Here is a 57342-nt window from a genome sequence, read left to right on the forward strand (position 1 = left end):
GCGCAGTTGGGCCGCGTCCGCCCGCCGGTCAGCGCGAACGGCCGTACGAGCCGGCCCGCCGTATCGCCTCCGCCCACCTCACGCGCCGGGGTCGACGACGGGTCCGGCCACGCCCCGCGGTGCCGCGCTGAGGTGCTCGCCGATCTTCTTGACCAGCATGTTCATCTGGTACGCGACCACCCCGACGTCCGCGCCCGGCCCGGTCAGCACCACCAGGTGCGCGCCGGGGCCGGCGGAGGTCAGGATCAGATAGCTGTTGGCCATCTCGATGAGCGCCTGGCGCACCGGGCCGCCGCGGAAGTCCATGCTGACGCCCTTGCTGAGGCTCATCAGCCCGGACGCGGTCGCCGCGAGCCGCTCGGCGTCGTCGCGCAGGAACCCGGTGGACTTGCTGACCACCAGGCCGTCCTCGGAGAGCACCACGGCCTGGTTCACGTCGGCGACCCGCTCCACGAGTCCGGTCAGCAGCTGGTCGAGCTGGGTGTGCGTGGCGGGGATGGGGCGTGTCATTGCGGTGTCCTTCGTCAGCGGTCGGCGGGCGGAGTCGAGGGGACGGGATCGGCGGCGGCCTGCCGGGGTGGTGCGGCCGCCTCCTCGCGGTGCGGCGGCTCGGCGTCGCCGTCACGGGCCCGGAGCGTGCCGCGCTGGAAGCCGGCCAGGGAGGAGGCGGCGGCCTCCGCGGTGAACTCGTCGAGGGAGGTGTCCTCGGCGGCGGGCGGTGCCTCCTCACGCAGCTCCTCCACGAGGCTGGTCTGCGGCACCCGGCGCGGGAGCGGGGCGAGACCGTCCCGGCGGGGGATCACCTCGCGGGCGGCGCTGCGGGACCCGGGGGCGGAGACGGCGGTGCGGGCGGCCACCAGCGGGCGGGGCTCCCGCGGGGAGGTCCCCCCGCTCCGGGCTCCGGTGCCCGGGGACGACCCGGTGCCCTCGGGTGTCCCTCCGTCCTGCGCGGTCCCGTCGGCCCCGGCGCGCGCCGGAGCGTGGCCGTTCGCCGCCGTGCCTCCGTCAGCCGGCATCCGCCCGTCCTCCGGGGTGTGGACGGCGCCGTCCACGCGGCCCTTCGTGCCGGCGCCGTCCACGCGGCCCTTCGTGCCGGCTCCGTCCTCGGCGCCCGGCAGCCCGGGTGCCCCGTCGCCCGGGGCCTCGCGCACCACGATCTCGTGCGGGACCAGCACGATCGCCGTGGTCCCGCCGTACGGCGAGGCCCGCAGGGTGACCGCGATCCCGTGCCGGTGGGCCAGCTGGGCGACCACGAACATGCCGAGCCGCAGGTCGTCGGCGAGCGCCACCACGTCGAACTGCGGGGGGACCGCCAGCTGTTCGTTGAAGGACGCGTAGTCCTCCTCCGACATGCCGAGGCCGCGGTCCTCCACCTCGACGGCCAGCCCCTTGGCCACCATCGCGGCCCGTACGGTGACGGGGCTCGGCGCGGGCGAGTAGGCGGTCGCGTTGTCGATGAGCTCGGCCAGCAGGTGGATGACGTCGGCCACCGCGGGCGGGGCGACGTACACCTCCTCCTCGGTGTGCACCTCCACCCGCTGGTACTCGGCGACCTCCCCGATCGCGCTGCGCAGGATGTCGATCAGCGCCACCGGCTCGCTCCAGCTGCGGCCCGGCCGTTCCCCGCTGACGATGACCAGGTTCTCCTCGTAGCGGCGCAACTGGCTCGCCGTGGAGTCCAGTTCGTACAGGCCCTTGAGGATGTCCGGGTCGGTGTGCTCGCGTTCCAGCGTGTCGAGCTTGGCCAGCTGGAGGTTGACCAGGTTCTGGCTCTGCCGGGCGATGCCGAGGATGACCTTCTGGAAGCCGCGCCGGGTGTCGGCGAGTTCGACCGCCGTGTGCACGGCCGTGCGCTGGGCGGTGTTGAACGCCTGTGCCACCTGGCCGAGTTCGTCGTGCCCGTAGTCCAGCTCGGGCGTCGCCGACTCCGGGTCGACCGTCTCGCCCCGGTCCAGCCGCGCCACCACGTCCGGCAGCCGCTCCTGCGCGAGGCTCACGGCGGCCCGGCGCAGCCCGCGCAGCCGCCGGGACAGCGAGCGCGTGATCCGCCAGGACATGCCGACGCAGACGAGCAGCGCGAGCAGCCCGGCGGCGCTCAGCAGGGCCGCCTTGAGCAGCAGGGCGTCCGCCTTGTCGGCGCTGCGCTGGAGCAGTCCCGTCGTCTGCTGCTGGATGAGGCCCGCGTACTGCTCGGACAGCTTGTCCATGGCGGCGTTCCACCGCTTCTGGGAGTCCGGCAGGGCGATCCGGTCGGGCGCGGCACCGGAGTTGCGCGAGGCCAGCACCCGGTCCTCGACGGACTGCAGCGTCTGCCACTCGGAGCCCGCCAGGATCCGCTCGGTCTGTGCCTTGGCCTCGCCGGTCAGCTGCGGCACGACCTGGTCCTGCACCAGCCAGCGCCGGGTGTTGACCAGCTCGGCGAACTGCGTCCAGGCCGCGTCCTGCAGATGCCCCGACGGCCACGCCAGGGTCAGCTGCGCGTCCTCCCGGGAGACCAGCTCCGCCGTGTGTTCCAGCGCCACGAGCGGACCGGCCTGCGAGGTGAGGTCGCCGTCGTCGACCTGGGACAGCTCCTGGAAGGCGTGGATCTGGTCGTCGATGATCGAGGAGTACTGGTCGAGCGCCTGCTGGGGTGTGATGTCGGTGGGGTTGTCGACCTGGTCCCGGTAGTACTCCAGGCTGCCCACCGAGCCGAGCACCGAGTAGAGACGGTCGGAGATGCGGGAGGGCGCCTTCTCGATCGCGTCCGCCTGCCCGACCAGCTTCGCGACGGCCTTGTCGGTCTCCTCGCGCTGCGCGTCCAGGGCGGCGCGGGAGCCGCGCGGCGAGGCCAGCCAGGCGGCGGACAGACTGCGCTCGCGCTGCAGGGCGAGTGTCGCGTCGGTGCCCATGGCACCGGTCGACCGGCTCAGCTCGGTCTGGTCGCGCAGCCGCAGCCCTTCCGAGAACATCTGGATCGTCGTCACGCCCCACATGGCGGCGAGGGTGACGCCCGGCACCAGGGCCAGCAGCACCAGGGAGAGGCGTATGGAACCGAGGCGGCGCCGGGCACCTGTCCGTCGAGACATCGTCGTCCTAGGGCGATCAGCGGGGGGCGAGGAACGGGGAGGCGGAGCGGTCGGGGAGGGCGGGGGAGGGGCGCGGGGGTGTGCCGGGTGCGGCACATGGGATGCGCAGGATGTTATCCGCACAAGTGGACGTACGGGCCGGGCCCGGCCGAATTGTTGGCGACACCGTCACGGGAGGGTCCGGTCACCGGGTCCCGGCGGCGGCGAACCGCGCGACGGAGGAGACGTTCGACCTGGTCACGAAGGCGGGCCCGGTGAGCACCGGAGCCGCCCCGCCGCCGCTGACGTTGCCGTTGGTCCGGTACAGCCACAGGGCGTCCACCGCGAGGTAGCCCTGCAGATACGGCTGCTGGTCCACGGCGAACTGCACGGAGCCGTCCCGCACCGCCCGCACCAGGTTCCTGTTGAGGTCGAAGGTGGCCACCTCGGCCCTGCTCCCGGCCCGGCGCACGGCCTCGACCGCGGTGAGCGCGTACTGCGCGCCGTTGGTGACGACCTCGTCGATGCTTCGGTCCTGCCGCAGCCGCGCGGCGATCGTGGCGGTCACCGCGTTCATGTCGGTGCCGTCCACGTACAGGTTCTCGGTGTCGCCGCCGAAGGTCTTCTTCACGCCGGCGCAGCGGGCCTCCAGCGCGACGTTGCCCCGCTCGTGCACCACGCACAGGGCGTGCTTGGCCTTGAGGTCGTCCAGCTTGTCGCCGACGGCCCGGCCCGCGACGGACTCGTCCTGGCCGAAGTACTCCAGCAGCCCCGTCGGCCGCCAGGCGTCGATGCCGGAGTTCAGTCCGACGACGGGGATGCCGGCCGCCCGGGCCTGCGCGACCGGGCCCCGCATCGCCGCCGGCTTGGCCAGCGTCACCGCGATGCCGTCGACCTTGTCGCGGACCGCGTCGCGCACCAGGCCGGCCTGCGCGGCCGGGTCGGCGTCGCTGGTGTACGTCAGGTCGATCCCGTCCTTGGCCGCCGCGGCCTCGGCGCCCCGGCGCACCAGGTCCCAGAAGGCGTCGCCCTCGCCGCCGTGCGTGACCAGGGCGACCCTCATCCCCGAGCCGGACCCCGCCGCCGCGTCCCCGCCCGGCGCGTCGTCGGCCGCGCCCAGGACGGAGCAGCCGGACACCAGCAGGCACAGGGCGGATGCCAGGACCGCGGCACGGGTGCGTCTGACGGGGGTGTGCGGCGGGGGTGGAGTGTTCATGGGGGCGGAACCTCGCTGTGCGGCCGAGCTGGAGCAGGGTGAGAGCGCAGGCGGGCCGCGGGGTGTGCACCGACCGGATGACTCTCGCTGGCCCGGAGCCAACCGTGTGTGACCACACCCCGTCAAGTGAGCAGCCACATGCCGTGAGTTGATGCTGCCGCATCGTGATGATCTGTCCGACCCGTCGAACAGCCCTGTTCCCGCTTCCGGTGGGCGGGACGCCGCCCCACGGCGCGAGGCCCTCGTCGCGGCTGCCCTCGCCTGCGCTTTCCGTACCGTCCGCGCGGTTCCGGCCCGGGGTCAGCCCGGGGCCTGTGCGGCCCGTGCCGCCCGGGCCTCCTTCCGGCGCCTGCGGCGGCTGACGCGCGGTTCCTGGTCCGGCAGCCAGCCGAAGGCGAGGCAGCTGCCGGCCACGCCCAGGAGCAGACCGACGAAGAAGCCGCCCAGGTTGGAGGTCAGCCAGGAGCCCAGCGAGACCAGGACCCCGATGACCGAGTAGAACAGGTGCTGGGCGGGGTTGAAGAGGATCAGCACCCCGCACAGCAGCATTACGGCGGGCAGCAGATAGCCGGCCAGGCCCTGCATGCCGACGTGCAGGACGACGTCCAGCGACGCCCTGAGGGTGAGCAGGATCTCCGCCCCGCCCAGGGCGAGCAGCAGCCCGCCCCAGAACGGCCGGCCGGCCCGCCACCGCCGGAAGGCGGGCCGGAGCTTTCCGCGCGGGCCGCCGGACATCAGCAACCCGACTCGCTGAAGCCCAGCTTCAGCCCGGGGAGCTTGAACACGCCGGCGGTCGTGGCGTAGTTGGTCTGCCGCAGGCTGGCGATGTGCACGGTGTCGGACTGCTGGCTGAACACGCCCTTCGGCCCGCGGCCCTTCGGCCCGGCCTTGTCGAGGGTGCTCGCGTCGTTGCCGATCTCGATGTTGTTGAACGCCGCGTCGCCGGAGAGCTGGGTCGAGTCGGTCGTCAGATCGCTGGCGGTGACCTTCTGCGCGCCCTCTCCCGCCCGGATGACCAGGTTGGTGCCGCCCAGGTCCACGCTCTGGCACAGCTTGGTGAGGGTCGCGTTCTTGATCACGGACGTGACGACCAGCACCTGGCCACCGGTGTCGCCGGCGTTCGGGCTGCCCTCGGCCATCTCGTCCAGGGCGCCGAACTGCGCGAAGCCGGTGCCGTTCAGCTCGGTCGCCGTGACGGTGAACGGCATGCCCGAGATGGCGAACTGCACGCCCAGCGCCCCTTCGGCGGTGAGGATCGCGAGACCCGCGGCGACCGCGGCGGCCGGCACCGCCATCACCGCGGCCCGGCGCGCCCGGACCCGCCCGCGACGCGCGGGGGCGTCGCCGGCCTCCGGGGTGCCGCCGGGTCTGTCGGAGGTGTGCTCGCCGTGCTCGGCGGAGGAGGTCATGTCTGCTCCCGGTGCTGTCGGTGCGGATCGGACATCGGTGGCACGTTGCCCTGGCGCGGACACCGGCCCGCGTGCGCACGGCTCCTCGCAACTCCCGGCGGTTGCAAGGGCTTTCTCGTGACGCCGCGGTAGCCGAGCAGGAAGTTACCGCCGGTTACATGAAGGGTCAAGGGAAGTGTGAACAAGAAGTGTCGACGGTGTGCCGCGGGTGAGTCGCCGCGCCCCGAAAACGCTCACCCCGCGCACAACTCGCTTACGGTGCCTTGACGTTGACGGAGCGCCAGGTCTACAACTCTGCTCGTCCCACCGGATCCGTGGCGCCGGATCCGGCTGCTCGGCACCGTCCGCGCGACCCGGACCGCCCGTCCCGGACGGGCGTCCCGCCGCCCGGTGACGCAGTACGGGCTTTCTTCCGCCCGAGTCCCGTTCCTCCGGCACGGCCGCTACCTCCGACGCCGTGTCCGCAGCCACCCCCCGCCCGGCCCGGCCGGAGCCCTGCCCCCGCGGCATGCCCCGGCCGGTCACCGGCCTGCCGTCGCCGGCCCGTCATGTACGGAGAAGGCGTGCCGGGCAGGCGACGGCGGGCACCGCGCGGCCTTTCACCCCCCCCCCACCGACGAAAGAGGTACACCCGCATGCGTACCCGTACCCTCCTCGGCCTCACCGCCGCCGTGGCCGCCCTGGGCCTCGCCGCCCCCGCCTCGGCGGCCGACACCCCGGTCCTGACCATCGCCGACGGCGCCGCCGTCGCGGTCGGCGACGTGCTCGACGCGTCCCTCGCGAGCGGCACGGCCGCCACCTTCTACTCCAGCGCGACCGGCACCAGCGGCATCTCGTGCACCAAGTCCGCGTTCGCCGCCACCGTCACCGACAACCCGGCCGCTCCCGGCGTCGCCACCGAATCCCTGACCTCGCACAGCTTCGACGCCGGCGGCTGCACCACCAACGTCGTCGGTGTGCTCGGCGTCAGCGGCATCACCGTCGACAACCTGCCCTACACCACCAGCGTGTCCTCCGGCGGCACCGTCTCCGTGACCCCGGCCGCCGGCACCACCGTCCAGTCCACCGTCAAGCTGCGCACCCTGCTCGGCACGATCACCTGCGTCTACCAGGCCCCCGGCCTGACCGGCACGGCGAGCAACGCCGACAACAGCATCTCCTTCACCAACCAGCAGTTCACCAAGGTGTCCGGCTCGTCGCTGTGCTTCGCCAACGCCTTCTTCACCGCCAAGTACGCCCCGGTGACGAAGGGCGGAGTCGCGGTCACCGTCAACTGACCTGATCCGTCAGGCGGTTCAGCGCCGCCGTAGCCGTACGACCAGGGCGGCGCCGCCGGTGAGCACCAGCACCGCCGCGGCGCCGCCCGCCAGCACGGGCGTGCCCGGCCCGGCGCCGTCCTCCGCGCGCCGCGGCTCCGCGGCCTGCCGCGCCTCCGGCACGACCTTGTCCTCGACCGGCTTCTCCGGCTTCTCCGGGTTCTCCACGGGCGGCTGCTCAGGCGTTTCCCCGGGCTTCTTCTCGCCGGGCGTCTTCTCCTCCGGTTCCTCCTCCGGTTTCTCCTTCTCCGGGAACGCCACGTCCGAGCACGAGTAATAGGTGTCCGGCGTACTGCTGTTCTGCCAGACCGTGTACAGCACGTGCCGGCCGGTGCGGTCGGAGGGCAGCGTCACCTTCATGCGGTACGCGCCGTCCGTCAGCTCCGGGTCCGTCACCCGTGCGAACGGCTCGCCCGGCAGGTCCGACCAGGACAGCGGCCCGGCGGGGTCGTAGCCGGGCTTCGTCAGGTACATCCGGAACGTGCCCGTGTGCGGGATCGTCGACGCGTACCGCATCGTCAGCGTGGCGCCGGGCGTCACCCGCGTCGACGGCCAGTCCGCGCGGGCCAGGTCGAGACCCCGGTAGCCGGGCAGGTTCCCGCTGCACAGCCGGCCGTCCGGCACGACCTGCCGGTCGCGGCCGTTCACGCCCGCCAGCCGCAGGTTGTCCCACGCCGCCAGGGGCCCGCCGTTCGCGGCCACCGCGGCCCGGCACGCCGCCGAGCCCGCCGCGGCGCCGCCCTCCGGCGAACAGGCCACGGCCCGGCTCACCGGATCCGTCGGTGCCCCGTGCGCCCACGCCGGGACGGCCGCCCACCACGGCAGCAGCGGGGTCACGAGGACGGCCGCGAGCGCGGCGCGGCGGGTGGTCGTACGGGGCATGCGGCTGCGTCTCCTCGTGCCGGGGGCGGCGACGTTCGGTAGTGCAGTACGGGAAACCGGCCCGACGCGTTCAGCTCGCCACCAGCCGTTCGAAAAGGGGCACATGGGCGGGCGCCGGTCAGCCATAGAGGGTGGGTTTCCGGCCGGATCGAGGGTTTCCCCCGTATCCCGACGACCTGCCGTTTGCCTATCGTTCCTGCACAGCTGACCCACAGGTAACCCCGAACGGGTCCGCGTACGTCTCGCGCCTGGCCGGCCACCGTGTAGCTCTTCGCTTTTCGAACACCCCCCCTCCGCTTCGACGACGAAGCGACCCCACCGCCGCTCCGCCCAGCCCGGAGTCCGGCCACGAAAGGCAGACTGTGCGTACCTCCCCAACGCTCAGACGGAAGCTGATATCCGTCGCCGCCGTCTCCGCCGCCCTGCTGACCGCAGCCCCCGTCTCGGTCGCCGTCGCCCAGGAGGCCGCCCCCACCCCGGCGGCCGTCCCGGCCGCCCGGACCGAGGCCGCCCCCGGCACCCCGGCCGAGCGCCTCATCGTCGGCTACAAGTCCGGCGCCACCGAGGCGAAGTCCGACAAGGCGGCCGCCGCCGACGCCGCGGCCAAGGCCGAGAAGACCGGCGAGGACGTCGGCTTCCAGCGCCGCCTCGGCACCGGTGCCGCCCTGGTCGAGCTGGGCACCGACCCCACCCGGGCGTCCGTCGCCGACGTCGTCGCCGCCTACGAGGCCGACCCGCAGGTCGCCTACGTCGTCCCGGACCGTCTGAACAAGCCGACGGCCGTCACCCCGAACGACACCGAGTACACCAAGCAGTGGGACCTGTTCGAGTCCACCGCGGGCATGAACGTCCCGGCCGCCTGGGACACCACCACCGGCTCCGGCGTCACCGTCGCCGTCATCGACACCGGCTACGTCGCCCACTCCGACCTGGCCGCGAACATCGTCGGCGGCTACGACTTCATCTCCGACACCGCCGTCTCCGTCGACGGCAACGGCCGTGACAGCAACCCGGCCGACCCGGGCGACTGGTACAACGCGGGCGAGTGCGGCGCGGGCGTCCCGGCCTCCACCTCCTCCTGGCACGGCACGCACGTGGCCGGCACCATCGCCGCCGCCACCCACAACGGCAAGGGCATCGCCGGCATCGCCTACGGCGCGAAGATCTCCCCGGTCCGCGTCCTCGGCAAGTGCGGCGGCTACGACTCGGACATCATCGACGCCATCACCTGGGCGTCCGGCGGCACCGTCTCGGGCGTGCCCGCCAACGCCAACGTCGCCAAGGTCATCAACATGAGCCTCGGCGGGGGCGGCGCCTGCTCCACCGCCACCCAGAGCGCCATCAACGGCGCCGTGAACCGCGGCACCTCGGTCGTCGTCGCGGCCGGCAACGAGAACACCAACGCCTCCGGCTCGTCCCCGGCGAACTGCGCCAACGTCATCACCGTCGCCGCCACCAACCGCGCCGGCAGCCGGGCCTCGTACTCCAACTACGGCACGGTCGTCGACATCGCGGCCCCCGGCGGCGAGACCCGCACCACCACCGCCAACGGCATCCTCTCCACGCTGAACTCCGGCACGAAGACGCCGTCGAGCGAGAACTACGCCTACTACCAGGGCACCAGCATGGCCACCCCGCACGTCGCGGGCCTCGCCGCCCTGATGAAGTCGGCCGTCCCGGCCCTCACCCCGGCGCAGATCGAGTCGGCCATCAAGGCCAACGCCCGCCCGCTGCCCGGCACCTGCTCCGGCGGTTGCGGCGCCGGCCTCGCGGACGCCGCCAAGACGGTCCAGGCGGTCAAGGGCGGTACGTCCACCGGCACGACGTTCTCCAGCACCACGGCCGTCGCCATCCCGGACAACGCCGCGGCGATCGAGTCCCCGATCACCGTCAGCGGCCGCAGCGGCAACGCCCCCTCGGCCCTCCAGGTCGGCGTGGACATCACCCACACCTACCGCGGCGACCTCGTCATCGACCTGGTCGCGCCGGACGGTTCGACGTACCGTCTGAAGTCGGCCGCGTCGGACTCCGCCGACAACGTGAACACCACCTACACCGTGAACGCCTCCAGCGAGACCGCCAACGGCACCTGGAAGCTGCGCGTCCAGGACACCGCGGCGCAGGACACGGGCACCCTGAACAGCTGGAAGCTGACCTTCTGAACCTTCCTCGGGAACGCTGAACGGGGCAGGCCGTCGAACGGGCGGGCCGGCCGGTGCGGATGGGGCACCGGCCGGCCCGCCTTCACGTTCGGACCCCGTATCCTCCACGGTTAGATACCGAACCCGCTGTTTTCTTTGACCAGTTGCGCTGGTTTTGCCGGAAGTGCGCCCGCACTCCGGCACACTGGTGTGAGGAGCGCCGTCTCAGGGTGAGTTATCGTGTACGGGGGGTAAAAACAAACGGCATGACCCGTTCATTTCCGTCCCGGGAGAGTTCAGTCGATGGCGAGGCAGTTGCGAGCCGAGCAGACCCGCTCGACGATCATCACGGCCGCCGCTGACCTGTTCGACCGTCGCGGCTACGAATCGACCAGTCTCAGCGACATCGTGGAGCACGCCCAGGTCACCAAGGGCGCCCTGTACTTCCACTTCGCCGCCAAGGAGGATCTCGCCCACGCGATCCTCGAACTCCAGTCGCACACCGCCCGGCGGCTGGCGAGGGAGACCGACCAGCGCGGCCACACGTCACTGGAGGCGCTGATGCGCCTCACGTTCGGCATCACCCGCATGTCCGTCGAGGACCCGGTCCTGCGCGCCGGCCTGCGGCTCGCGACCGGCGGGATCCGGCCCCGGCCGCCGCTGAGCCACCCCTTCACGGAGTGGCTGGACATCGTCACCGCCCGGCTGGTCGGCGCCGTCAAGGAGTCCGACGTCCACCCCGACATCGACATCGACGTCGTGGCCCACTCCCTGGTCTGCTTCTTCGTCGGCACCCGGGTCGTGGGCCGCTCCCGCGAGCCGGTCGCCCGCCAGCCCCGCCGGACCGCGGAGATGTGGAACATACTCATCCGTGGCCTGGTCCCGGTGACCCGCCGCGCCCGCTACCTGAGCCTGGCGGCCCGCCTGGAACGGGAGATCGTGCCGGTCTGACGGCCGCTTCCGCAGGACGAGGTGGGGGTCGTCAAGCGACTGCGGTACGAGGCCCGCCCGTTACGGTGGCCCCATGCCCGACACCCCCACCGCACCCGTGCTCCTCGGCAACGAGCCGGGCTCCTTCCCGCACAGCGTGCTCGCCGAGCGGCACCCCGCCATCATCAAGCAGGTCCGCGAGGCCTTCCCGTACGCGCCGGAACAGCACCGCGCACTCGACGAGCTGCTGGCGAACTGCACCGAGGGCACCATCGAACCCCTCCCCGCCGACGCGCACGACCGGGCGAACTGGGACGACTGGGGGCTGCCCGCCCACACCGGCCGGTCCTGGTTCGACGTGCCGTGGCTGTGGTCCGAGAGCTGGTTCTACCGCCGGCTGCTCGACGCCGTCGGCTACTTCGGCCCCGGGCCCTGGCAGGGCATCGACCCCTTCCGCCCCTTCAAGCTGGCCGAACTCGACGCCCCCGAGACCGACGAGGAGCTGGCCGCCCTCGACGACCTCGCCGGCCGGCCCGCCGGTGAACAGGCACACGCCCTGCTGCACGGCTCCCTCTGGGGCAACCGCGCCGACCTCGGCTTCCGCCTCTCCGCCGAAGGCGCCCGGGACACCGCGGCGGTACCCGGACTCGTGGCCGACGACAGCGACCGGCTGTGGTCCCTGCTCGGCCCCACGGACCGGGGCACCGGCACACTGTGCCTGGTCGCCGACAACGCCGGGCGCGAACTCGTCCCCGACCTGCTGCTGATCGCCCACCTGCTGGCCGACGGGCGCATCGGACGGGCCGTCCTGCACGTCAAGCCCCACCCCTACTACGTCTCCGACGCCACCACCGCCGACGTCGTCGACGCCCTGCGCCGGCTGACCGGAGCCGGGGGAGCGGCCGCCGCGTACGGACGGCGGCTGTGGTCCGCCCTGTCCGACGGCCGCCTCACCCTGCGCGCCCACCCCTTCTCCGCCGCCCCGCTGCCCTACGCGGAGATGCCCGCCGACCTGCGCGCCGAGTTCGCCGCGGCCACGCTCACGATCCTCAAGGGCGACCTCAACTACCGTCGCCTGGTCGGCGACCGGCTGTGGGCCCCGACCACGCCGTTCGCGGACGTCACCGCGTACTTCCCCGGCCCGGTCGCGGCCCTGCGCACCCTGAAGTCCGACGTGATCACCGGGCTGGACGCGCGCACCGAGGCCGCCCTGAACGCGGCGGAGGGCCGGCGCTGGCGCACCGGCGGCACCCACGCGCTGATCCAGGTCGCGTAGGCGAGGCCCAACTCCGCGCCCTCCCGGTCCGATTCACGCGATGGTGTGATCATGTCCGGGCTCCCGGATGCCGCCGCGCGGTGCCGGGTAGGGCCCGGCCATGACGCAGCCGTTCGAACTCCCGCACTTCTACCTGCCGCACCCCGCGCGGCTGAACCCCCACGTCGACGAGGCCCGGGCGCACTCGACCGCGTGGGCGCGCGAGATGGGCATGCTGGAGGGATCCGGCGTCTGGGACCGGGCCGACCTCGACGCGCACGACTACGGCCTGCTCTGCGCCTACACCCACCCCGACTGCGACGGCCCCGCCCTCTCCCTCATCACCGACTGGTACGTGTGGGTCTTCTTCTTCGACGACCACTTCCTGGAGCGGTACAAGCGCAGCCAGGACCGCGCCGCCGGCAAGGCCCACCTGGACCGGCTGCCCCTGTTCATGCCGACGGACCTCGCCACCCCCGTGCCGGAACCGCGGAACCCGGTCGAGGCGGGCCTCGCCGATCTGTGGGCGCGTACGGTGCCCGCGATGTCCGAGGACTGGCGCCGCCGCTTCGCCGTGGCCACCGAGCACCTGCTGAACGAGTCGATGTGGGAGCTGTCCAACATCAACGAGGGGCGGATCGCCAACCCCGTCGAGTACATCGAGATGCGCCGCAAGGTCGGCGGCGCCCCCTGGTCCGCGGGGCTCGTGGAGTACGCGACCGCCGAAGTCCCCGCCCGCATCGCCGGGTCGAGGCCGCTCAGGGTGCTGATGGAGACGTTCTCCGACGCCGTGCACCTGCGCAACGACCTGTTCTCGTACCAGCGCGAGGTCGAGGAGGAGGGCGAGAACAGCAACGGCGTGCTCGTGCTGGAGACCTTCTTCGGCTGCAGCACCCAGGAGGCCGCCGACACCGTCAACGACGTCCTCACCTCCCGCCTCCACCAGTTCGAGCACACGGCGTTCACCGAAGTGCCCGCGCTGGCCCTGGAGAAGGGCCTGCGGCCGGACGAGGTCGCGGCCGTGGCGGCGTACACCAAGGGTCTGCAGGACTGGCAGTCCGGCGGCCACGAGTGGCATCTGCGCTCCAGCCGCTACATGAACGAGAACGCCGTACGCGGGGGCGCCCCCTGGCCGGGGTGCGCCGGCCTGGGCACCTCCGCGGCCGACGTGCGCGCCCTGCTCGCCACGGCCGGCGCCGAGCGCATGCGCTCCTACACGCACGTGCCGTACCAGAAGGTCGGACCGGCGCGGATCCCCGACATCCGGATGCCGTTCCCGCTGCAGCTCAGCCCGCATCTCGACCACTCCCGCCGGACCTTGACCGACTGGGTGGCCCGCATGGGCATCCTCGCCGAGGGCGTCTGGGACGCGGACAAGCTCAGGGCCTACGACCTGCCCCTGTGCGCGGCGGGCCTCGACCCGGACGCCACTCCCGAGGCCCTCGACCTCAGCTCGCAGTGGCTGGCCTGGGGCACCTACGGCGACGACTACTACCCGCTGGTGTACGGCCACCGCCGTGACCTGGCCGCCGCCCGGCTGACCACGGCCCGCCTGTCCGACTGCATGCCGGTCGACGCCACCGAGCCGCCGGTCCCGCTCAACGCCATGGAACGCGGCCTGACCGACCTGTGGGCGCGCACCACCGCGGACATGACCCCCGAGGCGCGGCGCTCGCTCAAGGCCGCGGTCGACGCCATGACCGAGAGCTGGCTGTGGGAGCTGTCCAACCAGCTCCAGAACCGCGTCCCCGACCCGGTCGACTACCTGGAGATGCGCCGGGCCACCTTCGGCTCCGACCTCACCCTGAGCCTGTGCCGGCTGGGACACGGCCCGGGCATCCCGCCGGAGGTGTACGCGAGCGGCCCGGTCCGGTCGCTGGAGAACGCCGCTATGGACTTCGCGTGCCTGCTCAACGACGTGTTCTCGTACCAGAAGGAGATCGAGTTCGAGGGCGAGATCCACAACGCGATCCTCGTCGTGCAGAACTTCTTCGGCTGCGACTACCCGACCGGCCTCGGCATCGTGCACGACCTGATGAGCCGGCGCATGCGCCAGTTCGAGCACGTCGTCGCCCACGAACTGCCCCTCCTGTGCGACGACTTCCAGCTCTCGAAGGAGGCGCGGGCCGCGATGGGCACCTATGTGGCGGACCTGCGCAACTGGATGTCCGGCATCCTCAACTGGCACCGGCAGGTGGACCGTTACAAGGAGGCGTGGCTGTCCCGGCGGGCCCACGGCTTCCTCCCGGACCGGCCGCCGGCCGTACCCGTGCCCGCCCTCGGCTGAGGCGGCGCTTTCCAGCCAGATCATCCCGGAACGGGACATGACGGAACCCCCGGCGGCGCGTCGGGGGTCTTTCCGTGTGCAAGGAAACAGCCGAGCACCACACGGGGGATTCACCTTGACCGACATCATCGAACGGCCCGACGCCCGCACGGAGCCCGGGGAACGGGCCCCGGCACCCGCGCCGGCCGAACTGACGCCGTACGTCGCGCCGCTGCCCGTCCCGCCCGTCCTGCGCCCGGCGGGCGGCGACGTGCTGCGCGAGACCGAGATCGCCCTGCGCCCGGCCTGGGTGCGCCTGCACCCACAGCTCCCGCCGACCCTGATGTGGGGCTACGACGGACAGGTGCCGGGCCCCACCATCGAGGTCCGGCGCGGGCAGCGCGTGCGCATCGCCTGGACCAACCGCATCCCGGAGGACAGCGAGTACCCGGTGACCTCCGTGGAGGTGAAGCTGCGCCGGGACGGCCGCCCCCAGCCGAGCACCGAGCCGGGCCGCGACGGGGCCGCCCCCAACAAGGACGTCGCCGCCCTGCCCGCCTGGTCCGTCACCCATCTGCACGGCGCGCAGACGGGCGGCGGCAACGACGGCTGGGCCGACAACGCGGTCGCCTTCGGCGACGCCCAGCTCTCCGAGTACCCGAACGACCACCCGGCGGTGCAGTGGTGGTACCACGACCACGCCATGAACATCACCCGGTGGAACGTGATGGCGGGCCTGTACGGCACCTACCTCGTGCGGGACGACGAGGAGGACGCCCTCCACCTCCCCTCCGGGGAGCGGGAGATCCCGCTGCTGCTGGCCGACCGCAACCTCGACACCGACGAGGACGGGCGCCTCAACGGCCGGCTGCTGCACAAGACGGTCATCGTCCAGGACGCGAACCCGGAGACGGGCAAACCGGTCTCCATCCCCTTCACCGGCCCCTACACCACGGTCAACGGCCGTATCTGGCCCCACCTGGACGCGGACACCGGCTGGTACCGGTTCCGGCTGGTCAACGCCTCCAACGCGCGCATCTACGACCTCGTCCTCGTCGACGAGGACGACAACCCGGTCCCGGGCGTACTGCACCAGATCGGCAGCGACGGCGGGCTGCTGCCACGCCCCGTCCCCGTCGACTTCGACGCGGCGCTGCCGGCCCTGACCGCGGCCCCGGCCGAACGCTTCGACCTGCTGGCCGACTTCCGGGGACTCGCCGGCCGCACGCTGCGGCTGGTCAACAAGGGCCGCAACCAGCCGCCCGGCGTGCCGGACCCGGCGGGAGACGTGCCCTACCCGGCCGTCATGGAGTTCCGCATCCGGGAGACCTGCGAGCCGGACACCTTCGAACTGCCCGCGGTCCTCTCCGGCTCCTTCCGCCGCCTCACCCACGACATCGGGCACGGCCACCGCCTGGTCGTCCTCACCCCGCCCGCCACCAAGGGCGCGGGCGGGCACCCCGAGATGTGGGAGATGGCGGAGGTGGAGCACCCGCACGAGGTCCGGGTCCCCACCGACGGCATCATCCAGATCACCGGCCCGGACGGCACGACCAGGACGTACCGGCGCACGGCACGGACGTTCAACGACGCCCTCGGCTACACCATCGCCGAGGGCAGCCACGAGCAGTGGAGCTTCCTCAACCTCGCGCCCATCGTCCACCCCATGCACATCCACCTGGCCGACTTCCAGCTGCTCGGCCGGGACGCCTACGACGTCTCGGGCTTCGACCCGGCGGTGGGCGGCACCCGCACGCCGATCCGCCACGACCCGGGCACGAGCATCCCGCTCGCGCCCAACGAACTCGGCTGGAAGGACGTCTTCCGGGTGCCCGGTGACCAGCTGCTGCGCGTCATGGGGAGGTTCGACGGAGCACACGGCCGGTTCATGTACCACTGCCATCTGCTGGAGCACGAGGACATGGGCATGATGCGGCCCTTCGTCGTGATGCCCGCCCCGGTGCTGAAGTTCGACCACGGCGGGGCCCACGGCGGCCACGGGGAGGGCCACACCGGCTGACGCACCGGACCGCGCCGGTCTGTCTCACTCGTTCGTGGCTCGTCGGCCGCCGACGGGCCGGGTAGAGCACCTGCCGAGATCGTTCCGGCACCCGCCGGAGGCGATCGGCACCACCCGGAGGCGAGCCATGGAACGAACCGCGCTGCGACCCAAGCCGATGCCGGGCCAGGAGCCCGAGCCGGCACCGGCGACGGGGTCCGGGCCGCCGCGGCGGCGTCCGCACGCCGCCCGGCGGCGCGGCCGGCGGCTGCTCAACGTGCTGCTCGCCGGGTTCGCCGGTGCCGTCCTGGTGCTGTCCGGGATCGGCCTGGGGGCGATGGGCGCCACGGTGACCGGCGAGGGCGGGCTCCTCGATCCGCGGCAGCGGCACACGCCCCCGCTCAGCCGCCCCTCCCCGGCCGGCTCCGCCGCGCCCGCGTCCGCGCCCGCCGCCGTGACGCTCGGGGTGCAGGTCATGGACGCACGCGGCCCCGGGGCCGTGGTCGTAGGGCTCCACGTCCCCGGACCGGTGCAGCGGGCGGGCCTGGTGCGCGGCGACGTCCTGCTGAACTTCGGCGCGACCCGGATCGACACGGCCTCCGACCTGGTGCGAGCCGTCTCCCGGGCCCGCCCCGGGCGGGAGGTGCGGCTGACGGTGCGGCACCGCAGCGGCGGCTACGAGCAGGTGACGGTCGTACCGGCCCTGGTCACCTGAACCACACCGGTCCCGGTGCCGCCGCTCTCGTCACCAGCACGGCGGCGCCGGCGGAGGCACGGTCGTACGCTCCCAGGCCGCCTCCGGGCATGGGTGCCAATGGGTCGGTGACGGGCCGGGGTGAGGCATGGTGCCCGGTGAAAGCCCGCAGACGGCTCGCGCCGCCCCCTCCGGCCGGGCAGGATGCTGCCCGTAGCCCCTTCGTCCGTCCTGGGAGGCCCGGATGACCGGAAGCACGGCCGCGTCCTTCACCGCCGACGACTACCGGGCCCGCATGGAGCGCGCCGCGCGGACCGCCGCCGAGGCCGGGCTCGCGGGCCTCCTCGTCGCCCCCGGGCCGGATCTGGTGTGGCTCACCGGCTACACGCCCCCGGCCGTCACCGAGCGGCTCACCCTGCTGGTCCTCGCCCCGGGGCAGGACCCCGTCCTCGTCGTCCCCGCGCTGGAGGCCCCCGACGCGCTCCGGGCCGCCGGCGCGCCGGCCCTGACCCTGCGCGACTGGACCGACGGCAAGGACCCCTACGCCGCGACCGCCGCGCTCCTCGACCCGGTGGGCCGCTTCGGCATCAGCGACAACGCCTGGGCGCTGCACCTGCTCGCCCTGCGGCGGGCCCTGCCGGACAGCTCCTACGCCTCGCTCACCGAGGCCCTGCCGATGCTGCGCGCCGTCAAGGACGCGGCCGAACTGCAGCTCATGGCGGCCGCGGGGGCCGCCGCCGACGCCGCGTTCGAGGAGATCCGCGAGGTCCCCTTCGCCGGCCGCCGGGAGTCCGAGGTGGCCGCGGACCTCGACCGGCTGCTGCGCCGGCACGGCCACGAGCAGGTCGACTTCACCATCGTCGCCTCGGGCCCGAACGGCGCCGACCCGCACCACGAGGCGGGCGACCGGGTCATCGCACGCGGCGACATGGTCGTCCTCGACTTCGGCGGCCTGAGGGACGGGTACGGCTCCGACACCTCCCGCACGGTCCACGTCGGCCCGCCCACGGACGAGGAGCGGCGGGTGCACGACGTGGTGCGCGCGGCCCAGGAGGCCGGATTCCGCGCGGTGCGGCCGGGCGCCGCATGCCAGGACGTCGACCGGGCCGCCCGCGCCGTCATCGCCGACGCCGGGTACGGCGAGTACTTCATCCACCGCACCGGCCACGGCATCGGCGTCACCACCCACGAGCCGCCGTACATGATCGAGGGCGAGGAGCAGCCGCTCGTGCCCGGCATGTGCTTCTCCGTGGAGCCGGGCGTCTACCTGCCCGGCCGGTTCGGCGTGCGCATCGAGGACATCGTCACCGTCACCGAGGACGGCGGACGGCGGCTGAACGACACCACCCGCGAGCTGGTCATAGTGGAGTGAGGCCACCGATGTCCCCCGCACGCGTGACGAACGGCAACGGCGCGACCATGACCCAGGCACCCACCCCCACCGCGGACACCGTCCGCCGGCTGGTCCTGTCCCTGCTCGAGGACGGCAGGCAGGGCAAGGCCGGCCGGAGCGGCACGCGGGACGCGCGAGGCGGGGGCACCGCGCAGGACGGCGGCATCGACATCCGGCCCGCCACCGAGGACGCCGAACCCACCACCTGGTGGGTCGGCACCCGCCACGTGCTGCGCCTGGCCCCCGACCGCGAGGCCACCGTGCGCCGGCGCCGCGAACTGCGCCTGCGCGATCTCGTCCGCCCGCACGTCCCGGTGGCCGTCCCGGCCAGCGTCGCGCACGGCGAGTGGGCACCCGGGCTGGCCTACACGCTCGACACCAGACTGCCCGGCGGGTCAGGCGAACGGCACGCCGTGTCCGCCGTCGGGGAGGCCGACCTGGCGGGGCTGCTCACCGGCCTGCGCGAGGTGCCGGTGCGGCAGGCCGAGACCCTCGGCGTGCCGCGCGTCGCCCCCCGCTCGCTGGAGACGCTGCGCCGCGCCGCCGTACGCGCCGCCCAACGCCTCGACGAGGCCGACGAGTTCGACGCCGCCCGGCTGCACCAGCTCACCCCGCCCGCCGCGGCCCAGCTGGCCGCCCAGTCCGGCTCGGCGGTCCTCACCCACCACGCGCTGACGGCGGGACACCTCGTGGTCGGCGCGGACGGGCGGGTGCGCGGCGTCCTCGGCTGGTCCGGGGCGGTGGTCGGCGACCCGGCCGAGGACATCGCGGGCCTCGCGCGCGCCGTCGGCGCGCCCGCCGCCGTGCGCGCCGCCACCCTCGCCGGCTACGGCGCCCGGCCCTGCCTGCGCGGCCTCTGGCTCGCCCGCTGCGACGCCCTCGCCGCCCTCGCCGAGGCGCTCACCGCCCAGGACCTCACCCTGCCGCGCACCCGGCTGCGCCACGCCTGGGAGCCGATCCTGCTGGAACGGGTGACGGACCTGGGCGCCACCGACGACACCCCGTGACCCGCCCCGGCCGGCTCACTCCTGCAGCAGCACCACGCCCGACTCACCGGGCAGGCGCACCACACCGTCCGCGCCGGGGGTCTCCACCGGCTCCCAGGCGGCCAGCACGCGCGCGTGGGGCACCCCCAGCGGCAGCTCGGCCGGCTCCCGGGCCAGGTTCACCGCCACCAGGACGTCCCCGCGCCGGAAGGCCAGCCAGCGCCGCTCCTCGTCGTAGGCGACCTTCGTGTCGGCGAGGTCCGGATCGGTCAGGTCGGGCTGCTCGTGGCGCAGGGCGAGGAGCCGGCGGTACCAGTCCAGCATGCGCGCGTGAGGCTCGCGTTCCGGCTCGGACCAGTCCAGGCAGGAGCGGTCCCGGGTCGCCGGGTCCTGCGGGTCGGGCACGTCCTCCTCCTTCCACCCGTGCGCCGCGAACTCCCGCCGCCTGCCCCGGCGCACGGCGTCCGCCAGTTCCGGGTCGGTGTGGTCGGTGAAGAACTGCCAGGGCGTGCCCGCCGCCCACTCCTCGCCCATGAAGAGCATCGGCGTGAACGGCGCGGTCAGCACCAGCGTGGCCGCACAGGCCAGCAGCCCGGGGGAGAGCAGGGCCGAAAGGCGGTCCCCCTGGGCGCGGTTGCCGACCTGGTCGTGGGTCTGGCTGTAGCCCAGCAACCGGTGCCCGGCCACGCGGTTGCGGTCCAGGGCCCGGCCGTGGTGGCGCTCGCGGAAGCTGGAGTACGACCCGTCGTGGAAGTAGCCGCCGGTGAGGGTCTTGGCGAGCCCGCCGAGGGACGCGCGTGCGAAGTCCGCGTAGTAGCCCTGCGCCTCACCGGTCAGCACCGTGTGCAGGGCGTGGTGGAAGTCGTCGTTCCACTGCGCGTGCAGCCCGAGGCCCCCCTCGCCGCGGGCGGTGATGAGCCGCGGGTCGTTCAGATCCGACTCGGCGACCAGGAACAGCGGCCGCTCCACCTCGGCGGCCAGGGCGTCCACGGCCGTCGACAGCTCCTCCAGGAAGTGCAGCGCGCGGGTGTCCACCAGGGCGTGCACCGCGTCCAGCCGCAGCCCGTCCAGCCGGTAGTCCCGCAGCCAGGCCAGCGCGCTGCCGGTCAGGAACGCGCGCACCTCGTCCGAGCCGGGCGCGTCCAGATTGACCGCCGCACCCCACGGCGTGTGGTGCGTGTCCGTGAGGTACGGGCCGAAGACCGGCAGGTAGTTGCCGGACGGGCCGAAGTGGTTGTGCACCACGTCCAGGACCACGCCGAGGCCGAGTTCGTGGGCCCGGTCGACGAAGCGTTTCAGCGCCTCGGGCCCGCCGTACGGCTCGTGCACCGCCCACAGGGAGACGCCCTCGTAACCCCAGCCGTGGGTGCCCGGGAAAGGGGTGAGCGGCATCAGTTCCACGTGCGTGACGCCCAGTTCGGCGAGATGGCCGAGCCGCGCGGCGGCCGCGTCCAGCGTGCCCTCGGGCGTGTACGTCCCCACGTGCAGCTCGTACAGCACCGCCCCGGGCAGCGGCCGGCCCTGCCAGGGCACGCGCCAGGCGTACCGCTCGTGCTCGACGACGGCGCTCAGCCCGTCCGGGCCGTCCGGCTGGCGGCGCGAGCGCGGATCGGGCAGCACCGGCCCGTCGTCCAGCGCGAAGCCGTACCGGGACCCGTCGCGCGCCTCCGCCTCGCCCCACCACCACCCCGCCCGTTCCGGATCGCGCTCCAACGCGCGCGTGACGCCGTCGCACTGGAGTGTCACTCGGCCGGCCTGCGGTGCCCACACCTCGAACTGCACGGACGGTTCCCCTTCGTCTGCTCACCGTGATGTAGCCCGTCCATGGTGCGTCAAACGAGATCAATCCGCCGGTGCATCCACCCTTTTGCGGCGGGTCTCCCGGGTACGCGTGCGTGGCGGGCGTTTTCCCGTTTCCTGGACAGCCCGGCCGCGCTGTCCGACAATCACGAGCGTGACGTCGTCCTTCGAGTTCCCCACGTACCCCGCGCGGCTCTCCGACGCGGAGCGCGACAAGGCGCTGCGGGTGCTGCGTGACGGCGTCGCCCTGGGACGCCTGTCCCACGACACGTTCATCCGCCGCATGGAACTGGCGCTCGCCGCCCGCCGCCCGGACGAGCTCGCGGTGCTCACCGCCGACCTGCCCACCGAGAGCCGCTTCTCCCGCCTGCTGTTCGGCTCCGTCGAGGCGGTCTCCGGATTCACCGTGCGGCTGCGCCGGGCCTGGCAGGCCGAGCGGCTGCCCAAACTGCTGCTGCCGCACCCGGCGCACGCCCATCCGCTGCGCATAGGCCGCGACCCCGCCAGCGGACTGCGGCTCAACCACGAGACCGTCTCCCGCGTGCACGCCGAACTGCGCCACCAGGGCGGCATGTGGGTCCTGCGCGACCTGGGCTCCACCAACGGCACGACGGTGAACGGACGGCGGGTCGTCGGCGCGGCCGTCGTCCGCGAGGGCGACCAGGTGGGCTTCGGGCACATGCTGTTCCGGCTGTCCGCCGGCTGACCGAAAAGCGCGCCACGCTTCAGCCCTGGCCTCGGGCCGACCGGCAGTCGATCTTTCCGGAGTGGCCGAAACCCCTTTGTGCACCACGGTGTTGACGTACCTCCCAAGTCGTGACTGACTGTGCGTACGCCATGTACTCCTGGTGAACCGTCGGCGCCGCATCGGAGGTGTGCCCTGCCGCCCCTCCCGCGCTACCCGACCGTCGACGAACTGGGCACCCGGGCCGCCGCGCTCGTCGCCCGCCACCCCCGTGACGCCCGGCTGCGCCGGGTCGGGACCTCCCGCGCGGGCACGCCCCTGTGGCTGCTGTCCGTGGGCCACGGCGACCGCCAGGCCCTGGTCGTCGCCGGACCCCACGCCAACGAACCCGTGGGCGGCGCCACCGTGCTGCGCCTGGCCGAGCGCGCCCTGGCCGACCCGCGGCTGACCGAGGGCGCGGACGCCACCTGGAACCTGCTGCTCAGCCTCGACCCGGACGGCCTGCGCCGCAACGAGGGCTGGCTGACCGGCCCCTACACCCTCGGCCGGTACTTCCGGAACTTCTTCCGGCCCGGCTTCCTGGAACAGCCCGAATGGCTGCCCGACGGCGCGGCCGCCGCCGCCCTGCCGGAGACCCGTGCCCTCCTCGACGTCCAGGACGACCTGCGGCCGTTCCTGCAGTGCTCCCTGCACGGCGTCGACGTCGGCGGCGGCTTCGTCGAGCTCACCCACGACCTGCCCGGCCTCGACCGGCGCCTCGCCCACATCGCCGCCCGGCTCGGCATCCCCCGCGAACTCGGCGCCTACGACGCGCTGTACTGGCCCGGCCTCGGGCCCGCCGTCTACCGCATCCCGCCGCCGCGCCGGGCCTCGCTGGCCGCCGCCATCACCGAGGCCGCCGTCGAGTCGACGTGGTTCCACCCGCACCGGCACGGCACCGTCACCGCGGTCGTCGAGGCGCCCATGTGGGGCGTGGCGGCCGTCGCGGACGACGCCCCGCCCGGGGACCGGGACGCGGTGCTGCGGGCCGTCAGCCGCACCCTGCGCCACGACACGGGCCTCCTGCGGCACCTGCTGGCCCGGATCCGCCCGCACCTGGACACCGCACGCGACGCGGCGCGTCTGCTCGCCCCCGTGGACGACTATCTCCTGGTCTGCCCCGGCCTCGCCGACGCCTGGGACCCCGACACCGGTACCGGCGCGGCCCACCCCCTGCCGTCCCTCAGCAGCGCCCACCTGGCCGCCCTGCGCATCTCCGGGCGGCGGCTGGCGCTGCGCACCGCCGGGCTGCTCCACCAGCTCGTGCGGGCCTGCGGCCACGATCCGGCCGGGGCGCTGCCGGAGCTGGACCGGCTGATCGACGCGTGGTGCGCCGACTACCGCGACGGCTGCGGGGCGCGCTGGATCCCGGTCGCCCGCCAGGCGGAGTACCAGGCGCGGGTGGTGCTGTCGGCGTTCGAACTCGCCGGGCGGCTGCCGCGCGCGGGCTCCGGCCCGGGGGAGCCCGGGGTGGCGGCCCGGGGCGGCGGTGCCGACGCGGCGGGGCTGACGCCCTGACACCGCGCCCCTAGCCGGTCTTCTCGCGTGCGTGCAGCGCGGCCGCGACCACCGTCCGGCTCTGGTGCTCCACCTGGTTCTCCAGGGGCACCCAGCGGGCGCGGAAACGCTCCGCGAAGGCGTCGCTCCAGGTCGCCACGAGATGCTCCAGCTGTTTCGCCGCCCGTTCGTCGGTGCCGCGCAGCACCCGCCGCAGCATGGCCGCGGCCCGCAGGGGCACGCGCCGCGCGAACGCGTCCACACTGCCGACGTAGGCCATCGTCCGGTCGGCGGGCGGGGTGTGCGCCAGGTCGGCGGCCAGTCCCGGCACCAGCTCAAGGCCCCACCGCGCGGCCCGCAGCAACGGCCCGTCCAGCTCCGCGAGCCGGGGCAGCGCGCCCTCCAGCACGCGCGTCACCTCCAGCGCGTCGCGCTGCAGCCGGCGCGCGAGCCGCCCGAGCGCCGCCGCCGGGGCCGGATGCGGAGCCGGGTCGTCCACCAGGTCGCTCGCCCACATCGGCACCTCGACCACGGCCGTGAGACCGCCGTAGCGGTGGGCGTGGAACCAGGTGCTGTGCCGCGCGTCGTCCGGCAGGCTCGGGTACGCCGGGCCGATCCCCGGGGCGGGCATCACGTGCACGCCCGGCCCGGAGGCGGGCCAGCCCGCGGCGTCCGAGGCGCCGGTCTCCACCGGGATGTGCAGTTCCGCGGCCGACTTGGCGAACGGCTCGGCCAGTCCGGGCACGTCCTTGGTGAGCTGCACCCAGCTGCCCCCGAGGTCCGTGCCGTGCAGGGTCACCTGGAGGTACGGGCGCAGCTCGTCGATGACGCCGGTCAGCGCCCGGGTCTCGGGCGGCAGCCGGTCGGGCGGCAGCACGGACGGTGCCCACTCGGGCTGCTCCGGGCCCGCGGGCCGGAAGAAGCCGAGGTGGTAGTCGAACAGGCTGCGCGGCGCCGGCGTCACGTGCAGACTCGCCCCGTCGGGGTCGGCGCACAGCAGGAAGTGCCAGGACATGCCGTCGCGCAGCTCCCGCTGCTCCAGGACCCGCCGGGCGAGCGCGAGGAGCGTGCAGGAGCCGGTCGGCTCGTTGGCGTGGGCGCCCGCGACCACCAGCACGGCGCGGCGGGCCCGGCCCACGGACAGCAGGTGCAGCGGCCGGCCGGCCCGTGAGGCGCCCACCTGGCGCAGGGTGCACACGCCGGGACGCTGGGCGGTCAACGCGCGGGCAGCGCGGACCTGTTCGGTCACCGTCGGGTAGCGCAGCTCCGGCAGGACACTCACCCCCGTCACATCCGCCCGAGTTCGCCCTGGCAGTACCCCACGGCCGTGGTGCGCTGTCAAGGGCACGACGGGGGAGGCTCCAGGGGGCGCCCGGAAGCACTGCCCCGCCGGGGCCGGGCCCCGCCCGACGCCGCGTGCGGGAACGGGGCCCGGCGGCGCGGCAGGGGAGGACGGGGATGCCTCTGAGGCACCCCCGTGGCCGGATGCCCTTGGCCGGATGCCCCTGAGGCACCGCCGTGGTCGGATGCCCTTGGCCGGATGCCCCTGAGGCACCCCCGTGGTCGCCCGGGGTCAGTCGCCCGTCTTCTGCAGCAGGGCCACCGGCAGGGCCGCGAACAGCTCCGCCACCCGCACACGTCCCGTCAACTCCCGGCCCGGTTCCAGCACGTCGGCCCAGCGGCCCGGCGGCAGCGGCAGCACGGTGTCCCGCCAGCCGCCCGCCTCGGCGAGCCGCAGCGACAGCCGGGTCACGGCCGTCACCACCTCACCGGACCGGGCGAACGCCAGGCAGTGCCCGGCCGCCGGGCCCTCCGCCGGCAGCGCCGTGTACGTGGCCGTGTCGCCGAACGCGCCGGGGAGCCGCGCCCGCAGCCCCAGCGCGGCCCGAGTCACGGCGGCCTTCTCGCCGGACGTGCCCCCGAGGTCCGCGGGCGGGAAGTCCACCGCCCGCCGGTTGTCCGGGTCGACCAGGGCCCGGTACTCGGCCTCCGTGCCCTGGTAGACGTCCGGGACGCCCGGCATCGTCAGCTGCACCAGGGCCGTGCCCAGCACGTTGGCCCGGATGTGCGGCGCGAGCGACTCCCGGAACGCGGCGACGCGCTCACCCGGCGCCCCGCACGGCCCCGCCGCCACGAACCGCGCCACCGCCTCCTCGTACGGCGGCTCCTGCTCGGTCCAGCTGGTGAACAGGCCCGCCTCGCGCACGTGCTTCAGCAGCGCGCCCTGCACCCGCTCGGCGGCCCCGTCGGCCGGGCCCAGCCCGAACACCGTCTGCCAGGCCGCCCACGCCAGCTGCGCGTCCGGCACGCCCTCGCCGGAGCGGGTCACCTCGGCGAGGACGTCCGCCCAGCGCTCCGGGCACTCGGTGAGCACGTGCAGCGCGGCCCGGACGTCGGCGCTGCGCTTGGTGTCGTGCGTCGAGGCCACCGTCCCGGTCGCCGGCCAGTCGCGCTGCACGCGCGCGCAGTACCCGTGGAACTCCTCGGGCGTCAGCGCGGGAGCGCCCGGGTTCCCGCCCACCTCGGTCGCCGACAGCAGCGGCACGTACCGGTAGAACGCCGTGTCCTCGACGGACTTGGCCCGCAGCGCCGACGAGGTCTGCGCGAACCGCGCGCGGAACTCCAGCTGGGCGGGCCCGTCGCCGTACCGCCCCAGCACCAGATCGCGTACGACGTCGACCGCGCCGGCCTCCTCCGGCACCGCGAAGGCGAGCCGGGCCTCGGCCGCGGCCTCCTCGGTGACCAGGGACGCCGCGTCGACGGACTCGTACGGCCGGTAGACCTCCATGCGGACCAGCAGCTCCTGCAGCGCCGTGCGCAGCGCCCAGGGCGCGCGGTCGCGCAGCGCGGGCTCCGGCGAGGTCGCGCACAGCCGGGTCGCGACCCGCGTCAGCCGCTCCGTCTCGGTCGCCAGCTCGTGCGTGAGCACCTTGTACGCCGCGCGCCGCACCGTCGCGTCCCACTGCCCGCCCCGGTCCGTCTGCGGGGCCGCGAAGCGCCGGTACTGGCCGAGCAGCTCCCCGAACCCGGCCGGGTCGGTGAAGACGCCGTCCACGTGCCGCAGGGCGTCGTAGCCGGTGGTGCCCGCGACGGGCCAGGAGGCCGGCAGATGCTCGCCGTCGGCCAGGATCTTCTCCACGACCGTCCAGCGCCCGCCGGTCGCCTCGTGCAGCCGGCGCAGGTAGCCGTCGGGGTCGGCGAGCCCGTCGGGGTGGTCGACGCGCAGCCCGTCGATCACGCCCTCGTGCAACAGCTGGAGGATCTTGTCGTGGGTGGCCTCGAAGACCTCCGGGTCCTCCACCCGCACCCCGATGAGCTCCGAGATGCTGAAGAAGCGCCGGTAGTTGAGCTCGGTCCGGGCCAGCCGCCACCACACGGGCCGGTACCACTGCGCGTCCAGCAGGTGCGGCAGCGGCAGGTCCTCGGTGCCCTCGCGCAGCGGGAACACATGGTCGTAGTAGCGCAGGACGTCCCCGTCGACGCGCAGCTCGTCGAGCACCTCGCCCACGGGCCCGCCGAGCACCGGCAGCAGCACCTGGCCGTCCTGGGCCTCCCAGTCGATGTCGAACCAGCGGGCGTAGGGCGACTTCGGGCCCTCGCGCAGCACCTCCCACAGGGCCCGGTTGTGCCGCGGTGACATGGCCATGTGGTTGGGGACGATGTCCACCACCAGGCCGAGTCCGTGCTCGCCCGCCGTGCGCGCCAGCGCCCGCAGCCCGTCCTCGCCGCCCAGCTCCTCACGCACGCGCGCGTGGTCGACGACGTCGTAGCCGTGCGCCGAGCCGGGCACCGCCTCCAGGACGGGGGACAGGTGCAGGTGCGAGACCCCGAGCGAGGCCAGGTACGGCACGGCGGCCGCGGCTGCTCCGAACGGGAAGTCGGGCTGCAGCTGCAGCCGGTACGTGGCCGTGGGCACCACCGGGTCAGGTCGCTCAGGTGTCATGGAAACGTACGTACCCGTCCCGCGGCGGTTCGTGCCCCCGGGCCCTCCGGGTGCGCCGCGCGTCGCCCGGACGAGTGGCTCTCACCGGGCGACGCGCGGCGGACCGCCTGCGCGGGCCGCGCTGCGGCTACACGGGCCGCTGGAGCACGGTCATGCTCCGGTCGGTGAGGGTCAGCCGGTCCCCGGCCTGCACCTTCGCGCCGGTGTCCGACGGCACGCCCTCCGGCAGCGCCGTGTCGACCACGACCTCCCACTGCCGCCCGTGGTTGACCGGGACGACGAATTCCAGCGGCTTGGGGGAGGCGTTGAACATCAGCAGGAACGAGTCGTCCGTGATGCGCTCCCCGCGCGCTCCCGGCTCCGAGATCGCGTTGCCGTTGAGGAACACGGTGAGCGCCGACGCCTGCGCCGAGTCCCAGTCCCGCTGGGTCATCTCCCGGCCGTCCGGGGTGAACCACGCGATGTCGGACAGGTCGTCGTGCGTGCCCTCCACGGGCCGGCCGTGGAAGAAGCGCCGGCGGCGGAAGACCGGGTGGTTGCGGCGCAGCCACACCATCGCGCGCGTGAAGCCCAGCAGCTCCCTGCTCAGGCCCCCCTCGGCGTCCTCCGTCTCGTCGGGCCACTCCACCCACGCCAGCTCGTTGTCCTGGCAGTAGGCGTTGTTGTTGCCGCGCTGGGTGCGGGCGAACTCGTCGCCGTGGCTGATCATGGGCACGCCCTGGGACAGCATCAGCGTCGCGATGAAGTTCCGCATCTGCCGGGCCCGCAGCGCCAGCACGTCCGGATCGTCGGTCTCGCCCTCGACGCCGCAGTTCCAGGACCGGTTGTGGCTCTCGCCGTCGCGGTTGTCCTCGCCGTTGGCCTCGTTGTGCTTGTCGTTGTAGGACACCAGGTCGTGCAGGGTGAAGCCGTCGTGGCAGGTCACGAAGTTGATCGAGGCCAGCGGGCGGCGGCCGTCGTCCTGGTACAGGTCGGAGGAGCCGGTCAGCCGCGAGGCGAACTCCGCGAGCGTGCGCTGCTCGCCCCGCCACAGGTCCCGCACGGTGTCCCGGTACTTGCCGTTCCACTCGGTCCACAGCGGCGGGAAGTTCCCCACCTGGTAGCCGCCCTCGCCCACGTCCCACGGCTCCGCGATCAGCTTCACCTGGGAGACGACCGGGTCCTGCTGCACCAGGTCGAAGAACGACGACAGCCGGTCCACCTCGTGGAACTGCCGGGCCAGCGTCGCGGCCAGGTCGAAGCGGAACCCGTCGACGTGCATGTCCGTGACCCAGTACCGCAGCGAGTCCATGATCAGCTGGAGCACGTGCGGGGAGCGCATGAGCAGGGAGTTCCCGGTCCCTGTCGTGTCCATGTAGTAGCGGGGGTCGTCGGTGAGCCGGTAGTAGCGCGGGTTGTCCAGGCCCTTGAAGGACAGGGTCGGGCCCAGGTGGTTGCCCTCGGCCGTGTGGTTGTAGACCACGTCGAGGATCACCTCGATCCCGGCCTCGTGCAGCGCCTTCACCGCCGACTTGAACTCCAGCACCTGCTGGCCCCGGTCGCCCCAGGACGCGTAGGCGTTGTGCGGGGCGAAGAAGCCGATGGTGTTGTAGCCCCAGTAGTTGTTCAGGCCCATGTCGACCAGGCGGTGATCGTTCACGAACTGGTGGACGGGCATCAGCTCCAGCGCGGTGACGCCGAGCTCGGTGAGGTGCTCGATGATCGCCGGGTGCGCGAGGGCCGCGTAGGTGCCGCGCAGCTCCTCCGGGAGCCCCGGGTGGCGCATCGTGAGGCCCTTGACGTGGGCCTCGTAGAGCACCGTGTGGTGGTACTCGGTGCGCGGACGCCGGTCGTCGCCCCAGTCGAAGTAGGGGTTGACGACGACCGAGGTCATCATGTGCGGCGCCGAGTCGAGATCGTTGCGCCGGTCGGGATCGTCGAAGTGGTAGCCGTAGACCTCCTCACCCCAGCGGACGGATCCGCTGATCGCACGCGCGTACGGATCGAGCAGCAGCTTCGCGGAATTGCACCGCAGCCCGTGCTCCGGTGCGTACGGCCCGTGCACCCGGAACCCGTACCGCTGCCCGGGCATGATGCCGGGCAGGTACGCGTGCCGGACGAACGCGTCGCTCTCGCGGAGCTCGATCGCCGTCTCCGAGCCGTCGTCGTGCAGCAGACACAGCTCTACTCGGTCCGCGGCCTCCGTGAAGACCGCGAAGTTGGTACCGGCGCCGTCGTACGTGGCACCGAGTGGATACGCCTCGCCAGGCCAGACCTGCATGGATACGACTCTTTCAGCTGTACGGCGCCGGTGGGGACGCCTTGGCCCCCGAGTCTCCCCGAAAGTGGGGGAACCTCCTATGGCTTATCTCCCTCCTACCGAGTGACCAGTGCATACGAGATATGCCGAACCAGAGGGGCCGAAACATACTTCCGGGGCTGTGGGGGAGCAGGGGGAAGACGTGCGCACGATAGTCGACCGCCACCTGGGCAAGGTCGTGGCGGGAACGGCCGTGGCGGTGGCCGCGACGGCCGCCCTGGTCGCCGTGACCCTGCCCGGCACGGCCGGGGCCGAAGGCACAGGCGCGGGCGCGGGGCGTTCCGCCCGGCAGGAGGCCGCGACGGCGCCCGCCGTGGCCCCCGGCGTGGTCGAGCCGCCGGCGGCCGAGGGGGAGCGGGGCACGGGCCGTGACCCGCTGACCGACGACGAGACGAGGCGGGCCGAGAGGATCGCCCTCAGCGGGCGGCTGTTCCGGTCCGGCGAGAACGTGGCCGGCGGACGCGGCCCGCAGCGCCTCGGCGTCGACCTCGCCGAACCCGGCTCCGGGGAGGCCGGCGACCCGGCCGCGCCGCGCCGCGCCGAGGTGACCTCCTACGACTACCGGAACGACACGCTCGTCACCCGGACCGTCGACCTCGCCACCGGCACCGTGGTGCGCACGAGCACCCAGCGGGGCGTTCAGCCGCCGCTGAGCGCCGCCGAGAAGGCCGAGGCGGCCGCGCTCCTGATCGCCGACCCGCTGGGCGCGGGACTCCGCGCCGACTACAAAGCCGCCACGGGCACCGACCTCACCTCCCCGGACCGGCTCCGGCTCAGCGGCGCCGTGTACCGGGCCGCGCCCGGCGCCGGGCCCGCCGCCCTCGACGACTGCGGCGAGCACCGCTGCGTCCGGCTCTTCCCGAAGGTCGAGAACGGGCCGTGGATCGACGCCAGGTCGCTGGTGATCGACCTCAGTGCCCGCGAGGTCGCCACGCTCGGCCGCTGATCCGGCCCGCCCACCCGTCCATCCCGCTCCTCCCGAGGGAGTCACCTCGTCATGCGTGTGCACAGCGACAGCCGGGCCCGCACCCGGGCCGCCGTGGGACTGACCGTGGCCGCGCTCGCCGCCGGCGTCACGGCCGGCGCCGGGCCGGCCACCGCCCGGCCGGAGAACGCGCCCGCGCCCACCGCCGCCTACTGCGGCGCCGCCCACCGCATCGAACAGAAGCTCTCCACCGGCACCACCTGGCGGATGTGCCGGCGCTACGACGGCAAGGCGGGCCTGGTCCTGGAGGACGTCTCCTACCAGCCGAAGGGCGAACGCCGGCCGATCAAGGTCCTCCACAGCGCCAGGCTCGGCCAGATCCACGTCCCCTACGACGACGGCAGCGTCGAGTACGACGACCTGACCGGCTTCGACTTCGCCCAGGGGCTGATGAACCTGGCGCCGGCGAGTGCCCCGGCGGCACCATCAAGACCGTCAAGGTGCCCGACTCCGTCAACGAGACCCCGACGATCAAGGGCCTGTGCACCACCACCCGCTCCCGCGGCCACGCCTACCGCATGCAGGGTGACACCCCGGGCACGGTCCACCAGGCCCAGGGCCGTGACCTTCTCGTCCACACCGTGAACCAGGTCGGCTGGTACGAGTACCTGACCGAGTGGCGCTTCCAGGACGACGGCGCGATCACCATGAACCTCGGCGCCACCGGCAGCCTGTCCTGGGACGACTACGACGCCGGCGACGGCCGCGGCCGGCCCGTCGGCAAGGGCGCGAGCGCCCGGGCCACCAGCCACAGCCACAACGCCTTCTGGCGGCTCGACTTCGCCCTCGACGGCTCCACGAGGAACCGCGTCGAGCAGTACGACTCCACCGTCACCGCGCCCACCGGCGGGCAGCAGGCCCCGACCACCAGGACGACCCGCACGAAGATCACCAAGGAGCTCGCGGGGGACATCCGGAACTACCGCTGGTGGCGCGTGGTCAGCGCGACCGGCAAGAACAAGGACGGACACGCGCGCTCCTACGAGATCGTCCCGGGGCCCACCACCAGGTACCCGGGCCGCGGCTTCACCAAGCACGATCTGTACGTCACGCAGTACAACCCGTGCGAACGGTTCGCCAGCCACAACCCCGGCCCCTGCGGGCCCGGCGCCGGCACCTCCGTCGACCGGTGGGTGAACGGGCAGATCCTCAGCCACCCGGTGGTCTGGATGAACATCGGTTTCCACCACGTCGCCCGCGACGAGGACCAGCAGCCCATGCCCGTCCACTGGCAGGGATTCTCCCTCGCCCCGCGCGACGCCACCGCCATGAATCCGCTCACTCCGGACGGGCTCGCCTGGCAGAACGGGCACTGGCGGCCCGGCCGTTGACAACGATGCTGCCCATCGGGCTGCACCGCCGACCGCTCCCGGAGTACCCTTCCTTGATCGTTGACAAGGGGAGTGCTCGGGGGAGCGGAAGGCGGTGCGCGGGTGGGCTCGGGAGGGCTGGAGCTGCCCCCTGGTGACGAGGGTCACGAGGGGAACTCCGCAGACGTCCCGACCGGTGCCGTGTCCCTGGCACGGCCGATGGACGCGTCGGGCTCGATCGGTCCGGAACTGGACTGGGACGCCGACGCCTGGCGCGAGGTGCGCACCCGCGCCCAGCGGGCCGGCCGGGCCTACATCTGGCTGAACCTCGTCGAACAGCGGCTGCGCGCGGTCGTGGCCGCCGTGCTCCGGCCCATCTACGAACCCGTCCACGGCGACGACTGGGTGGTGGCCGCCGCCGGGCCCGCCGGCCAGGAGTGGGTGCAGCGCGCGGTCGCCGTGCGCGAGGTCAGCCGCCGCAAGGGCTATCTGCTCGACCCGGCCGACGACAACGTGCTGTCCTTCCTCACGCTGCCGCAGCTGCGGGAGCTGATGGTGCAGCACTGGCCCTGCTTCGAGCCCTACTTCGACGACCGCCGCGACGTCGAACTGGCCCTGGACGAACTGGAGGTGACCCGCAACGTCGTCTCCCGCAACCGCGCCCTGTCCGAGGCCGTGCTGAACCAGGCCGAGCGCGCCTCGGCCCGGCTGCTGGAGATGCTCGGCGCGGGCGGTGACGTGCCCTCCGCGCGCCGGCTGCCCGTGGACGCGGTCGAGGACCTGGTCGGCGACCGGTACGCCGACGTCGTCGCCGTCCACCCGGACCGGGTGCGGCTGATGCGGCAGTTCCCGGCCGAGGACATCTTCGGCGGCGCCCGCCGCCTCGACGCCATCGGCATCGGCCTCAACCTCCTTGTGCAGAACTTCTCCGGCCGCCGGCTGGTCCGGCTGGCCGAGTCCGGCTGCCGGGTGCGGCTGCTGTTCCTCAACCCGGCCTCCAGCGCGGTCAAGCGGCGCGAGCGCGAACTCGGCATCAAACGCGGCGAGCTCAGCCGGGCCGTGGAGATGAACATCCTGCACATGCGCCGGGTGCGGGCCCGGCTGCGCGACCCGGGCGCCTTCGAGATCCAGGTCTTCGACGAGACGCCCCGCTTCACGGCGTACCTGGTCGACGGCGACGGCGCCGACGGCATCGCGGTCGTGCAGAACTACCTGCGCCGCACCCGCGGCATGGAGGCACCGGTCTTCGTCCTGCGCAACGGCAGCAAGGTGGTCAAGTCGGGCGAGCCCGACGAAAGCGGCCTCTTCCCCACGTACCGCGAGGAGTTCGAGGTGATGTGGGCGGATTCGCGGCCGGTGTCGTGAACGGTGCACCGGTACGGGGCGGTTCGGGGCCGGCACCGGGAGCGAACGGAACGCGGACCTCTGATTGTCAGTGGCGCGTGGGAAGGTGGAGACCACTGGGGGAACGCACCACAAGAAGGGGGGCCCGCCCATGGGCTGGCACCGGGAGCTGCTGATCGGCTTCGACCTGGAGACGACGGGCACGGATCCGCGCGAGGCGCGCATCGTCACGGCGGCCGTGATCGAGGTCAGGGGCGGGGAGCCGAGGGGGCGCCGGGAGTGGCTGGCCGACCCCGGGGTGCCGATCCCCGAGGACGCGGTGGCGGTGCACGGCATCAGCAGCGAACGGGCGGCCGCCGAGGGCAGGCCGGCCGACCAGGTGGCCGACGCCCTGGCCGACGTGCTGACCTCCTACTGGAAGACGGGCGTGCCGGTCGTCGCCTACAACGCCGCCTTCGACCTGACCCTGCTCTCCGCCGAGCTGCGCCGCCACGGCCTGCCGTCCCTGTGCGACCGTCTGGGCGGGGTGGACCCGGCCCCGGTCATCGACCCGTACACCATCGACCGCCGGGTCGACCGCTACCGCCGCGGCAAACGCAACCTCGAAGCGGTCTGCGCGGAGTACGGCATCGTCCTCGGCTCCGCCCACGACGCGCTGGCCGACGCCCTGGCGGCGGCCCGTCTGGCCTGCGCGATAGCCGAGCGCCACCCCAAGATCGCCATGCTCGGCCCGGCGGCCCTGCACCACCGCCAGATCGAGTGGTACGCGCAGTGGGCGGCGGACTTCCAGAACTTCCTGCGCGGCAAGGGGGATGCCACAGCCCTCGTCGACGGGGCGTGGCCGCTGCGGGAGTTGGCGGACGAACCGGCCTGAGACGGGCCGCCCGTCCTCAGAACGGATACCAGCGCACGGTCTCGTCCCCCTCCCGCAGGGACGCCACCCGCCGCTCGAACTCGGCCAGCGCCTTCGGGTTGCCGGGCGCGTGCTGAGCCACCCACGCGCAACTGGCGGTCTCCCGCGCGCCGCGCAGCACCGAGCACCCCTCCCACTCCCGTACGTCCCAGCCGTACGCCTCCGTGAAGGACGCGTACGCCTCGTCGGGGAGCCCGTACCGGTCGTGGGAGAGGGCCATCACCACCAGGTCGTGCTCGCGCAGGTCCGAGGAGACCGTCTCCAGGTCGACCAGGACCGGACCGTCCGGCCCGACGTGCACATTGCGCGGCAGCGCGTCGCCGTGGATCACCCCGGGCGGCAGATGCGGCGTCAGCGCGGCGGCCTGCGCGGCGAACGCGTCCCGCCGCTCGCGCAGATACGCCGCGTCCGCCGGATCGACCGCGTCCCCGGCGAGCCGCAGCCAGCGCTCCACGCCACCCAGCAGATCACGCCCCGCGAGCGCGAAGGGAGGAGGCGGCGTGGCGTGCACGACCCGCAGCAGTTCGGCCAGGTCCCGCGGCTCGGCGGGCCGCACGGGATCCGGCAGCCGGTGCCACACGGTCACCGGATGGCCGTCCACCAGCAGCGGCTTCGGCTCGGCCGCCCGCACGGCGGGCACCCCGGCCTGAGCGAGCCACCCGGCGACGTCCAGTTCGCGGCGCGCCCGGTCGAGGAGTTCGGCGTCGCGGCCGACCTTGACGACCAGGTCACCGGCGGCGAACACCGCGTTCTCGCCCAGGGCGAGCAGCCGTGCCTCGCGGGCCGCTCCGGGCAGCACCCGCGCCGCCGCCAGTACGTCCCGTGCCCGTGCCTCGTCCATCGTCCGCCTCCGTCGTCCGCACCGCTGCCGTCGGGTTCCGGCCATCCTCCGGTCAGTGTCGCATCGGCACAGGTCGGGGGGCATACGAGGTGTCCTGGCGAGGCAGACCGCTGTCACGACCATGACGTCGCCCGCCGAGCCGTGCAGAGGGGCTGATTCCGTGACATCGGTGACCGAGGCGTCGCCGCCGAGGAGACCCGCCGGCCGCCGGCGCGGAGCCGGCGGGTCCCGCCGGACCGCCGGCCACGGTGCCTGGTTCCTGGTGCTGCCCGCCCTGATCCCCATCCTCGTCCTCAGCGTCGGGCCGCTGCTCCACGGGATCCTGCTGGCCTTCACCGACGCCCAGTCGGGCCGCACCGAGCCCACCGAGTGGATCGGCGCCCTCAACTTCCGGGACCTGATGCACGACACGCTCTTCCGGGAGTCGTTCCGGATCGGCCTGGTGTGGGCGGTCGGGGTGACCGTGCCGCAGTTCCTGCTCGCCCTCGGCCTGGCCCTGCTGCTCAACCAGGACCTCCGGCTGCGCCGGCTCGCCCGCGCCCTGGCGATCATCCCGTGGGCCATGCCCGAGATCGTCGTCGGCATCATGTGGCGGCTCGTCTACCACCCCGACGCCGGCATCCTGAACGAGACCCTGCGCGACCTGGGCCTCGGCGGCGGCCGGGACTGGCTCAGCGCGCTGACCACCGCGCTGCCCGCCGTGATCGTCGTCGGCGTCTGGGCGGGCATGCCCCAGACGACGGTGGCGCTGCTCGCCGGGCTGCAGCACACCCCGCGCGAACTGCACGAGGCGGCGGCCGTGGACGGGGCGGGCGCCTGGCGCCGCTTCCGCACGGTCACCTGGCCCGCCCTGAGGCCCGTCGCCCTCGCCGTCACGGCGCTCAACCTCATCTGGAACTTCAACGCCTTCGCCCTGGTCTACGTGCTCACCAGCGGCGGCCCCGGCGGCCGGACCCGGCTGCCCATGCTCTTCGCCTACGAAGAGGCCTTCCGCTACGGCCAGTTCGGCTACGCGGCGGCCATGGGCTGCGTCATGGTCGCCGTCGTCTCGATCGCCCTGGCCGTGTTCCTCGCCGGCCGCCTGCGGGGAGGTGACGACACATGAGGACCGGCACCCCGGCCCGCGTGGGCCAGTACACGGCGCTGCTCGCGTATCTGGTCTTCCTGGCCCTCCCGTTCATCTGGCTGCTCTCCACCGCGTTCAAGCCGCCGCGCGAGCTGGGCAGCCTGCACCCGACCTGGCTCCCGAAGGACCCCACCCTCGCCAACTTCCGGCAGGCCTTCGCCGAGCAGCCGCTGCTGCGCGCCGCCCTCAACTCCCTGCTCGTCGCGCTCGCGGCGGCCGTCCTGGCCGTGCTGATCGCCACGCCGGCGGCCTACGTCCTCGCCCGGCAGCGCACCCGCCTGGCCAGGGCGGTGACGGGCTGGGTGGTGGTCAGCCAGGCGTTCCCGTTCGTGCTGCTGATCATCCCGCTGTTCCTCGTGCTGAAGAACCTGCGCCTGATCGACTCGGTGCCGGGACTGGTGCTGGTGTACATGGTGTGGGCGCTGCCGTTCGCGCTGTGGATGCTCGCCGGGTACGTCCGGGCCGTGCCGCGCGAGCTGGAGGAGGCCGCCGCGGTCGACGGCGCCGGCCGGGTGCGGACGCTGGTGTCGGTGACCGCGCCGCTGCTCGCGCCGGGCATCGTGGCGACCGGGCTGTTCGCCTTCGTCACCGCGTGGAACGAGTTCTTCTTCGCGCTCGTGCTGCTCAAGACGCCGGAGAAACAGACCCTGCCGGTGGTGCTCACGCACTTCATCGGCGCCGAGGGTGTCGCCGACCTCGGCCCGCTCGCGGCGGCCGCCTGCCTCGCGACCCTGCCCTCCCTCGTCGTCTTCGCGCTCATCCAGCGGCGCATCACCGGCTCCCTGCTCGCCGGGGCGGTGAAAAGCTGATGCGCGCCCGCCTGTCGGCCCTCGTCCTGCTGCTCCTCCTCGCCGGCTGCTCCTCCGGCGGCACGCGTGACGACGGCCGGATCACCCTGCGCTTCCAGTCCCTGGCGTGGCAGCAGGAGTCCGTGGAGGCCACCAGGGAGCTGGTGGCCGAGTGGAACGCCACCCACCCGGACGTCCGCGTCGAGTACGTCCAGGGCTCCTGGGACAGCGTCCACGACCAGCTCCTCACCGCCTTCGAGGGCGGCGAGGCACCCGACGTCATCCACGACGCCTCCGACGACCTCGCCGACTTCGCCCACGGCGGCTACCTCGCCGACCTCACCGGCCTGCTGCCGGCCGGACTCAAGTCGGACATCCCGCAGCGCAGTTGGCAGACCACGACCTTCGGCGACGGCGTCTACGGCGTGCCGTTCCTCCAGGAACCACGCGTGCTCGTCGCCAACGCGACCTGGCTGAGGAAGTCCGGCGTGCGGATCCCCACGCCCGAAATGCCGTGGAGCTGGGACGAGTTCCGCCGGATCACCGGCCGGCTCAGCGGACCGGGGAAGTACGGCGTCGCCTGGCCGCTGAAGGAACCCGTCTCCGCCACGCTCAACCTCTCCCTGTCGGCGGGCGGACAGCTCTTCCACCGCGGCGCGGACGGCAGGGTGACGGTCCGGTTCGAGGCGGCCGACCAGGTCGTGCCGCGCACCATCGCCCGGCAGGTGGGCACCGACCGCAGCGCCTCGCCCACGACCCTGGGCAGCGGCGGCTCCGACACCCTGCCCGGCTTCTTCGGCGGCCGCTACGCCATGGTGCCGCTGGGCTTCTCCTACCGGCAGCAGATCGTGCAGCAGGCCCCGGAGGGCTTCGACTGGCAGGTGCTGCCCGCCCCGGCCGGCGCCGCCGGACTCGCCCAGGGCGTCAGCCCGCAGACCCTCTCCATCGCCGAGGACTGCCCGCACAAGGAGGAGGCCGCCGCCTTCCTCGGCTTCCTGCTGCGCCCGGAGAACATGGTCCGTCTCGCCCTCGGCGACTGGATGCTGCCCACCGGCACCCGCGCGCTGCGGGACCCCGCCCTGCACACCGACCGGCACGGCTGGGCCACCGGCACGGCCCTCGCCGCCCACCTGCGCCCCGCCCCCGCGCAGACGGTCCGGGGCTACCCCGAGTGGAAGGACAAGGTGGCGACACCGGCCCTGCAGGAGTACTACAGCGGAGCGATCGGCCTCGGCGCCCTGCGCGAACGGCTGGAGAAGGACGGCAACCTGGTCCTCGCCCGCTACCAGCGCTGACGGCTCCGGCGCACCACGCCCGGCGAGCCACCACGCCCGGCGGCGTCCGCCTCCCCGCTTCCTGCCCTTGCCGTTCCGGCCGGGGCCCGCGCTGACCTCGCAGATCCTCAACTACTTGCACGAGACGTCTCGTCTCGCTTAAGGTCGGCGCATGACCAGTCGCGCGCACATCGCCATGTTCTCCATCGCCGCCCACGGCCACGTGAACCCCAGCCTGGAGGTGATCCGCGAGCTGGTGGCCCGCGGTCATCGGGTGACCTACGCCATCCCTCCGGTCTTCGCGGAGAAGGTCGCGCAGACCGGCGCCGAGGTGAAGCCCTGGACGTCGACCCTGCCCTCGCCCGACGACGACCCGGAGGCGTGGGGGACCACGCTGCTGGACAACGTGGAGCCGTTCCTCGACGACGCGATCCAGGCCCTGCCGCAGCTGATCGCGGCCTACGAGGGCGACGAGCCGGACCTGGTGCTGCACGACATCGCCTCGTACCCGGGCCGGGTCCTGGCCCACCGCTGGGGCGTGCCCGCCATCTCGCTCTCACCGGCCATGGTCGCCTGGGAGGGGTACGAGGAGGAGGTCGCCGAGCCCCTGTGGGCGGAGCCGAGGAAGACCGAGCGCGGCCGCGCCTACTACGCCCGCTTCCGGGCCTGGCTGGAGGAGAACGGGATCACGCTGCACCCCGACGCGTTCGGGGGGCGGCCCGACCGCTCGATCGTGCTGATCCCCAAGGCGCTCCAGCCGCACGCGGACCGGGTCGACGAGCGCGTGTACTCCTTCGTCGGCCCCTGCCAGGGCGACCGCGGCTCCGAGGGCGGCTGGCAGCGGCCGGCCGGCGCGGAGAAGGTCGCGCTCGTCTCCCTCGGGTCCGCCTTCACCAAGCAGCCGGACTTCTACCGGGAGTGCGTGAAGGCGTTCGGCGACCTGCCTGGCTGGCACCTGGTGCTCTCGGTCGGCAAGCACGTCGACCCCGCCGTGCTCGGGGAGGTCCCCGCCACCGTGGAGGTGCGGTCCTGGGTGCCGCAACTGGCCGTCCTGAGGCAGGCCGACCTGTTCGTCACGCACGCCGGCGCGGGCGGCAGCCAGGAGGGCCTGGCGACGGCCACGCCGATGATCGCCGTACCGCAGGCGGCGGACCAGTTCGGCAACGCGGAGACGCTCCGCGGCCTCGGCGTCGCCCGGTGTCTGGCGACTGAGGAGGCGACCGGCGAGGCCCTGCGCGAGGCGGCGCTCGCCCTGGTCGACGATCCGGAGGTCGCGCGCCGCCTGAAGGAGATCCAGGCGCAGACGGTCCAGGAGGGCGGTACGCGCCGCGCCGCCGACCTGATCGAGGCGGAACTGGCGGCGCGCCGAGGCTAGGTGGCGCCGCGCGCCCGGGCCGTGGTCAGACCGCGACGGCCTGGCGGGTGAGGGTCAGGCGGGCGTTGTCGAGTGTGGCGTCCATGCGTGCCGCCTGGCCCCTGGTGAACATGAACATCGCGGCGTCGTCGGTGTAGTCCATGTAGTTCATGAACATGTCGCCGTCCGGCCCGTTGTTGCACGTCACATGGGGGAAGCCGGGTGAACCGAGGTTCGGGCCCGCCTGGTTGGGCGTGTCCGAGACGAAGTCGCTGCCGCTGCAGCCCTCGTCGTCGTCGCCCCAGATGTGCCGCAGGTTCAGCCAGTGCCCGATCTCGTGCACGGCCGTGCGGCCGCCGTCGAAGGGGGCGGTGGCGGTGCCCGTGGTGCCGAAGGCGCTGTGCGTGACGACCACACCGTCCGTGGAGGCGGCGCCGCCCGGGAACTGGGCGTAGCCGAGCAGGCCGCGGCGCAGCTTGCAGACCCAGACGTTCAGGTAGACGTCGGCGGGCCAGGCGTCGTGGCCCCCGCTCAGGCTGAACTTGACCAGGTCGTCGGTGTCCCAGTCCGCGGTCGCGCTGCGGGTCCGCGTGATGCCGTCCGTGGGCCGGCCCAGCGGGTCCGTGCGGGCGAGATGGAACTGCAGCCGTACGTCGGCCACCAGGTCCCGCCAGACCGGGGGCACTTGGTCGACGTCCGGGTTGCTCGCGCGGAAGTCCTTGTCGAGCACGTCGATCTGACTGTGAATCTGGGCTTCGCCCACGTCCTGCTCGGGTGTGTTGTGCACGACGTGCACCACGACGGGGATGTCGACCACGCTCGGGCGGCCGGCGATGTGCTCCATCGTCTCGTAGGCGAACGCGGTGTTCTCGATCGCGGCCCGGTTCCCGGCGTACTCGGGGTTCTGGCTGAGGAGTCTGCGGTCCACCTCCATGGCGCCGCACCAGCGGCTGTAGTCGGCGGAGGTGACACGGAGGTAGGAGTGGGCGTCGGACATGACTGCCCCTCGGGTGAGCTGAGCGTGTGCCGCGCGCACGCGGCCGTGGAACTCGCGCGTCTGAGGCGCGCCGCGAGGGCCGGGCGACGCGGGGCGGAGCGGTCGGTTGCCCGTTCCCTCCGGACCCATACACTGATAATCCTAGGCACTTCGGTGTGAGACCGGCAATACGGACGGCTCCGGGCAGTGAGGTGGCCGGAACATGCAGCAGCCCCCGTCGGCCCTGTTCCGCTCGTGGTTCCACTCCTACGAGGAGGACCTCGAAGACGTGCGGGTGTACCGCCCGGACGACTACCCGTTCCCGCCGGCGCGCGGGCGCCGCGGCATGGAGTTCGCGCCCGACGGCCGCTTCGTCGACCGTCCGCTCGGACGCGGGGACGCGCCCGGCGCCGTCCCCGGCCGCTGGCGGTCCGTGTCGGACCGTCATCTCGCGCTCTCCTTCGACGGCGACCGCCCGGACCGGGAGCTGGAGATCCTGCGCTGCGACGGGAACGTCCTGCACGTGCGCCGGATCACCTAGGCCGGGGGCGGGGAAGGGCCCGCCGCTCCGCTGCGGGAGCGACGGGCCCTGCGCGCGCCGGGAGCGGTCAGACCTTGACGGGCTCGCCCTCGTCGTCGTGAGCCGCCGGTCCCGCGATCGCCTGCGGCGTCTCGTCGTGGGTGAGGTCCGGCAGCCGGTGCAGCCACCTCGGCAGGTACCAGTTGCGCTCGCCGAGCAGCGCCATCACCGCCGGCAGCAGCACCCCGCGGATGATCGTCGCGTCGATGAGCACCGCCGCCGCCAGGCCGACGCCCATCTGCTTCATGGACTGCATGGACAGCGTGCCGAAGATGGCGAACACGGCGACCATGATGACCGCGGCGCTGGTGACCACCCCGGCCGTGGTGACCACACCGTGCCGGATCGCGTCCCTGGTCTCCAGGCCCCGCAGCCGGGCCTCGCGGATCCGCGAGACCACGAACACGTGGTAGTCCATCGACAGGCCGAACAGGATCACGAAGAGGAACAGCGGCAGCCAGGTGATGATCGCGCCGACGCCCTCGGCACCGACCAGGGACGCCCCCCAGCCGTGCTGGAAGACCGCGACGAGAATGCCGTAGGCCGCGCCCACCGACAGCAGGTTCAGCACGATCGAGGTGACCGCGATGGTCAGGGAGCGGAACGACAGCAGCATCAGCACGAAGGCGAACACCACCACGAACGCGAACACCGGCACCACGGCACCGGCCAGCTGGTCGTTGAAGTCCTTCGACCCGGCCACCTGCCCGGTGATCGGCGCCTCCACCCCCTCGACCTTGCCCAGCGTGGCCGGACGCACCTCGTCGCGCAGCTTGTCCAGACTCTCCCCGGCCCGGTCCAGGTCCGAGCCGCCCACCAGCGGCACGTAGACGAACGCCACGTTCTGCGCGTCGTGCAGCTTGATCTCCACCGGGCCGCGCGAGGCACCCGAACTGATCGCCCGGTCACGGAAGTCGGCGAGCGCGGACTGCACCTGAGGCGCGTTGATGTCGTCCGCCTTCACGACCACCTCGGCAGGCTCCGAGCCGCCCGGGAACGCCTCGTTGAGCCGGTTGTACGTCTGCACGATCGGCAGCGAATCCCCGAACTCCTGGTCCAGCGTGAGCTGCTGGGTCTTCATGCCGAGCGCGGGTGCCGCGACGGCCAGCAGCGCACCGGCCGCCACCACCACGGAGAGCACCGGCCGGGCCAGGACGCGGCGCAGCACGGCCGTCCAGAACCGGCTGTCCTGGCCCGTGCCCCGCTTGCGCCGGCGCAGGAACGGTATGCGGCCCTTCTCCACGCGCTCGCCCAGCAGCGACAGCAGCGCGGGCAGGACGGTCACGGACCCCACCATCGCCACCGCGACGACGATCAGCGAGGCCAGACCCATGGCCTCGAACTCGGCGAGCCCGGTGAAGAGCATGCCCGCCATGGCCACGCACACCGTGACACCGGAGACGACGATCGCCCGGCCACTGGTCGCCGCGGCGATCCGCAGGGCCGTCTGCGCGTCCCGGCCGGCCTCGCGCTCCTCGCGCTCGCGGCGCAGGTAGAACAGGCAGTAGTCGACGCCGACCGCCATACCGACCAGCAGCATCACGGAGTTGGCGGTCTCGCTCATCGGCATGACATGGCTGACGACCGCCATCAGGCCCATCGTCGCCATGATCGCGGTGAGCGCCAGCGCCACCGGCAGCAGCGCCGCGACCAGCGCGCCGAACGCGATCAGCAGGATGCCGAACGCCACCGGAACCGCGGAGTACTCGGCCTTCTTGAAGTCGTCCCCGAACGCGTCGTCGAACGTCTTCATCATGCTGGCGCCGCCGATCTCCTCGATCCGCAGCGCCTCGTGCTCCTGCTGGACGCCCTCGACGGCCTCCAGCACCGGCTCGACCCGCTCGCCGGCCGTGTCGGACTCGCCCCGCATGTCGAACTGCACGAGCGCGCTGCGCCCGTCCTTCGAGATCGTCTTCGCGTCGTACGGCGAGGTCACGTCGGTGACCCGGCCGGTCTTCCCGACGGCCCGGACGACCGCGGTGACGGCGTCCCGGAACTCGGGGTCCGTCGCCTTCAGCCCGTCCCCCCGGGCCTGGATCAGGACCGTCTCACTGGCCGGTTCGTCGATCCCGGCGTCCTCGATGATCCGGGCGGCGGTGTGCGTCTCGCCCTTGAGCTGGTCACTGTCCTTGACGTCGACCCGGCCGGCCGCCGAACCGAGCCCCGTGGCCAGGACGACGAACAGGACCCAGATGCCGACGGCGGCCCATCGGTGCCGGGCGCTCCAGCCGCCGGCCCGGGCGGCGAGGCCCCGCACCCGTGCTTCTCGGTTCCCCATGACGGGCTTGCCCCCTCGTGACGCGGCGACGGCCCCCTGCCGCCCCCTTCCGTCTCGAAGGTAGGGGCCGGATAAAGCCATCTCGTCGTGCTGCCCGGTGAAGCCGCGCGGCCGGAACTCATCCCCATGGACCCGGTCGCCTCCCCACTGGGGAGGACCCCCACGGACCGTGGTCCCTTACACCTATCGGGAGACATTCCGGGCTCCCCGGGTGTGTGGATCCTGAGCAGACGGTTGTGCCCCGCGATGACCGGTGAGTAATTTACGGGGCCGGGCAGCCGCCCGGAGCGGCCGTCGTGCCCACCCCCACGGGGCACGACGGCCGCTCTATGGTGAGCGGATGACGACCATGTACGCGGCCCTGCTGCGCGGGATCAACGTGGGCGGCAGCAGAAAGGTCCCCATGGCCGACCTGCGCGCCCTCATGGAAAGCCTCGGCCTCGACGACGTCCGTACGTATCTGCAGAGCGGCCAGGCCGTGTTCTCCAGCGGCCACGGCGACGAGGCGTCCCTGGCCGCTCGGCTCGCGGACGGCATCGAGCGGCACTTCGGCTTCGGCGTCGACGTGATCGTCCGCGACCACGCCTATCTTCGGGCGGTCGCCGACGCCTGCCCGTTCCCGGCCGCCGAGCTGGAGCCCAGGCAGCTCCACGTCACCTACTTCTCGGAGCCCGTCACCCCCGGCCGCTTCGGGCAGATCGACCAGGCCGCCTTCCTCCCCGAGGAGTTCCGCCTCGGCGACCGCGCCCTGTACCTGTACGCCCCGAACGGCCTGGGCCGCTCCAAGCTGGCCGAGCAGCTGGCGAAGCCGCGCGTCACCCGAGGGCTGACCGCCACCACCCGCAACTGGAACACCGTGCTCAGACTGGTGGAGCTGACGGCCCCCGCGGGGTGACCTTCCGGTCTCCGGGACGGGGCGGGGCCCGGCCGGGGGCTCTCCGGGTCCGGCCTCTCGCCGATCCCGCCCGTGCGCGCGTGAACACCACGGCCGCCACCCGCGTACCTACCGTCGGACGGACGGCACGAGAACGGAGTCTCGCGAGAGGAAACGCACGGCCAGCGACAGGAGCCCGGATCCATGACCGACACCCAGCTCGTCTACGCCTACGCGGTCCTGCGCCGCACCCCCGAGGCCACCGCGGCGGCCGCACACCTGCGCGGCGTCGCCGGGGAAGCGATCCGCCTCGTCGACCCCGCGACCGCCACCGGCCCCCTGGCCTTCGCCGTCGGCCACGTCCCGCCCGGCGACTACGACGACGCGCCGCTGCGGGCCCACCTCGACGACCTGGACTGGATGGAGTCCACGGTCCGCTCCCACCACGCCGTGGTGTCCGCCCTGGCCGCCTCCGGCGCCGCCGTCCTGCCGCTGCGCCTCGCCACCGTCTACCGCGACGAGGCCGCCGCCCGCGAGGCCCTCGACACCCGCCGCGCCTACTTCCTGTCCCTGCTGGACCGCCTCACCGGCCACGTCGAACTCGGCGTCAAGATCTACGCCACCCCGGACGTCACCCCGCCCGAGGCCGCCCCCGAACCGGGCCGGGACACCGCCACCGGCCTCGGGGTGGGACGCGCCTACCAGGCGATCCGCCGCCGCAGACAGCGCAGGAACGAGGAGGCCTGGCACACCCTCGCCCAGGCCGCCGCCCACCTCACCGAAACGGCCGGCGCCCTCGCCGTCGACCGCGTCGCCCACACTCCCGAACGCGGCAGCCTGGCGGGCTCCGCACCGGGCACCAACATGGGCAACGACGCCTACCTCGTCCCCCGGGACCGCGTCGACGCCTTCCGCACGGGCGTGCTGGCAGCGGCCCGCGCCACCCCCGGCCTCCGCGTGGAGGTCAGCGGCCCCTGGGCCCCGTACTCCTTCGCCCTGCAGCCCGAACCGGCGTCGTGGCCCGCGTGACGGCGATGGGGCGTCAGGCGCTCACGGCCGCCAGTGCCGGCATCCGGGCCGCCTCGTACCGCTCCAGCACCACCCGCGCCACCTCCGGCGCCGCGCCCAGGACGTCCGCCAGGACGTCCGCCTGCGCCGCGCCCCGGGCGATGCGGTCGGGGAGGAAGCCGGGGGCCAGCACATAGGGGGCGACGGCCACCCGGGCGCAGCCGAGGGCGCGGAGTTCGCGGACGGCGTCCTCCGTGCGAGGGAACCCCGCGGGAGAACCAGCGGAGGCGAACGCAGGCCGCACGGCGCACCAACCGGTGTGCCGCCACTCCCGCGCGATTGCTGCGATCACTGCGATCGCCTCCGGGTCGGTGGACCCCGCCGAGGCCAGCACGACCCCGGTCGAGGACTTGTCGGCAGGGGTCAGACCCGCCTCGTACAGACGTCGCTCCAGGGCCGCCAGCAGCAGGGGCGAGGGGCCCAGGACCTCCGCCTGGCGGATGCGCAGCTGCGGGGGCGCGTCCGCGAGGACCGCCGGGATGTCGGCCTTCGCGTGGAAGGCGCGGGTGAGCAGCAGCGGCAGGGCGACCACGTCACGGACGCCCTGCACCGCCAGGGACTCCAGCACGCCCTGTACCGACGGCACGTTGAAGTCCAGGAACCCGGTCTCCACCCGGACGTCGGGGCGCAGGCAGCGCACCCGGCGCACCAGGGCGTGCACCGTCGCGGCGTGCCGCGGATCGCGGCTGCCGTGGGCGATGACGAGGAGAACGGGCTTGTTCGTCATGTCACTCAGCTCTTCACCAGCAGGCCGCGGCTGCGCAGCACCCACCGCTCCAGCGGGCTGAAGATCAGCAGGTCGATCGCGATGCCGACGATCAGGATGAGCAGGATCGCCTCGAAGACCATGGCCATGTCGCTGGCGTTGCGGCCGTTCTCCAGCAACTGGCCCAGGCCCACGCCGAGGTCGGGGAAGGACGCGATGATCTCGGCGGCCATCAGGGAACGCCAGGAGAAGGCCCAGCCCTGCTTCAGACCGGCCACGTAACCGGGCAGGGCGGCGGGCAGCACGATGTGCCAGGTGCCCTTCAGACCCGTCGCCCCCAGCGTGCGGCCCGCGCGCAGGAACAGCGGCGGCACCTGGTCCACGCCCGACACCAGGCCGTTGGCGATGGACGGCACCGCGCCCAGCAGGATCACCGCGTACATCATCGAGTTGTTCAGGCCCAGCCAGATCACCGCCGGCGGCACCCAGGCGACCGACGGCAGGGACTGCAGACCCGACAGGATCGGGCCGATCGCCGCGCGGACGAACTTCACCCGGGCCACGATCAGGCCCAGCGGCGTGCCGATGGCCAGCGCGAAGCAGAAGCCGAGCAGGCCGCGCGAGACGCTGGTCCAGATGTAGCCGAGCAACTCGCCCTGCAGCCACGCCGAGTGGACGACGTCCCAGACGGCCGACGGCGAGGGCAGCTTCGTCGGGTCGTCGACGATCTTGAACGAGACGAGGGCCTGCCACACCGCCAGCACCAGCGCGACGGCGAGCACCGGCGGCAGGATCTTCTCGGTGAAGGTCTGCCGGAACGGCTTGCGGCTGGTCTGCCGTGTCTCCAGCGCGTCGAGGCCCGCCTCGAGACCGGCGAGATCGGTGCCGTCCTTGTCGACGGTCGTCGTCGAGTCAGTGCTGGCCATGACGGCGGATCTCCCCACGCAGTTCTTCGGTGATCTCGACGGACAGCTCCGCGACGGCGGTGTCCTCGATACGGCGCGGATGCGGGATGCCCACCGTCCACTCGCGCGCGATGCGCCCCGGACGGGAGGACAGCAGCACCACGCGCTGCGCCAGCCGGACCGCCTCGCGCACGTTGTGCGTGACGAACAGGACGGAGACCTGCGTCTCGCGCCAGATGCGGGTCAGCTCGTCGTGCAGCACGTCCCGCGTGATGGCGTCCAGCGCCGCGAACGGCTCGTCCATCAGCAGCAGCCGGCTCTCCTGGGCGAGCGCCCGGGCCAGCGCGACCCGCTGGCGCATACCGCCCGACAGCTCGTGCACCCGCTTGCCGTGGGCGCCGTTCAGCCGCACCAGCTCCAGCAGCTGCTCCGCCCGGTCGCGGCGCTCGGCCTTGGGCACGCCCCGCAGCTTCAGGGCGAGTTCGATGTTCTTGCCCGCGGTCAGCCACGGGAACAGCGCGTGCTCCTGGAACATCAGCGCCGGGCGGCCGTCCGTGCTGATCTCGCCGGCGCTGGGCCGGTCCAGGCCCGCCACCAGGTTGAGCAGCGTGGACTTGCCGCAGCCCGAGGCCCCCAGGAGGGTGACGAACTCTCCGGGCGCGACATCGAGAGTGATGTCGTCCAGGACGAGCTGCTGCCCGGCGGGGCCCGCGAACGACTTCGAGACGTGCTCGATGCGAGCGGCGTGCGTGGCCGTCTCGGTGCCGTCGGCGGCCTTGGCGAGGGTCGTGGCCATGGTCGTCACCTCCTGGGAACGGATCGGGTTGCGGGCTTACTTGACGCCGAGACCGGCGTCGTCGACCGCGGGCGCGCCCTCGGCCTTGAGGACCTCGTTCAGCGGCGCGAGGTCGTAGATGCCCTGCAGGTTCGGCTTCTCCAGCAGCCCCGCCTTCACGGCGTGCTCCGCCTCGGTGTTGAGCGTGGAGGCCAGCGGGTCGTCGGTGAACCGGATCGACTTCCACGCCGGGTCCAGCACCTCGGCGGGCAGCGCCTTGCCGGTCTCCTTCTCCAGGAGCTTGTTCGCCGCCTCCTTGGCCGCGTCCGGGTTGGCGTTGATCCACTTGTTGGTGGTGACCGAGGCCTTGAGCACGGCCTCGACGACCTTCGGGTGCTTCTTCAGGAACTCCTGCCGCACGATGATGTTCGTGATCACGAACTTCTTGTCCGGCCACAGCGTCGCCTCGTCGAGCAGCTCCTTGCCGCCCTCGGCGACCAGCTTCGACGCGGTCGGCTCCGGCACCCACGCGCCGTCGATCGACCCGGCCTTGAAGGCGTCGGGGGTGACCTTGTTGTCGCTGCGGACGACCGTGACGTCGCCCTTGCCGCTCTGCGGGTCGACCTTCCAGCCCTGCTCCGCGGCCCAGTTGAGGAACGCCACGTCCTGCGTGTTGCCCAGCTGCGGGGTCGCGATCCGCTTGCCCTTGACGTCCTTCAGGGACTTGATCTTGTCCGGGTTCACCACGAGCTTCACGCCGCCGGACGCCGAACCGCCGATGATGCGCAGGTTCTTGCCGCCGGACTTGGTGTAGCCGTTGATGGCGGGGGAGGGGCCGATCCAGCCGATGTCGATGGAGCCGGAGTTGAGCGCCTCGATCTCCGAGGGGCCGGCGTTGAAGACGGCCGGCTCGACCTTGGTCGCGCCGAGCTCCTTCTGGAAGAATCCCTTCTCCAGGCCCACCAGCGCGGTGCCGTGGGTCAGGTTGCCGAAGTAGCCGATCTTCACGGCGTCGAGACCGTCGATCTTCTTCGCCCCGGCGGCGACCTTGGCGGCGCCGTCGTCCTCGGCCTCGGAACCGTAGCCGCAGGCGGCCAGAGTGAGCAGGGGGAACGCGGCGGCGACCGCGAGGCTGCGGCGCAGAACGGATGTAGCAGGCACGGGAGGTGTTCCTCTCGGAGGCCCGGCGGTCACGGTCTTTCAGGTCGTGGCCGGGAGGTCGGCAGGTTTTCGTCTACGGCGGTGGGGGGTGAGGGCGCGCAGGCAGTGCGCGTACGTCAGCACACACATCGCGCCACTCCGCCCTGTCCGCTGCCGAGCGCACCGCTGCCGACGCGGCCGCCCTCCTTCGCGAACGTGGAGTAGAAGTCGGGGGAGGTCATGTCAGAAGTCCCACCCGTCGTCCTCGGACTCGTCCTTGACCGGCTCTGGGGCGGCGAAGGACTCGCCGACCATGCCCGCGGTCAGGGTCGTGCCGTCGTTCGGGTCGATCAGGATGAACGAGCCGGTGCGCCGCGAGTCGGCGTAGGAGTCGACCGGCAGCGGCTCGGCGGTACGGATCTTGACCCGGCCGATGTCGTTGGCGACGAGCTGTCCCGGGTGCGGGTGCAGGGACAGGTCGTCCAGCGTGAGCCGGGACGGGATGTCCTTGACGATCGCCTTGACCGTGCGCGTGCCGTGCTTGAGCAGCACCCGGTGGCCGACGGTCAGCGGGGCGTCCGCGACGTGGCAGACGGTCGCCTCGATGTCCTGGGTGGTGGGCGGCGCGTCCTTGCTGGGCACGATCAGGTCGCCGCGCGAGATGTCGATGTCGTCCTCCAGCAGGAGGGTCACCGACTGGGTGGTCCAGGCGACGTCGACCGGCTCGCCGAGCAGGTCGATGCCGGAGATCTTCGTGGAGCGGCCCGACGGCAGCACGGTGACCTGCTCGCCCACGCGGAACGAACCGGCCGCGATCTGCCCGGCGTAGCCCCGGTAGTCCGGGTGGTCCGCGCTCTGCGGCCGGATCACGTACTGCACGGGCAGCCGGGCGTGGCAGTGGCTCAGGTCGTGGCTGACCGGCACCGTCTCCAGGTGCTCCAGCACGGTCGGGCCGCCGTACCAGTCCATGTGCGAGGACGGGTCCACCACGTTGTCGCCGACCAGCGCCGAGATCGGGATGGCGGTGACCTCGGGCACGCCCAGCTCGGTCGCGTACGCCGTGAACTCCTCGGCGATGGCCGCGAACACCTTCTCCTCGTAGCCGACGAGGTCCATCTTGTTGACCGCGAGGACCACGTGCGGCACGCGCAGCAGCGCGGCGATGGCGGCGTGCCGGCGGGTCTGCTCGACGACGCCGTTGCGGGCGTCGACCAGGATCACCGTCAGCTCGGCGGTGGAGGCGCCGGTGACCATGTTCCGCGTGTACTGCACGTGCCCGGGGGTGTCGGCGAGGATGAACCGCCGCCGGGGCGTGGCGAAGTAGCGGTAGGCCACGTCGATGGTGATGCCCTGTTCCCGCTCGGCGCGCAGGCCGTCCGTCAGCAGCGCGAGGTCCGGCGCCTCCTGGCCCCGGCTCGCGGAGGCGCGCTCCACGGCCTCCAGCTGGTCGGTGAGGACCGACTTGGAGTCGTGCAGCAGCCGGCCCACCAGGGTGGACTTGCCGTCGTCGACGGAACCGGCGGTGGCGAACCGCAGCAGGGTGGTGGCCGAGAGCTCCTCGGTCGTGATCGTGCTCATCTCTAGAAGTACCCCTCGCGCTTGCGGTCTTCCATCGCGGCCTCGGACATCTTGTCGTCGGCGCGGGTGGCGCCGCGCTCGGTGAGCCGGGAGGCGGCGATCTCCACGATCACCTTCTCGATCGTGTCGGCCTCGGAGTCCACCGCGCCGGTGCAGGACATGTCACCGACGGTCCGGTAGCGCACCAGCCGCTTCTCGACGGTCTCGCCGTCCTTCGGCCCGCCCCACTCGCCGGCGGTCAGCCACATGCCGCCGCGCCGGAACACCTCGCGCTCGTGCGCGTAGTAGATCTCCGGCAGCTCGATGCCCTCGCGGGCGATGTACTGCCACACGTCCAGCTCGGTCCAGTTGGACAGCGGGAAGACGCGCACGTGCTCGCCGGGCGCGTGGCGGCCGTTGTACAGGTTCCACAGCTCGGGGCGCTGGCGGCGCGGGTCCCACTGCGAGAACTCGTCGCGCAGCGAGAACACCCGCTCCTTGGCCCGGGCCTTCTCCTCGTCGCGGCGCCCGCCGCCGAAGACGGCGTCGAACTTCTCCGCCTGGATCTTCTCGGTCAGCGGCAGCGTCTGCAGCGGGTTGCGGGTGCCGTCCGGGCGCTCCTTGAGCACACCGCGGTCGATGTAGTCCTGCACGGAGGCCACGTGCAGCCGCAGTCCGTGCCGGGCGACCGTGCGGTCCCGGTAGTCGAGGACCTCGGGGAAGTTGTGCCCGGTGTCGACGTGCAGCAGCGAGAACGGCACCGCCGCCGGGCGGAACGCCTTCAGCGCCAGGTGCAGCATGACGATGGAGTCCTTGCCGCCGGAGAAGAGGATCACCGGCCGCTCGAACTCGCCCGCCACCTCGCGGAAGATGTGCACCGCCTCGGACTCGAGGGCGTCGAGGTGCGACAGCGCGTACGGGCTGCCGGTCCCCTCGGACACGGTGGCGACGGTCGTCGTCATGCCAGTCCCCTTTCGGTCAGCAGGGCGTACACCGACGCCGCGGACTCCTGCACGGTCTGGTTCTGCGACTCGATCCGCAGATCGGGCGAGGCGGGCTCCTCGTACGGGTCGTCGACCCCGGTGAGTCCGGTCAGCTCGCCCGCGGCCTGCTTCGCGTACAGGCCCTTCACGTCCCGCTCGCTGCAGACCTCGACCGGCGTGGCCACGTGCACCTCGACATACGCCGTGCCGCCCGCCTGGTGGCGCTTGCGCACCGCCTCGCGGCTGTGCTGGTAGGGCGCGATCACCGGGACGAGGGCCAGCACGCCGTTGCGTGCGAGCAGTTCGGCGACGAAGCCGATGCGCTGCACGTTGGTGTGCCGGTCCTCGCGGCTGAAGCCGAGGCCCGCCGAGAGGAACTCGCGGATCTCGTCGCCGTCGAGGACCTCGACCCGGCGGCCCTGCTCGCGCAGCCGGCCGGCCAGTTCGTGGGCGATGGTGGTCTTGCCCGCACTCGGCAGACCCGTGAGCCAGACGGTGGCTCCGGTCGTCACGTGAGTCTCCTGAATGGTCTGAGTCGTCTGAGTCGTCTGAGGCGCCGTCATCCGTGCAGCCCGCACTCGGTCTTGGCCCGGCCTGCCCAGCGGCCGGCCCGGGCGTCCTCGCCCTCCAGGACCCGGCGGGTGCAGGGGGCGCAGCCGACGGAGGCGTAGCCGTCCATCAGCAGCGGGTTGGTCAGCACGCCGTGCTCGGTGACGTAGGCGTCCACGTCGTCCTGGGTCCAGCGGGCGATCGGGGAGATCTTGACCTTCTGCCGCTTCTCGTCCCAGCCGACCACCGGGGTGTTCGCCCGGGTCGGGGACTCGTCACGGCGCAGACCGGTCGCCCACGCCTGGTAGCCCTTGAGGCCCTCCTCCAGCGGCCGGACCTTGCGCAGCTTGCAGCACAGGTCCGGGTCGCGGTCGTGGAGCCTGGGGCCGTACTCGGCGTCCTGCTCGGCGACCGTCTGCCGCGGGGTGAGCGTGATGACGTTGACGTCCATCACGGCGTCGACCGCGTCGCGGGTGCCGATGGTCTCCTCGAAGTGGTAGCCGGTGTCGAGGAAGACGACGTCGACGCCGGGCATCGCGCGGGAGGCGAGGTGGGCGACCACCGCGTCCTCCATCGAGGAGGTCACGCAGAAGCGCTTGCCGAACGTCTCGGCCGCCCACTGCAGGATCTCCAGCGCGGAGGCGTCCTCCAGGTCGCGGCCCGCCTGCTCGGCGAGTGCCTTCAAGTCCTCGGCGGTGCGCTCTTCCTGAGCGGTCGTCATATCTGTGCCCCTCCGGAGTCGGATCGCTTCTGCCCCCGGGCCAGCAGGCCCAGGAACTTCAGCTGAAAGGCCCGGCTGCACGCCGCGCATTCCCACGCGCCGTGCCCTTCCTCGCTCGGCCGCAGGTCCTCGTCACCGCAGTACGGGCAGTAGAACGGGGCCATCCGCTCGCTCACGACAGGGCCTCCTCGCCGGCCCGGGCCGCCCAGGCGGCGAACCGCTCGCCGTCCTCGCGCTCGGCCTGGAACCGCTTCAGGACGCGCTCGATGTAGTCCGGCAGCTCGTCGGAGGTGACCTTCAGGCCGCGCACCTTGCGGCCGAATCCGGCCTCCAGGCCGAGCGCGCCGCCCAGGTGCACCTGGTAGCCCTCGACCTGCTCGCCCTGGTCGTTCAGGACCAGCTGGCCCTTGAGACCGATGTCCGCGACCTGGATACGGGCGCAGGCGTTCGGGCAGCCGTTGAGGTTGATGGTGAGCGGCTCGTCGAACTCCGGCAGACGGCGCTCCAGTTCGTCGATGAGCTGCGCGCCGCGCTGCTTGGTCTCGACGATGGCCAGCTTGCAGAACTCGATGCCGGTGCAGGCCATGGTGCCGCGCCGGAAGGTGGACGGCCGGGCGGTCAGGTCGAGCGCCTCCAGACCCTCCACGAGCGAGTCGACCCGGTCCTGCTCGACGTCGAGGACGATCATCTTCTGCTCGACGGTGGTGCGCACCCGGCCCGAGCCGTGGGCCTCGGCGAGGTCGGCGATCTTCGTGAGCGTCGCGCCGTCGACGCGTCCCACGCGCGGGGCGAAGCCGACGTAGAAGCGGCCGTCCTTCTGCCGGTGCACACCGATGTGGTCGCGCCACTGCTGCGACGGCTGCTCCGGGGCGGGCCCGTCGGTCAGCTTGCGCTTGAGGTACTCGTCCTCCAGCACCTGGCGGAACTTCTCCGCGCCCCAGTCGGCGACGAGGAACTTCAGCCGGGCGCGGTTGCGCAGCCGGCGGTAGCCGTAGTCGCGGAAGATCGAGATGACGCCCTCGTAGACGTCCGGGACGTCGTCGATCGAGACCCAGGTGCCCAGCCGCACCCCCAGCTTGGGGTTGGTGGACAGGCCGCCGCCGACCCACACGTCGAAGCCGGGGCCGTGCTCGGGGTGGGTCACGCCGACGAACGCGACGTCGTTGATCTCGTGCACGACGTCCAGCAGCGGCGAGCCGGAGATGGCCGTCTTGAACTTCCGGGGGAGGTTCGAGTACGCCGGGTTGTTCAGCACCCGGCGCTTCATCTCCTCCAGGGCCGGGGTGGCGTCGATGATCTCGTCCTCGGCGATGCCCGCCACCGGGGAGCCGATCATCACACGCGGGGTGTCACCGCAGGCCGTGACCGTGGACAGGCCCACGCCCTCCAGGCGGTTCCAGATCTCGGGCACGTCCTCGATCCGGATCCAGTGGTACTGGACGTTCTGCCGGTCGGTGATGTCGGCCGTCCCGCGCGCGAACTCCTGCGACACCTCACCGATGACCCGCAGCTGCCGCGTGGTCAGCGCCCCGCCGTCGATGCGCACCCGCAGCATGAAGTACTCGTCGTCCAGCTCCTCCGGCTCCAGGATCGCGGTCTTGCCGCCGTCGATCCCGGGCTTGCGCTGGGTGTACAGACCCCACCAGCGCATCCGGCCGCGCAGGTCGTTCGGGTCGATCGAGTCGAAGCCCCGCTTGGAGTAGATCGTCTCAATGCGTGTCCGCACATTGAGACCGTCGTCGTCCTTCTTGAACTGTTCGTTGCCGTTCAGCGGGGTGAAGTGCCCCGCGGCCCACTGGCCCTCACCGCGGTGACGGCTCACCTTGCGGCGTGGAGTCGCGGCGGCAGGCTTCTGCGGGGTGGCGGCCATGGTTGATACGTCCTTCGGGACAGGCGGGAAAGCGGCTCTGACCTGCGCGCGCGGGCGCATGGGCATACGTGCGCGTCATTGCGCGGGAACGAGACGAGAAAGGGGGATGTCGGGCGCGTGCTGAGTGCTCTCAGTGCGCCGGACAGATGGCGCTGGACATGCGGCCGAGGTCGACGTGCCGTCGACTCACCAAGGCGATTCCAGTTCCAGACATGACGGAAGCGTGTCACGGCGATCTGGACACAGTCCAGCATTGTCCAAGATGCGGACACCCTTGTCTCGCAGAGCAAGACAAGGGTGTCCTTGGTCACATCGGGCCGCGTGGGGGCGTCTGGCCAGGTCAGGCGGGGAACGCCCCAGGCCACGGTCCTGGAGCGGAAACCTCCGCTTCCTCCTCGACCTTGGTGTCGAACAGCTTGAAGCCACGGCGCTGGTAGTTGTCCATCGCGTGCTCCCCGTCCTTGCTGCAGGTGTGCAGCCAGACCCGCTTCGTCGGGGACAGCCCCGCCCAGCGGTCGGCGAGGTCCCAGGCCCGGGCGGTGCCGTAGGACAGCAGGTGCCCGCCGATGCGCCGGCCGCGGAAGGCCGGCAGCAGCCCGAAGTAGACGATCTCCACGACCGCGTCGTCCTGCGCCTCCAGCTCCACGTACCCGGCGGGCGTGCCCCGGTCGTACGCCACCCACGTCTCCACGCCCGGCCGCTCCAGGTGCTCGCGCCAGCGGGCGTACGGCCAGCTCAGCCGGTCGGTCCAGCGGATGTCGCCGCCCACCGAGGCGTACAGGAAACGGCTGAACTCGGGGGAGGGCACCTCGGAGCGGACGATCCGCACGTCCCCCTCCGGCGCGGCGGCCGGCAGGAGATCGGTCGGCGCGGTCTGCTCCAGGGACCAGGTGGTCACGGCGATGGTCGTCATGCGGGCCAGAAAACCATCCGGCCTACTCGTCTGTCGATCGGCCCAGTGCCCGGTCGACGGAGGTCAGCGGCAGCGCGAACAGCATCCGGCCCGACTGCGACCACACCTCACCGGTCTCCTCCCAGTAGGAGAGCGAACCCGAACCCCCGCTCCAGCAGTGCCGCGTCTCGTCCGTCCCGCACTCCGTCGCCCGGGCGCCGTCCACGTCCTGGCGCCACAGCGTCCCGTGCCCGCCCGGGGAACCCGCCGCGCGGTCCAGGTACCAGGCCGAGCGGTACGCCAGCACGCCCCGCACGTCGGCCGTCTTCGTCTCGTACGCCTCGACCGGCTCCGCACGCCCCGCGGAGTCGGTGCTGAGCAGACCGGAGCGGGCCGGGTCACGGCTGAGCGCGTAGCGCCACAGCCGGGTCGGGCGGTCGCCGTCCGCCGGCACCCACTCGCTCGCGACCAGGCTGTCCGGGGCCGTGCTGCGGTCCAGGGACACGGTGGCCGGGCGCGGCGCCTCGCCGCGGGGCAGGGTGTAGGAGCCGACGGCGGGCAGCACGTACCGGGAGCCGTGCGCCGCCCAGCCGCCCCGGACCCGGCCGACCGCGTCGGCCTCGACGGTGGCGCGCTGGATGCGGTCCAGGTCGTACACGTACAGCGCGTCCCGGTCGCCTTCGCGGGTCGTCACCAGCAGCTTGTCCTGGTACCAGACCATGCCGGACAGCGGGGAGACCAGGCCCCGGTAGTCCCGTCCGCCGTCCACCGGGACGGCGAGCAGGGCCCAGGCGTAGCGCGCCCGGGCGGGGTCGTTCGCGTCGACGAAGGCGACCTTGGCCAGGCCCCGCTCGGGGTCCGGTCCGTCGAGGGAGCCGCCCTCGGCGCCGCCGCGGCTCCAGCCGGACAGGATCACGCGGTTCCCTGCCCAGCGGCCGTCGTCGTCCGCGTCGCCCGAGGTGGTGACCGCGCCGGGCCGCCAGCCCCGGGTGTCGGAGGCGCCGAAGCAGTAGGCGCGCGTGGCGGCCGGCTCGACCGGCAGGCCGTGCCGGTCGGGGCCCGCGCAGTCCGCCGCGTTCCGCAACGGGAGGTCGGCGCCCTCCAGCACCGCGCCGACGCCGACGGGCCGGCCCATCTCCGAGGCCAGCCGGTCCAGCCACGGCCCGGGCACCCGCTGCTCGGCCAGCGGCAGCCGTCCCGTCTCGGCCCCGACCGGCCGCAGGGCTCCGGGGTCGTCGGCGACGGTGGCCTGCGAGGCGCTGATCATGGTGGCGGCGGCGGTGAGCGCGAGGGCCGTCCCGGCCAGGGTCGCGCGCAGCGCCCTTCCCCGCCTGCGCCGCCGGTGTCTGCCGCGATGCTTCATAACGTCCTCCCGAGGCGGACCAACTGCGCCTTGTGATCCGTACGTTGACGGAAGGGCAGGTGGGGTGGCCCGTACAGGGATGCTACGGCAGGGAGAGGGGGTGGCGGACGAAGACCCCGCAAATATGCGAAAGACGCACCCCTCGGGGCGGCCCGGGCGCCACGGTGCGTGAACCTCAGGGCGCCACGGCGCGTCCGTCCCGGGGCGCCGCCGCGCGTCGATGTCAGGGCGCCACCGGGGGCCGGCGCAGCCGCGTCACCGCCGGCGCGGCCGAGTGCGGCAGCAGCTCACCGGGGTCGTCCGGCAGCAGCACCTCGACCTCCGCGTCCTCGGCGAAGCGGTACGGCCGGTGCTCCAGGAACGCCCCCAGATA

At 73.0% G+C, this 57342-nt stretch carries 48 protein-coding genes and 2 pseudogenes (2 of these 50 only partly in view); 22 read left to right on the forward strand and 28 right to left on the reverse strand.

What is annotated here, in order from left to right; translation table 11 throughout:
• The 6 genes from CHR28_RS07905 to CHR28_RS07930 form a co-directional block, all read right to left on the reverse strand.
• Positions 1–77 carry the 5' end (the start) of a DUF742 domain-containing protein gene (locus tag CHR28_RS07905; protein WP_094052779.1) on the reverse strand. 283 nt of this gene lie to the left of the window's left edge, so the window shows 77 of its 360 coding nt (coding positions 1–77); the start codon lies at positions 75–77; the stop codon falls past the left edge of the window.
• Position 78: 1 nt separating this feature from the next.
• A complete protein-coding gene (locus tag CHR28_RS07910) occupies positions 79–510 on the reverse strand; it encodes a roadblock/LC7 domain-containing protein (RefSeq protein ID WP_094052780.1) in 432 nt (143 codons plus the stop codon).
• Between the two features lie 14 nt (positions 511–524).
• A complete protein-coding gene (locus CHR28_RS07915) occupies positions 525–3068 on the reverse strand; it encodes a sensor histidine kinase (RefSeq protein WP_094052781.1) in 2544 nt (847 codons plus the stop codon).
• 184 nt (positions 3069–3252) lie between these two features.
• Positions 3253–4263: a substrate-binding domain-containing protein gene (locus tag CHR28_RS07920; RefSeq protein WP_094052782.1), complete on the reverse strand. Its 1011-nt coding sequence runs from the start codon at positions 4261–4263 to the stop codon at positions 3253–3255.
• A gap of 300 nt (positions 4264–4563) precedes the next feature.
• On the reverse strand, positions 4564–4998 hold the full coding sequence (locus CHR28_RS07925) for a DUF6114 domain-containing protein (RefSeq protein WP_094052783.1): 435 nt from the start codon (positions 4996–4998) through the stop codon (positions 4564–4566).
• Positions 4998–5672, reverse strand: a complete 675-nt coding sequence (locus tag CHR28_RS07930; protein ID WP_094052784.1) for a DUF6230 family protein — start codon at positions 5670–5672, stop codon at positions 4998–5000. The genes CHR28_RS07925 and CHR28_RS07930 overlap by 1 nt, the downstream gene beginning before the upstream one ends.
• 635 nt (positions 5673–6307) lie before the next feature.
• On the opposite strand from CHR28_RS07930, the gene CHR28_RS07935 reads away from it, so the two are divergent.
• A complete protein-coding gene (locus tag CHR28_RS07935; RefSeq protein WP_094052785.1) occupies positions 6308–6949 on the forward strand; it encodes a Tat pathway signal sequence domain protein in 642 nt (213 codons plus the stop codon).
• Between the two features lie 18 nt (positions 6950–6967).
• Here CHR28_RS07935 and CHR28_RS07940 read toward each other — a convergent pair whose 3' ends face one another.
• The gene (locus CHR28_RS07940) at positions 6968–7870 is read right to left on the reverse strand and encodes a lytic polysaccharide monooxygenase (protein WP_094052786.1); all 903 of its coding nucleotides are present in this window, start codon (positions 7868–7870) and stop codon (positions 6968–6970) included.
• A gap of 362 nt (positions 7871–8232) precedes the next feature.
• Here CHR28_RS07940 and CHR28_RS07945 point away from each other — a divergent pair, with 362 nt between their 5' ends.
• The 8 genes from CHR28_RS07945 (at position 8233) to CHR28_RS07980 (ending at position 19555) form a co-directional block, all read left to right on the forward strand.
• Positions 8233–10032: a S8 family peptidase gene (locus CHR28_RS07945; RefSeq protein WP_094052787.1), complete on the forward strand. Its 1800-nt coding sequence runs from the start codon at positions 8233–8235 to the stop codon at positions 10030–10032.
• Between the two features lie 282 nt (positions 10033–10314).
• Positions 10315–10962, forward strand: coding sequence for a ScbR family autoregulator-binding transcription factor (locus CHR28_RS07950; protein ID WP_094052788.1), 648 nt, complete (start codon positions 10315–10317; stop codon positions 10960–10962).
• Positions 10963–11035: 73 nt separating this feature from the next.
• Positions 11036–12217, forward strand: coding sequence for a damage-control phosphatase ARMT1 family protein (locus tag CHR28_RS07955; protein ID WP_094052789.1), 1182 nt, complete (start codon positions 11036–11038; stop codon positions 12215–12217).
• A 100-nt stretch (positions 12218–12317) separates the two neighbouring features.
• Positions 12318–14483: a germacradienol/geosmin synthase Cyc2 gene (cyc2, locus tag CHR28_RS07960; protein ID WP_094052790.1), complete on the forward strand. Its 2166-nt coding sequence runs from the start codon at positions 12318–12320 to the stop codon at positions 14481–14483.
• Positions 14484–14598: 115 nt separating this feature from the next.
• Positions 14599–16482, forward strand: coding sequence for an O-aminophenol oxidase PhsA (gene phsA / locus CHR28_RS07965; protein WP_094052791.1), 1884 nt, complete (start codon positions 14599–14601; stop codon positions 16480–16482).
• A gap of 127 nt (positions 16483–16609) precedes the next feature.
• Entirely contained in the window at positions 16610–17176 is a 567-nt protein-coding gene (locus CHR28_RS07970; protein WP_094052792.1) for a PDZ domain-containing protein, read from the forward strand.
• A gap of 223 nt (positions 17177–17399) precedes the next feature.
• Positions 17400–18527: an aminopeptidase P family protein gene (locus CHR28_RS07975; protein WP_094052793.1), complete on the forward strand. Its 1128-nt coding sequence runs from the start codon at positions 17400–17402 to the stop codon at positions 18525–18527.
• A 47-nt stretch (positions 18528–18574) separates the two neighbouring features.
• Positions 18575–19555, forward strand: a complete 981-nt coding sequence (locus CHR28_RS07980; protein WP_094052956.1) for an aminoglycoside phosphotransferase family protein — start codon at positions 18575–18577, stop codon at positions 19553–19555.
• Positions 19556–19570: 15 nt separating this feature from the next.
• On the opposite strand, the gene treZ is transcribed toward CHR28_RS07980, so the two are convergent.
• Positions 19571–21316, reverse strand: coding sequence for a malto-oligosyltrehalose trehalohydrolase (gene treZ, locus CHR28_RS07985; protein ID WP_094052794.1), 1746 nt, complete (start codon positions 21314–21316; stop codon positions 19571–19573).
• A gap of 172 nt (positions 21317–21488) precedes the next feature.
• Here treZ and CHR28_RS07990 point away from each other — a divergent pair, with 172 nt between their 5' ends.
• Positions 21489–22040: a DUF1707 and FHA domain-containing protein gene (locus tag CHR28_RS07990; RefSeq protein ID WP_094052795.1), complete on the forward strand. Its 552-nt coding sequence runs from the start codon at positions 21489–21491 to the stop codon at positions 22038–22040.
• A 174-nt stretch (positions 22041–22214) separates the two neighbouring features.
• A pseudogene (locus CHR28_RS07995) lies at positions 22215–23568 on the forward strand (M14 family zinc carboxypeptidase).
• An 18-nt stretch (positions 23569–23586) separates the two neighbouring features.
• Here CHR28_RS07995 and CHR28_RS08000 read toward each other — a convergent pair.
• The 3 genes from CHR28_RS08000 to glgX all read right to left on the reverse strand — a co-directional run bounded on the left by CHR28_RS08000 (position 23587) and on the right by glgX (position 29758).
• Positions 23587–24837 (reverse strand): M14 family zinc carboxypeptidase, encoded by a 1251-nt coding sequence (locus CHR28_RS08000; protein ID WP_094052797.1) that lies wholly within the window; start codon positions 24835–24837, stop codon positions 23587–23589.
• 291 nt (positions 24838–25128) lie between these two features.
• Positions 25129–27498: a malto-oligosyltrehalose synthase gene (treY, locus tag CHR28_RS08005; RefSeq protein ID WP_094052798.1), complete on the reverse strand. Its 2370-nt coding sequence runs from the start codon at positions 27496–27498 to the stop codon at positions 25129–25131.
• Between the two features lie 127 nt (positions 27499–27625).
• The gene (glgX, locus tag CHR28_RS08010) at positions 27626–29758 is read right to left on the reverse strand and encodes a glycogen debranching protein GlgX (protein ID WP_094052799.1); all 2133 of its coding nucleotides are present in this window, start codon (positions 29756–29758) and stop codon (positions 27626–27628) included.
• A 181-nt stretch (positions 29759–29939) separates the two neighbouring features.
• Between glgX and CHR28_RS08015 the strand changes: the two genes are divergently transcribed.
• From CHR28_RS08015 to CHR28_RS08030, 4 genes and pseudogenes are all read left to right on the forward strand, one after another.
• Positions 29940–30743, forward strand: a complete 804-nt coding sequence (locus CHR28_RS08015) for a Tat pathway signal sequence domain protein (RefSeq protein ID WP_094052800.1) — start codon at positions 29940–29942, stop codon at positions 30741–30743.
• A 51-nt stretch (positions 30744–30794) separates the two neighbouring features.
• Positions 30795–32113, forward strand: a pseudogene (locus tag CHR28_RS08020) (copper amine oxidase).
• Positions 32114–32215: 102 nt separating this feature from the next.
• Entirely contained in the window at positions 32216–33457 is a 1242-nt protein-coding gene (locus tag CHR28_RS08025) for an SAV2148 family HEPN domain-containing protein (protein ID WP_094052801.1), read from the forward strand.
• A gap of 130 nt (positions 33458–33587) precedes the next feature.
• The gene (locus CHR28_RS08030) at positions 33588–34310 is read left to right on the forward strand and encodes a 3'-5' exonuclease (RefSeq protein WP_094052802.1); all 723 of its coding nucleotides are present in this window, start codon (positions 33588–33590) and stop codon (positions 34308–34310) included.
• A 16-nt stretch (positions 34311–34326) separates the two neighbouring features.
• Here CHR28_RS08030 and CHR28_RS08035 read toward each other — a convergent pair whose 3' ends face one another.
• The gene (locus CHR28_RS08035) at positions 34327–35190 is read right to left on the reverse strand and encodes a phosphotransferase enzyme family protein (RefSeq protein ID WP_094052803.1); all 864 of its coding nucleotides are present in this window, start codon (positions 35188–35190) and stop codon (positions 34327–34329) included.
• A gap of 160 nt (positions 35191–35350) precedes the next feature.
• On the opposite strand from CHR28_RS08035, the gene CHR28_RS08040 reads away from it, so the two are divergent.
• The 4 genes from CHR28_RS08040 to mgt all read left to right on the forward strand — a co-directional run bounded on the left by CHR28_RS08040 (position 35351) and on the right by mgt (position 39753).
• Positions 35351–36295 (forward strand): carbohydrate ABC transporter permease, encoded by a 945-nt coding sequence (locus tag CHR28_RS08040; RefSeq protein ID WP_094052804.1) that lies wholly within the window; start codon positions 35351–35353, stop codon positions 36293–36295.
• On the forward strand, positions 36292–37125 hold the full coding sequence (locus CHR28_RS08045) for a carbohydrate ABC transporter permease (RefSeq protein WP_094052805.1): 834 nt from the start codon (positions 36292–36294) through the stop codon (positions 37123–37125). The genes CHR28_RS08040 and CHR28_RS08045 overlap by 4 nt, the downstream gene beginning before the upstream one ends.
• Entirely contained in the window at positions 37125–38399 is a 1275-nt protein-coding gene (locus CHR28_RS08050; protein WP_094052806.1) for an ABC transporter substrate-binding protein, read from the forward strand. Before CHR28_RS08045 ends, CHR28_RS08050 begins: the two co-directional genes overlap by 1 nt.
• A gap of 151 nt (positions 38400–38550) precedes the next feature.
• Positions 38551–39753, forward strand: a complete 1203-nt coding sequence (gene mgt, locus CHR28_RS08055) for a macrolide-inactivating glycosyltransferase (protein WP_094052807.1) — start codon at positions 38551–38553, stop codon at positions 39751–39753.
• A 25-nt stretch (positions 39754–39778) separates the two neighbouring features.
• Here mgt and CHR28_RS08060 read toward each other — a convergent pair whose 3' ends face one another.
• A complete protein-coding gene (locus CHR28_RS08060) occupies positions 39779–40729 on the reverse strand; it encodes a zinc metalloprotease (protein ID WP_094052808.1) in 951 nt (316 codons plus the stop codon).
• A gap of 202 nt (positions 40730–40931) precedes the next feature.
• Here CHR28_RS08060 and CHR28_RS08065 point away from each other — a divergent pair, with 202 nt between their 5' ends.
• Positions 40932–41249, forward strand: coding sequence for a hypothetical protein (locus CHR28_RS08065; protein ID WP_094052809.1), 318 nt, complete (start codon positions 40932–40934; stop codon positions 41247–41249).
• Positions 41250–41316: 67 nt separating this feature from the next.
• Here CHR28_RS08065 and CHR28_RS08070 read toward each other — a convergent pair whose 3' ends face one another.
• Positions 41317–43566 (reverse strand): MMPL family transporter, encoded by a 2250-nt coding sequence (locus tag CHR28_RS08070; RefSeq protein WP_094052810.1) that lies wholly within the window; start codon positions 43564–43566, stop codon positions 41317–41319.
• A 340-nt stretch (positions 43567–43906) separates the two neighbouring features.
• Between CHR28_RS08070 and CHR28_RS08075 the strand changes: the two genes are divergently transcribed.
• Together CHR28_RS08075 and CHR28_RS08080 are read left to right on the forward strand one after the other, a co-directional pair.
• Positions 43907–44461, forward strand: a complete 555-nt coding sequence (locus CHR28_RS08075; RefSeq protein WP_094052811.1) for a DUF1697 domain-containing protein — start codon at positions 43907–43909, stop codon at positions 44459–44461.
• 183 nt (positions 44462–44644) lie between these two features.
• Positions 44645–45469: a GvpL/GvpF family gas vesicle protein gene (locus CHR28_RS08080; RefSeq protein ID WP_094052812.1), complete on the forward strand. Its 825-nt coding sequence runs from the start codon at positions 44645–44647 to the stop codon at positions 45467–45469.
• Positions 45470–45482: 13 nt separating this feature from the next.
• On the opposite strand, the gene CHR28_RS08085 is transcribed toward CHR28_RS08080, so the two are convergent.
• The 14 genes from CHR28_RS08085 to CHR28_RS08150 all read right to left on the reverse strand — a co-directional run.
• Positions 45483–46235: a sirohydrochlorin chelatase gene (locus tag CHR28_RS08085; protein WP_094052813.1), complete on the reverse strand. Its 753-nt coding sequence runs from the start codon at positions 46233–46235 to the stop codon at positions 45483–45485.
• Between the two features lie 5 nt (positions 46236–46240).
• Positions 46241–47140, reverse strand: a complete 900-nt coding sequence (locus CHR28_RS08090) for an ABC transporter permease (RefSeq protein WP_094052814.1) — start codon at positions 47138–47140, stop codon at positions 46241–46243.
• Positions 47127–47915 (reverse strand): ABC transporter ATP-binding protein, encoded by a 789-nt coding sequence (locus tag CHR28_RS08095; RefSeq protein ID WP_094052815.1) that lies wholly within the window; start codon positions 47913–47915, stop codon positions 47127–47129. Before CHR28_RS08095 ends, CHR28_RS08090 begins: the two co-directional genes overlap by 14 nt.
• Before the next feature lie 36 nt (positions 47916–47951).
• On the reverse strand, positions 47952–49055 hold the full coding sequence (locus CHR28_RS08100) for an aliphatic sulfonate ABC transporter substrate-binding protein (protein WP_094052816.1): 1104 nt from the start codon (positions 49053–49055) through the stop codon (positions 47952–47954).
• Between the two features lie 222 nt (positions 49056–49277).
• Positions 49278–50612, reverse strand: coding sequence for a sulfate adenylyltransferase subunit 1 (locus tag CHR28_RS08110; protein ID WP_094052818.1), 1335 nt, complete (start codon positions 50610–50612; stop codon positions 49278–49280).
• Positions 50613–50614: 2 nt separating this feature from the next.
• Complete coding sequence (gene cysD, locus CHR28_RS08115; RefSeq protein ID WP_094052819.1) at positions 50615–51553, reverse strand: sulfate adenylyltransferase subunit CysD; 939 nt, start codon at positions 51551–51553, stop codon at positions 50615–50617.
• Positions 51550–52137, reverse strand: a complete 588-nt coding sequence (gene cysC, locus CHR28_RS08120) for an adenylyl-sulfate kinase (RefSeq protein ID WP_094052820.1) — start codon at positions 52135–52137, stop codon at positions 51550–51552. Before cysC ends, cysD begins: the two co-directional genes overlap by 4 nt.
• A complete protein-coding gene (locus CHR28_RS08125; protein ID WP_094052821.1) occupies positions 52134–52844 on the reverse strand; it encodes a phosphoadenylyl-sulfate reductase in 711 nt (236 codons plus the stop codon). Before CHR28_RS08125 ends, cysC begins: the two co-directional genes overlap by 4 nt.
• Complete coding sequence (locus CHR28_RS08130; protein ID WP_094052822.1) at positions 52841–53020, reverse strand: hypothetical protein; 180 nt, start codon at positions 53018–53020, stop codon at positions 52841–52843. Before CHR28_RS08130 ends, CHR28_RS08125 begins: the two co-directional genes overlap by 4 nt.
• Positions 53017–54714 carry a nitrite/sulfite reductase gene (locus CHR28_RS08135; RefSeq protein WP_094052823.1) on the reverse strand — a complete coding sequence of 566 codons (1698 nt, stop codon included), beginning with the start codon at positions 54712–54714 and terminating at the stop codon, positions 53017–53019. The genes CHR28_RS08130 and CHR28_RS08135 overlap by 4 nt, the downstream gene beginning before the upstream one ends.
• 130 nt (positions 54715–54844) lie before the next feature.
• The gene (locus CHR28_RS38915; protein ID WP_311241247.1) at positions 54845–54928 is read right to left on the reverse strand and encodes a putative leader peptide; all 84 of its coding nucleotides are present in this window, start codon (positions 54926–54928) and stop codon (positions 54845–54847) included.
• 126 nt (positions 54929–55054) lie between these two features.
• Positions 55055–55627 (reverse strand): GNAT family N-acetyltransferase, encoded by a 573-nt coding sequence (locus CHR28_RS08140; RefSeq protein WP_094052824.1) that lies wholly within the window; start codon positions 55625–55627, stop codon positions 55055–55057.
• A 22-nt stretch (positions 55628–55649) separates the two neighbouring features.
• Positions 55650–56969 carry a hypothetical protein gene (locus CHR28_RS08145; protein ID WP_094052825.1) on the reverse strand — a complete coding sequence of 440 codons (1320 nt, stop codon included), beginning with the start codon at positions 56967–56969 and terminating at the stop codon, positions 55650–55652.
• A gap of 223 nt (positions 56970–57192) precedes the next feature.
• Positions 57193–57342, reverse strand: the 3' end of a protein-coding gene (locus CHR28_RS08150) for a GAF domain-containing protein (RefSeq protein ID WP_094052826.1). The gene runs 1128 nt beyond the window's last position; the window shows 150 of its 1278 coding nt (coding positions 1129–1278); the start codon falls outside the window, past its right edge — the gene reads right to left on this strand; its stop codon occupies positions 57193–57195.

The organism is Streptomyces sp. XY006, assembly GCF_002237655.1.
GTDB classification, from domain to species: Bacteria; Actinomycetota; Actinomycetes; order Streptomycetales; family Streptomycetaceae; genus Streptomyces; species Streptomyces levis.

Bases quoted from the DNA above. Each gene is read 5' to 3' on its own strand.
- CHR28_RS07910 (WP_094052780.1), bottom strand. From the start codon at position 510: ATGACACGCCCCATCCCCGCCACGCACACCCAGCTCGACCAGCTGCTG.
- CHR28_RS07915 (WP_094052781.1), bottom strand. From the start codon at position 3,068: ATGTCTCGACGGACAGGTGCCCGGCGCCGCCTCGGTTCCATACGCCTC.
- CHR28_RS07920 (WP_094052782.1), bottom strand. From the start codon at position 4,263: ATGAACACTCCACCCCCGCCGCACACCCCCGTCAGACGCACCCGTGCC.
- CHR28_RS07925 (WP_094052783.1), bottom strand. From the start codon at position 4,998: ATGTCCGGCGGCCCGCGCGGAAAGCTCCGGCCCGCCTTCCGGCGGTGG.
- CHR28_RS07930 (WP_094052784.1), bottom strand. From the start codon at position 5,672: ATGACCTCCTCCGCCGAGCACGGCGAGCACACCTCCGACAGACCCGGC.
- CHR28_RS07935 (WP_094052785.1), top strand. From the start codon at position 6,308: ATGCGTACCCGTACCCTCCTCGGCCTCACCGCCGCCGTGGCCGCCCTG.
- CHR28_RS07940 (WP_094052786.1), bottom strand. From the start codon at position 7,870: ATGCCCCGTACGACCACCCGCCGCGCCGCGCTCGCGGCCGTCCTCGTG.
- CHR28_RS07950 (WP_094052788.1), top strand. From the start codon at position 10,315: ATGGCGAGGCAGTTGCGAGCCGAGCAGACCCGCTCGACGATCATCACG.
- CHR28_RS07955 (WP_094052789.1), top strand. From the start codon at position 11,036: ATGCCCGACACCCCCACCGCACCCGTGCTCCTCGGCAACGAGCCGGGC.
- cyc2 (WP_094052790.1), top strand. From the start codon at position 12,318: ATGACGCAGCCGTTCGAACTCCCGCACTTCTACCTGCCGCACCCCGCG.
- CHR28_RS07970 (WP_094052792.1), top strand. From the start codon at position 16,610: ATGGAACGAACCGCGCTGCGACCCAAGCCGATGCCGGGCCAGGAGCCC.
- CHR28_RS07975 (WP_094052793.1), top strand. From the start codon at position 17,400: ATGACCGGAAGCACGGCCGCGTCCTTCACCGCCGACGACTACCGGGCC.
- CHR28_RS07980 (WP_094052956.1), top strand. From the start codon at position 18,575: ATGACCCAGGCACCCACCCCCACCGCGGACACCGTCCGCCGGCTGGTC.
- treY (WP_094052798.1), bottom strand. From the start codon at position 27,498: ATGACACCTGAGCGACCTGACCCGGTGGTGCCCACGGCCACGTACCGG.
- glgX (WP_094052799.1), bottom strand. From the start codon at position 29,758: ATGCAGGTCTGGCCTGGCGAGGCGTATCCACTCGGTGCCACGTACGAC.
- CHR28_RS08030 (WP_094052802.1), top strand. From the start codon at position 33,588: ATGGGCTGGCACCGGGAGCTGCTGATCGGCTTCGACCTGGAGACGACG.
- CHR28_RS08035 (WP_094052803.1), bottom strand. From the start codon at position 35,190: ATGGACGAGGCACGGGCACGGGACGTACTGGCGGCGGCGCGGGTGCTG.
- CHR28_RS08045 (WP_094052805.1), top strand. From the start codon at position 36,292: ATGAGGACCGGCACCCCGGCCCGCGTGGGCCAGTACACGGCGCTGCTC.
- CHR28_RS08050 (WP_094052806.1), top strand. From the start codon at position 37,125: ATGCGCGCCCGCCTGTCGGCCCTCGTCCTGCTGCTCCTCCTCGCCGGC.
- mgt (WP_094052807.1), top strand. From the start codon at position 38,551: ATGACCAGTCGCGCGCACATCGCCATGTTCTCCATCGCCGCCCACGGC.
- CHR28_RS08060 (WP_094052808.1), bottom strand. From the start codon at position 40,729: ATGTCCGACGCCCACTCCTACCTCCGTGTCACCTCCGCCGACTACAGC.
- CHR28_RS08065 (WP_094052809.1), top strand. From the start codon at position 40,932: ATGCAGCAGCCCCCGTCGGCCCTGTTCCGCTCGTGGTTCCACTCCTAC.
- CHR28_RS08070 (WP_094052810.1), bottom strand. From the start codon at position 43,566: ATGGGGAACCGAGAAGCACGGGTGCGGGGCCTCGCCGCCCGGGCCGGC.
- CHR28_RS08075 (WP_094052811.1), top strand. From the start codon at position 43,907: ATGACGACCATGTACGCGGCCCTGCTGCGCGGGATCAACGTGGGCGGC.
- CHR28_RS08080 (WP_094052812.1), top strand. From the start codon at position 44,645: ATGACCGACACCCAGCTCGTCTACGCCTACGCGGTCCTGCGCCGCACC.
- CHR28_RS08085 (WP_094052813.1), bottom strand. From the start codon at position 46,235: ATGACGAACAAGCCCGTTCTCCTCGTCATCGCCCACGGCAGCCGCGAT.
- CHR28_RS08090 (WP_094052814.1), bottom strand. From the start codon at position 47,140: ATGGCCAGCACTGACTCGACGACGACCGTCGACAAGGACGGCACCGAT.
- CHR28_RS08095 (WP_094052815.1), bottom strand. From the start codon at position 47,915: ATGGCCACGACCCTCGCCAAGGCCGCCGACGGCACCGAGACGGCCACG.
- CHR28_RS08110 (WP_094052818.1), bottom strand. From the start codon at position 50,612: ATGAGCACGATCACGACCGAGGAGCTCTCGGCCACCACCCTGCTGCGG.
- cysD (WP_094052819.1), bottom strand. From the start codon at position 51,553: ATGACGACGACCGTCGCCACCGTGTCCGAGGGGACCGGCAGCCCGTAC.
- cysC (WP_094052820.1), bottom strand. From the start codon at position 52,137: ATGACGGCGCCTCAGACGACTCAGACGACTCAGACCATTCAGGAGACT.
- CHR28_RS08125 (WP_094052821.1), bottom strand. From the start codon at position 52,844: ATGACGACCGCTCAGGAAGAGCGCACCGCCGAGGACTTGAAGGCACTC.
- CHR28_RS08135 (WP_094052823.1), bottom strand. From the start codon at position 54,714: ATGGCCGCCACCCCGCAGAAGCCTGCCGCCGCGACTCCACGCCGCAAG.
- CHR28_RS38915 (WP_311241247.1), bottom strand. From the start codon at position 54,928: ATGTCTGGAACTGGAATCGCCTTGGTGAGTCGACGGCACGTCGACCTC.
- CHR28_RS08140 (WP_094052824.1), bottom strand. From the start codon at position 55,627: ATGACGACCATCGCCGTGACCACCTGGTCCCTGGAGCAGACCGCGCCG.
- CHR28_RS08145 (WP_094052825.1), bottom strand. From the start codon at position 56,969: ATGAAGCATCGCGGCAGACACCGGCGGCGCAGGCGGGGAAGGGCGCTG.